Source organism: Actinomyces sp. HMSC075C01 (genome assembly GCF_001812965.1).
Taxonomy (GTDB): domain Bacteria; phylum Actinomycetota; class Actinomycetes; order Actinomycetales; family Actinomycetaceae; genus Actinomyces; species Actinomyces acetigenes.
On sequence record NZ_KV810987.1, the window covers coordinates 25,461 to 77,835 of the forward strand.

The following is a 52,375-nucleotide window of genomic DNA, read 5'->3' on the forward strand; positions in this document are numbered from 1 at the left end:
GCGTGGTGCGTACCGCACGGTCCCCCGGCAAGCCGCCGTCGCGTTCGTACCTTAGGTCACGCGTTCGGGGGTTAAGGGTACGAACCGGAGGCCTACCCTACGAACGCGAGGCGCTCGCTCAATGCGGGAAGGCACGGCCAGGGCACCCCGCCCTTGTGCGGTACAGGCCGCGGGGCGAACGCCGGCTCCGACTGCTTGGCCCACTCCTCCATGGTCGTCAGATGCAGCGCCAGATTGTGGGTATCGGGAGGTGTGAAGCCGTGGATGTCATAGGGCGCCTCCTGGAGGTCCACACGCGCCGTCTCGCGAAAGGCCACCCAGGGGATGTCGGTCTGCCACCACCAGCATCCGATGAACCGGAAGATGTGCACGCCCGAGGCGTTGAACACGGTGAAGCTCAGCAGTCGGTATGCCATGAGAGAGGCCACGACCAGGCCACCGAGGACATAGGCACCCGTCATGGTCTCACTGGAGGCCCCTGTCAGTACCAGAAGGACTCCAGCGGCGATTCCTGCGGTGGCAGCCAGGAGCGGGAACATGACGAGATGAAGGAGGATGTATCCCGGGTTGCGCAGCGCGGTGAAGACGAGGAAGCGCCGCTCGATCCAGGGCGCCGGAACGGGTACCCACTCGATGTACTTCGTTGACCGCTCGAGGTCTCGACTCGTGTGGTCCACGTCCGCCCCACCCCGGGCTCACAGGGTGATGATGATGGTGGCTGCAGCGAAGACGACACCGTAGGCCAGCTCCAGCAGGCCCGCATCACGCAGGGAGGCGATGAGATCACGCCCCCGGGCGCCGGAGCGCACTGGCGCGGTGGCCCGCCGCACCAGCGGCAGGAGCAGGAGCGGCGCCGCCAACGCGATGACCAGGGTCAGCAGCGGGCTGATGTGTCCCCCGCCGTCGACGGGGCTGGCTGATCCGGTCTCGCGCGCCCACACCAGGGCGAAGGCCCCCAGCAGCAGGGGCACGTGAAGCATGAGAGAGAAGGCGCGCCGGGCGCCCTCCTCCCCCAGGCGGACCGCCAGGGTCATCTTGCCGTGGGCGGGGTCGGTGTCGATGTCGCGCAAGTTGTTGACCATGAGCAGGGAGCAGGCGAGCAGGCCGATCCCGCAGGCCGAGGGCCACAGCCACCCCGGCAGCGAGCCGGTTTGGACGTAGGTGGTGCCCACCGTGGCCACCAGGCCGAAGAAGATGAAGACGAAGACCTCCCCCAGGCCGGCGTAGCCGTAGGGGTGGGAGCCTCCGGTGTAGAACCATGCGGCCGCGATCGCTGCGGCTCCGACGACCACCAGCCACCACTGGCCGCTGAGGACCACGAGGGCCAGCCCCAGGAGGGCTCCGAGCCCGAAGCAGCCGAAGGCGGCGAGCTTGACGGTACGGGGGGCGACCTGCCCGGAGGCGGTCAGGCGCGGAGGCCCGGTGCGATCGTCGTCGGTGCCGCGCACGCCGTCGGAGTAGTCATTGGCCAGGTTGCAGCCGATCTGCAGCGCCAGGGCCACGCCCGCGGCCAGCAGGCTCCGCACCACTGAGAGCTCCCCCATCGCGGCGGCCGCCCCGGCGCCCAGGATGACGGGGGCGACGGCGGCCGGCAGGGTGCGCAGACGCACCACCTCCCCCCAGCTGGTGGCGCGGGGACCGCTGTCCTGCGCGTGCTCGCCGTTCTCGCCGCTCACGGCTTCCTCCGATCCTCTCGCAGTCCTCTAGGGTAGGCGGCAGTGACCCTACCAGCGCCGTGGCCCTCACCGGTGCGAGCGCCTGAGCCACACCTCGGCCGGTGAGGCAGCCGGCATCGTGATCGCCAGAAGGACCTCCGTGAGACACCCCGATCCCCGCCCTCGCGCTCCTTCACCCATGCCTGCGCCCACGGCGGCTGAGCCCCCGGCACGCGAACGCGCCCTCGGAGCGCTGACCGGGCTGGCCCTCGGCGACGCGTTGGGGATGCCCACCCAGTCGATGAGCCCGGCACAGATCCGCCGGTACTACGGCAGGATCACCGGGCTGCGCGACGCCGTCGCCGAGCAGCCCATCGCCCCCTCAGTGCCTGCGGGCAGCGTCACGGATGACACCGAGCAGGCTCTCATCCTGGCCGGTCTCCTCATCGACGGTGGCGGCCGCATCGACCCCCACCAGCTCGCCGATGCCCTCCTGCGCTGGGAGGACGATATGCGCGCCCGTGGGTCCCTGGACCTGCTGGGGCCCTCCACCAAGCTCGCTCTGGAGCGGGTGCGCGCCGGGGCGGACCCGCACTGCACCGGCAGACAGGGCACCACCAACGGCGCCGCGATGCGGGTGGCCCCAGTGGGCATCGCCTTCTCCCTGAGTGCCGACGGCGACGCGCTGGCCCGGGCCGTTCAGGCCTCCTGCCTGGTCACCCACGACACCCGGCAGGGCTTCGAGGCCGCTGGGCTCCTCGCCGCAGCGGTCAGCGCTGCCATCGACGGCGTCGACGCGGCGGGTGCGTTGGAGGCGGCGCTGGACTTTGTGGCCGCCCACCCCGAGGCAGGCCACTGGACGGAGAAGGCCTCCGTTGCCGCCCGCACCCGCCTGGCCCTGGAGACGAGTCGCAACCTGCACGGGGAGGCCCTGGCCGAGCATCTGCGCACCTACGTCGGAACCTCGGTGGAGTCGGCCGAGTCGGTCCCCTGCGCGCTGGTGATCGTGCGGGAGTTCGCACAGCGGCCCCTGGACGGGCTGTGCTTCGCCGCTGAGCTCGGGGGAGATACTGACACCATTGCCGCGATGGCCGGTGCGGTCCTGGGGGCGAGCGCGCCCCATCTTCTCCCCGTCGAGCTGGTCGATCGGGTGCTGGAGCGCTCCGGCCTGCGACTCGAGCCGATCTGTGAGGCGCTGCTGGCGCTGCGCGGCGGCAGCGGGCGCTGTCAGCCAGACGCTCCGGAGCAGAGGCGGCCATGACAGGACGGGTCATTCACACCGGCCAGGTCGTCATTGACCTGACCTTGCGCATCGAGGCGATCCCCGAGCCCGGCGGGGACGTGTTCGCCGACGAGTCCTCCATGGCGGTCGGCGGTGGCTTCAACGTGCTGGCCGCCGCCCGCCGGATGGGGGTCGAGACCCTGTACGCGGGGCCGCTGGGCGAGGGGCCCTTCGCCGAGGCGGCCCGGCGGGCCCTGGAGGAGATCGGGGTGGATCATGTCGGCCCGGTCGCACCCGGCGACCAGGGCTACTGCGTGGCCATGACCGATGCGAGGGCCGAACGCACCTTCATCTCCACCTGCGGGGCCGAGACTCGCGGCCCGGCGGATGCCTTCGACCACCTGGAGGTAAGCGGCGACGACGTCGTCTACCTCTCCAGCTACTCCCTGGCCGATCCTGCCTCCAGGGTGGCGCTGGAGCGGTTGGCCGGGAGACTGACCGAGGCCCGGGCGGGGTGCACGGCACTGTTCGACGTCTCCCCCATGGTTGGTTCGGTCCCCATGAGCTCGCTGGAGCGCCTCGGTGCGCTGGGGCCTGTCTGGTCTCTCAATGAGCGTGAGGCCGGGCTTCTCGCCGACCGCCTGGAGCTACGGGCGGAGGCCGGTGACCACGCCGGCGTCTGCGAGGCACTATCGGGTCGGCTCGGCACCGTGCTGGTGCGGGCCGGGGAGCAGGGCTCCTGGTTCTCCGACGGCGGCGCGGCGCGCCATACCCCAAGCATCCCGGTGACGCCGGTGGACACCAACGGGGCCGGTGACGCGCACTCCGGTGTCCTGGCGGCGGCCCTGGCCCGGGGCGTCGACCTGACGACGGCGCTGCGCTGGGCGAATGTGGCCGGAGCCTTGACCACGACGCACTTCGGCCCGGCCACCTGCCCGAGTGAGGCGGAGATCAGGGCTCTGGTGTAAGGGGCTCCGAGGTCACATCTGTCGTGGTCGCGGCGAGGAGCCGGGCGACCTCGCGTCGGTCGACCTTCCCGCTGGGGCGCAGCGGCAGGGTCTCCAGGACGACGACCCGTTTGGGGGCGTGGGCGCCGTCCAGCCGGGCGCGGACCGCCTCACGCAGGGCGGCGCCGTCCCAGCGCTTCGAGCGGCCCGGCTGGCCAACCGGTTCGAGCACGACGGCGGCGACGACGCGGCTTCCCCACTGCTCATCGGGCAGGCCGACGACGCAGGCCTCGGCCACGCCGTCGATACCGGTGAGGGCCTCCTCCACGTGGCGGGGCTCAACCTTGATGCCCCCGGTGATGATGACGTCGTCCAGGCGGCCCAGGACCTCCAGGCGCCCGTCGGGGTGCAGCCGGCCGCGGTCGGAGGTGGCCAGGACCCGCCTGGCGCCGCTGCGGTGGAAACCCTCGCCGGCCTTGGGACTGCCTGCGGGGCTGTCGGCGGGACTGTGGCCGGGGGTGTGGAGGTAGTCCTCGGCCAGGACCGGACCGGAGATGAGGATGCGGCCGGCGCCCTCGGCGTCGGGGGCATGAATGGTGACCTCGACCCCCTCCAGGGGACGGCCGTTGTAGACACAGCCCCCGCCGGTCTCGCTCATGCCGTAGGTGGTGACCACAGTGACGCCCGCCCCGCGGGCCCGGGCCAGCAGCGCGGGGTCTGCGGCGGCGCCGCCCAGGAGGACGGCGTCGGCTTCTGCCAGGGCCCGGCGGGCCTGCGGATTCTGTAGGACGCGCACCAACTGGGTGGGGACCAGGGAGACGTAGAGCCGGGAGGCAGCCGCCCCGGTGGGCGGGCGCGCCGAGCTGAGGGCCTCCGCGAGCGCCGTCGGGCTGAAGCCCGTGCTCGTGTCGACCACGACGGGCTCGGTTCCGGCCTCCAGGGAGCGGGTGAGGATCTGCAGGCCGGCGACGTGGTGGGCCGGCAGGGGCAGGAGCCAGGTTCCTGGGCCGCCGAGGCGAGCATGGGTGGCGCGGGCGGAGGCCATGAGGGCAGTGGCGCTTATGGCGATGAGCCGTCCGGTGCCGGTGGTGGAGCCCGACGTGCGCAGGATGAGGTCGGTGCGTGCGGGGACGCGGGTGATGCGGCGGGCCAGGTCGGCGCGGACCTGGGCGGGGTCCTTTCCGGGGGCGATGGGGACGAGCAGCGGCTGTCGCGAGCCCGTCCGGTCTGCTTCTCCCACGGCGGCGGTGGCGGGCCGGCCGTCGGGGCTGGTGAGCAGGCCGCGCAGGGCCAGGCGCTCGGCGAGGGCTGCGCGCAGGGCGGCGACGTCGTCGGGGGCGGTTCCGCCGGTCAGGAGGCGGAGGGCGGGCGGGGCGAGCACCCCATGATCGTGCCACGGCCCGGGCCCACTGGGGATGGGCAGACGGCTGGGCGGCAGGTCCCGGGCAGGTGCGGGGCCTGCGGGGCCGCCCGGCTCGGTTAGGGTTGGCCCATGCGTATCGTCCTCATCGTCCTGGTGTTCGCTCTGACGCTGTACGCCCTGTTGGACTGCGCACGCACACCGGATGAGAGCATGCCGGCACGGATGCCGAAGTACCTGTGGATCACCCTGGTCGTCCTGTTCCCGACCATCGGCCCGATCGCCTGGATCATCGTCTCGCGGGTCAAGGCCGCTGAGGAGCGCGGCGGCTACGTCGAGCCCACCGTGTGGTCCTCCCGGGAGGGCACGACCTTCCGTCGCCCGCAGCGCGCCCGCCCCATGGCGCCCGACGACGACCCGGAGTTCCTCAGGGATCTGGAGCAGGACATCCGCCGTCGCAAGCACCACCCTCAAGAGCCCGCCAGCGGTCACGACGCCAGCGGCGATGAGGGCGGGGCCGGCGGGGCCGACCGGACCAACAAGAACACTGACGCCGGCGAGACGGGCGGGACCGACCGCTCCGGAACCGACTCGCACTGATCAGCACCAACCAGCACTCGCCAGCACCAACCAGCACTGACCCACGCTGACCGGAAGCGCGCCGGCCCGGCCTCGGCGCTCCGGCCTCAGGGCAGGGCGGGGCGGGCCTGCGGCCAGGGGGTGGTGTCGACGTCGTAGCCGTGGGCGGCGGCGTGGATGAGCCAGTCGCCGGGGATCCAGGTGCGCCCGACGAGCTGGGGGTGCTCGGGCATGTAGCGCACCGCCCACAGGATGAGGACGAGCTCGGCCCACTGGGCCCGGATCTTGAGGCGCACCGAGCCGGAGGCGTTGGCCGCGGCGATGACGATCTCGCCGGTGGCGGTGAGCTGGACCTCCTGGATGTCGGCGTAGGAGATGGGCATGACGCCCTCCCCCGTGCCCAGGTAGATGCCGTGGGTGGACACGCTCAGGCGGGCGCCGGCCAGGTGGCGCCACTTCTCGACGGCGTCGGCCTCGGCGGCGCGGCGGCGCCGGTGGTTGAGGTAGGCCTGGCCGCCGAAGAAGGCGGCCGTCAGGGCCAGGCCGACGGGGCCGCCGGCCAGGAAGAAGCCCCGGGAGGGGTTGTAGGTGGCGTCCCCGCGCCGCCACAGGAGCAGCTCGGCGTCGCAGGTGGCCAGCATGACCTCCCCGGATCCTAGGGCGGGGCGCACGGGGTCGATGGTCGGTGAGACCGGGTTGGGGCGGCGGCCTTGGCGGGTGGCGGTCAGGACGGCGGCCGTGTGCCACCACACGAAGTCCCGCCCGGTCCAGGGGCGGCGCGGGGCGGGGCGCGCACGGTCGGGACGGCTGACCTCACCGGGCGGGCCGGTGCGCACGACCTCGCCGCCGACCGGGCGCGAGGGCGGCTGCTGGGTCACCGGGCCGCCTCGACGTGCCCATCGGGACTGACAGGGCTGACGGGGCTGGCACTGCCCGCGGTCTGGGCGGAGGAGGTTCCGGGCACCATGTCGCGGGCCTGGCGCAGCAGGTCGCCGGCCGGTTCCCAGTAGGCCAACCCCACCAGGGTGCGGCCTTCGAAGGTCAGGGAGGTCAGGGAGGCCAGGGCGCACTGGCGGCGGCGCGGGTCGTGGGCCAGGGGGCGGCCCTCCAGGAAGAGGCGCAGCGACCAGACGGGCAGCTGGTGGGAGACGAGGAGCGCCTCGTGGCCCTCGGCGAGGTCGAGCGCGGAGACGACGGCGCCGCGCATGCGCTCGACAATCTCCCGGTAGGGCTCGCCCCAGGAGGGGCGCAGCGGGTTGATGTAGCTGGACCAGTAGGTGGGGTGGGCCAGGATCCAGCGGTTGCGGTTGACGGCCACGCCCTCGAAGGAGTTGCCGGCCTCGATGAGCCGGGGATCCGTCGTCGGCACCAGGCCGAAGGCGGCGGCAGTGGGGGCGCCGGTCTCCCGGGCCCGCTCCAGGGGTGAGGTGATGACCCGGGTGATGTCGTGCCCGGATGCGGACAGGACGTCGGCGACCTGCTGGGCCATCTGGTGGCCCAGGGCCGACAGATGGTACCCGGGCAGGCGGCCGTAGAGGATGCCGCCTGGGTTGTACACCTCGCCGTGCCGCATGAGGTGGATCGTCGTGCGCGCCATGCGGCGATTCTCGCACGCCCACCGGCAACGGTCAGCCACCAGGGACCGTAGGGTGTTCCCATGACGACTCGCAGCGCATGGGGTCTCGGTCTGGCGACCGTGACTGACGACGGCAACACCCTCGACGTGTGGTACCCCCGCCCGGTTCTCGGTGACGAGCCCGAGGACGGGCACGCCGACCTCCTGGCCTCCCTGAGCGCCATGGAGCGCCGTGATGAGGCCCGTGGCGTCCACACCACGGTGGTGCGCACCTGGGCCGACCTCGACGACGCCCCCCAGACCGTGGCCGGCGCCTACCTGCGCCTGCACACGCTGTCCCACCGCCTGGTCCGGCCCAACACCGTCAACCTGGACGGGATCTTCTCCCGCCTGCCCAACGTGGTGTGGACCTCCGCCGGCCCCTGCCGCGCCGAGGACTTCGAGACCACCCGCATGCGCCTGCGCGCCGCCGTGGGACGCCCCGTCCAGGTGCACTCGGTGGACAAGTTCCCCCGCATGACCGACTACGTGCTGCCCTCGGGGGTGCGCATCGGCAACGGCGCGAACGTGCGCCTGGGCGCCTACCTGTCCGAGGGCACCACGGTCATGCACGCCGGCTTCGTCAACTACAACGCCGGGACGCTGGGGCGCTCCATGGTCGAGGGCCGCATCTCCCAGGGGGTCGTCATCGGTGACGGCTCCGACGTCGGCGGCGGCGCCTCCACGATGGGCATGCTCTCGGGCGGCCGGCGCCAGCGCGTGGCCCTGGGCGAGCGCTGCCTGCTGGGGGCGAACTCGGGTCTCGGGATCCCGCTGGGTGACGACTGCGTCGTCGAGGCCGGCCTGTACCTGACGGCCGGCACGAAGGTCTCCCTCATGCCGCAGGGCGGCGTGGTGCCCGGCAACCACGGCCTGTTCAAGGAGCCGCGCGTGGTCCCGGCCCGCGAGCTGGCCGGCGCCTCCAACGTCCTGTTCCGCCGCAACTCCCAGTCCGGTGCTGTCGAGGCCCTGGCCCGCGGCGGCAAGAGCATCGAGCTGGGCCCGCCCCAGCACGCCGGCCAGTAGGGCTCTCCTCCCCCGAGTCCCCCGCCGCCGCGTTTCTCGTTCCGGCCGTCTTCCGCCTTCAACGGCGGGAGGCGGCCGGTCGCGTTGGACGACCCGCGAAACACAGGGTTCACACTCTATGCCAGTATCACTGTGTTCGTTATCATAGTGATGGGTTGTTCTGCGCAAAGGAGGGTGGGTCAGATGGCTGCAACGTCCACGGTCGTCCGCGTCCCTGAGGCTGCTCAGCCCGTTGGTGACGCGCTTCCTCCTCGGCGCAGGCGCCGCACCCCTGTGTGGGCCTCGCAGCGCGTCCTCAAGGTGACGATGGCGGTCACCGGCACAATCATGGCCTTGTTCGTCGTGGTCCACATGGTCGGCAACCTCAAGGTTCTCGCGGGTCCGGAGGCGTTCAACGGCTACGCCGCCTGGCTGCGGCGGGTCGCCTACCCGCTCCTGCCGCACGAGGGGCTCCTGTGGGCGATGCGCCTGGCCCTGGGGGCCTGCGTCGCGGTGCACGTCGCGGCGGGGATCACGCTGTGGCGCCGGGCGAGGAGCGCTCGCGGGGCCTTCCGGCGCCGGGCCCTGCCCGCCCGCACCATCGGCGCCCGCTCCATGCTGGTGACCGGCGCCCTCATCGGGGTCTTCGTCCTCGTCCACGTCCTCGACCTGACCGTCGGTCGTCTCATCGCCCCTGAGGGCTTTCAGGCGCCGACGACGTCGAACGGCGAGCTGCAGGTCAGCGCCTACCACAACCTCGTGGCGAGCCTGTCGCGTCCCGGCATGGCGGTCTTCTACAGCCTGGTCATGCTGGCGCTCTCCCTCCACCTGGCGCAGGGCCTGTGGAACGTGGTCATCGACCTGGGCGGCACCGGCCCCAGGCTGCGCAAGGCCTGCCGCGCCCTCGCCCTGGCCGTGGCCCTGGCCATCGCCGTCGTCAACGGCCTGCTGCCCGTCCTCATCTGCACGGGGGTGATCGGATGAGCGCGAGTACACCGGGGGCCGTCGGCGGCCTGTACGACGTCGGCGAGGACCTTGATGCGCATCTGCCGGACTGCCCGCCCGAGCAGGCCTGGGAACGCCGGCGCGACGAGTACCGCCTGGTCAATCCCGCCAACCGCCGCAAACTGACCGTCATCGTGGTGGGCGCCGGACTGGCCGGCGCCGGGGCGGCCGCGACCCTGGGGCGCCTGGGTTACCGGGTGGAGTGCTTCAGCCTGCACGACTCCCCGCGCCGCGCCCACTCGGTGGCCGCACAGGGTGGGATCAACGCCGCCAGGGCCCGCAAGGTCGACGGCGACTCCCTGGCGCGCTTCGTCAAGGACACCGTCAAGGGCGGGGACTATCGGGGGCGGGAGGCCGACGTCGTGCGCCTGGGGCTGGAGTCCGGCCGGGTCATTGACCACATGGAGGCGATCGGGGCGCCCTTCGCCCGCGAGTACGGCGGCCAGCTCGCCACCCGCTCCTTCGGCGGGGTGCAGGTCTCGCGTACCTACTACACGCGCGGGCAGACCGGCCAGCAGCTGGAGATCGCCTGCGCCCAGGCGCTCCAGGAGCAGGTCGCCGCCGGGAGCGTCCGCATGCACACCCGCACCGAGATGCTCGACCTCATCGTGGCCGACTCCCGCGCGCAGGGCATCGTCACCCGGGACCTGCTCTCCGGCGAGGTGCGCGCCCACACCGCTCACGCCGTCGTGCTGGCCACCGGCGGCTACGGCAGCGTCTACCACTACTCGACCCTGGCTATGGCCTCCAACGCCACCGCCACCTGGCGCGCCCACCGGCGCGGGGCTGCCTTCGCCTCGGCCTGTATGGTGCAGTTCCACCCCACGGCGCTGCCGGTGAGCTCTCGTTGGCAGTCCAAGACGACGCTCATGAGCGAGTCCCTGCGCAACGACGGGCGCATCTGGGTGCCCGCGAGCCCCGGGGACGAGCGGGCCCCGAACGAGATCCCCGAGGACGAGCGCGACTACTACCTGGAGCGCAAGTACCCGGCCTTCGGCAACCTCACCCCGCGTGACGTGGCCTCGCGCAACGCCCGCGAGCAGATCGAGTCCGGCCGCGGCGTCGGGCCGCTGCGCAACTCGGTCTACCTCGACTTCCGCGATGCTCTGGAGCGGCTGGGCAGGCAGACCATCGCCTCACGCTACGGCAACCTGTTCGAGATGTACCTCGACGCCACCGGGGAGGACCCCTACGAGGTGCCCATGCGCATCGCCCCGGGGGCCCACTTCACAATGGGCGGGCTGTGGGTGGACTTCGACCAGATGTCCACCATCCCAGGACTGTTCGTGGGCGGGGAGGCATCGAACAACTACCACGGCGCCAACCGCCTGGGGGCGAACTCGCTGCTGAGCGCCAGCGTGGACGGATGGTTCGTGCTGCCACTGGCCGTGCCGAACTACCTGGCCGGGCTGGTGGGCAGTAGGCCCCTGAGCCCCGACGCTCCGGAGGCGCTCCAGGCCGTGACCGATACCCACGAGCGCATCGAGGCGCTCATGGCGGTGGGCGGTACCCACCGTCCGGTGTGGTTCCACCGCCGGCTGGGTGAGATCCTCTACGCCGGCTGCGGGGTCAGCCGCTCCGAGGCGGGACTGCTGCGCGCCCTGGAGGAGGTGCGCGCCCTGCGTGAGGAGTTCTGGGCCGACGTCACCGTGGTCGGTGGCCAGGCGCGGCTCAACCAGGAGCTGGAGAAGGCGCTGAGGGTCGCCGACTTCCTGGAGCTGGCGGAGGTCATGGTCCTCGACGCCCTGGACCGGCGCGAGTCCGCCGGCGCCCACTTCCGTGAGGAGTACGCGACCCAGGGCGGCGAGGCTCAGCGCAATGACGAGTCCTGGTGCTCGGTGTCGGCCTGGCAGACCGGGGACGGCGGGCACACGCGCCGCACGGAGCCGCTGAGCTTCTCGCTGGTGCCCATGCAGGTGAGGGACTACCGATGAGGATCGAGCTGGAGATCTGGCGGCAGGACGGGCCGCGGGCGCGGGGCTTCTTCGAGAGCCACGTGGTGGAGGACGCCGAGCCGCAGATGAGTCTGCTCGAGCTGCTCGACCGCCTCAACGACCAGATCATCGAGGCCGGTGGCGAGCCGGTGGTCTTCGAGTCGGACTGCCGGGAGGGGGTGTGCGGGGCCTGCGGCTTCCTCGTCAACGGGGTGCCGCACGGGCCACTGGACACGACCCCGGCCTGCCGTCAGCACCTGCGGGCCTTCCCGGGGGTGACGCGCTTCCGGCTGGAGCCGTGGAGGTCTGCGGCGTTCCCGGTCATCCGGGACCTGGTGGTGGACCGCACGGCGCTCGACGAGCTCATCCGGGCGGGCGGGACCGTGGACGTGGCCGCGGGGACCGCGCCGGACGCCGACGACGTCGCCCAGGGGCACCTGCAGGCGGAGCGGGCGCTGGACTTCGCGGCCTGCATCGGCTGCGGGGCCTGTGTGGCGGCCTGCCCGAACGGGGCGGCGGCGCTCTTCGCGGGGGCGAAGCTGGCGCACCTGTCGCTCATGCCGCAGGGGCGCATCGAGCGGGGCCGCCGGGCTCGGGCGATGACGCGGGAGCTTGATGCGCTCTTCGGGCCGTGCTCGGTGTACGGCGAGTGTGTGCCGGCGTGCCCGGCGGGGATCCCGATCGAGGCGATCGCGCTGCTCAACCGGGAGGTGCTGCGCGCCGGCCTGCGCGGGGCGACCCGCGACGACTAGAGCCCGTTGCACAAGTAGGGACGCGTCCGCGAGTTCGTAGGGTAGGTCTCGCGTTCGTACCCTGAACCCCCGAACGCGAGGCATAAGGTACGACCGCGACGTCGACGACCGGCGAGAAGCGGGGCTCAGAACTCGGGCTTGTGGGCGACGAGGGCGATGCCGACCATGTCCTTCTCGTAGCGCTTGAAGGTGGCGGCCATCTCCTGGACGCGTTGGCGCAGCGCCTTGTCGGCGGCGACGTTGCGCGCGATCCGCAGGAAGCCGCCCAGGCCCTCGTCGTGGATGTTGCGCCCGACCTTGAGCAGGGCCATGGGGGCGGTGTCGACCCAGTCGACGACGAGCCCGGCGTCCTCCATGAGCTCCTTCCAGGCGGCGGCGGTCATGGGGCGGGCGTTGACGTGGATGGAGCGGGCCAGATCGCGGCGCAGCTGGGTGTAGTGGTCCTTGTCGATGTCGTCGGGGGTGACGCCGAGCTCGTGGATGGCGTAGCGCCCGCCGGGGCGCAGGACGCGGGCGGCCTCGGCGACGATGGCGGCCTTGCCCTTGTCCCCCTGCATGGTGAGCATGGCCTCGCCGACGACGACGTCGGCGCTGGCCTCGTCCAGGCCGGTGTCGGCGGCCTCGCCCTGGCGGACGGTGCCCAGGTCCCCGACGACGGCGGCCACGCGCCGGGCGGCGTCGGGGTCGCGGTCAATGGCCGTGTAGGAGGCGGGGTGGGCCTTGATGATCTCGGCGGCCGTGCGCCCCAAGCCCGGGGCGAGCTCGACGACGTCGGCACCCGCGAGGCCGGCATGGTTGAGCATGGCGGCGGACAGGGCGGCGCCGCCGGGTCGTAGGACGCGTTTGCCGGCGCGGGCCAGGACCCAGTGGCCGGGCGCGGAGGCGATGGGGCGGTCGGCGTGAGGCAGAGGCAGGTCGGTCGAGGCGGCAGAGGCACCAGAGTTCTTGCTCATAAGGCAAGCCTAACCACAGTGGTTCTGCCACGGACAGAGCCTGACACCGATGACTCTACGACGCGAGCACGGCTCCCGGGCGGCTCCGGCCTCAGAAGACAAACGCCAGCGCAGCAGCCAAGTTCGGCTCGCGCCCGCCGACGAGTAGGACACCAGCACCGCAGCAATAAGGCGGGCTAGGCAGATGCGACGTCTTGAAGGTTGTCGAGGAAGCTCCTGATGACCTCGGCACCGCTCGCGAGCGCGTCAATCTGTTCCTCGACGTCGCGGAGCCGACGGCGCAGCTCGGGTGCAACGGAGGGGCAGGCTCTCAGCGCACCGCTTTCCGTGGCGCAGGGCAGCACCGTCCTGACAAGTGAGAGCGGAAATCCGGCATGGGACAGCGCAACGATCTGGCGGGCGACTAGAACCTCTCCAGCGTCGTAGTCGCGATAGCCATTGTCGCGGCGCGTGGGCGCCAACAGTCCCTCAGCCTCGTAGTAGCGCAGCATCCGCGGGCTAGTGCCAGCGTGTCGGGCAGCTTCGGTGATGCGCATACGCCCCTCCTCGATCAATTTACTGGACCGCGTCAGCATCTCTTGACATTGACAGCAATGTCAAGGCTTAGCGTTGAGGCGCTCTCAACAGACTGGAGGACGCTATGGACCGAAAACTTTCACTACTCGGGTTCGCGGTCATGTTCCTGATCGGCTCCGACACCTTCGTCGTCGCACCACTGCTGCCATCGCTGGCCAAGGCGTACGACGTGTCGACGACGCAAAGTGGCTGGCTGGTCAGCATCTATGCAATCGGATACGCACTCACCGGCCTGGTGTCCGGGCCGATCTCAGACCGAGGTAATCGCCGGATCATCCTTACGCTTGGGATGATGGTTTTCGCATTGGCAACAGCAGGCTGCGCAGTTTCCCCGGGATTCTGGACAATGTTCTCCTTCCGTTTTATCACTGGCGGTGCCGCAGCCGTAGCTGCACCACAAGTATGGGCTATGATTCCCGCCCTCGTCGACCCGGATCAGAAGCACATTTTGCGCGTCATGGGATATACGACTGCCGGGCTATCAATCGCTCAGGTTGTCGGAGTCCCTCTCGGAAGTCTCCTCGCAATCATAGACTGGCGCATCATCTTCCCCATTATCGGGGTATGCTCGTTGGCGCTAACAGTCACGCTCTGGTACCAAATCCCTGATATCCATCCCGCCACGACAACTAAAAAAGTGCCATACCTGACCCTACTCCACGCACCACAAGCATTCACACGATTCCTGTCCTACCTCCTGTACACCCTGGCATTCTTCACCGTGTTCACCTACGCACCGACCTGGTTGGAAGACGGTCTGGGCACCTCGAAAGTCACAGTGGCGCTCATCGTCCTGGCTGGCGGGATTGGTAACACGATCGGCAGCCTTTTCGGTGTCCGACTTACCGGCCGCATGACCCCTGTGCGAGCCATATACTTGAGCGCCACAGTGATGGGCATTGCCTATCTGGCGCTCGCCGTATCTCCGCCTCCGATCGTTGTCGGACTGGTATTCCTGCCTCTCTTCGCCTGCGGAGGTGCGATGCTCAGCGTCCGCATGCTCCACCTGCAGCAACTTGACAGCACAGCGCGCGGTACCATCTCCACCCTCACTAGCGCGGTGATGTACCTCGGCACAACGGTGGCAGGGCTTATCGGCGGCCCACTGCTCACTCTCACCGACAACTTCGCCGCTATCGGCATCACCGCATTCTTACTGAGCACCGTCAGCACACTGATGATCCGTCCAAGCAGCCTCGAAGAAGAGATCAATCAGTAAAATGGAAAACACACTGAAGCAGTCACCATCCGTCATCGAAAATGGACAACAATCGCCAACATATGTCAGCGAAACCCGTACCGGCTTTGCCCCGTTCATGGAAGATAAAGTTCTAGCCGACCAGGATACAAAAATAGGCGACAGTACGTGGATCCGGTACGGTTCGGAGCTCCGTAACGCAGTGGTCTCCCGGCACGTCTTCATCGGACTCCTGCGCCCAGTGGAGGCTCGACCCCCACTCCTGCCGTCACCGCTGAGCCCACCAAGGTACCCACGGCCGCCCCGACCAGTACCGCTTCAAAGCGGCCCCTCCCCAACACAGGGATCAACGCGAGCAGGTTGACGGCCCTGGCGATCCTCGGACTGCTCACCGGCGCAGCAGTTCTCCACTACCGGCGCAAGATCACCTCGTAGCCGGTGATACCCGGGCATGACCCGGCTCGACGATCACAGTGTTGGGGCCGTTCCTCTCCCGGAGCGGCCCCAACGCTTGTCACGCTACGGTGTTCACATGGACCAGCTCATCACTCCCGCCATCCGTTGCAACGGCGACGCCGATGAGGCGGCCCGGTTCTACGCCGGCGTCTTCCGTGAGGCCCGCGTCGTCGAGCAGGTGCCCGGGTACGCGGCCACGGTCAGCATCCACGGATTCCGTCTCTCGCTCCTCAGTGGTGGCGACCAGGACGCCCCGAACCCGTCGATCAGCTGCATCCTGAACTTCGACCCGCTCCTGTTCGGCGGCGAGGCCCAGGCCCGGGCCTACCTCGATGAGCTCTATGAGCGGCTGTCCGCCGGCGGTGTGCTCATGGAGCTGGGCGAGTACCCCTTCTCGCCGCGCTACGCCTGGGTCCGTGACCGCTTCGGCATGACCTGGCAGCTCATGCTCACCGACCCGGCCGGCGAGCCGCGCCCCTTCATCCTGCCCTCCTTCATGTTCGGCGGCCCCAACCACGCCAACGCCGAGGAGGCCACCGAGGCCTGGATCAACCTGTTCGACGACGCCCATCGCGGGGCCCTGTACCGCTACGAGGAGGGCGGGCCGATGGAGGCGGGCACGGTGATGTTCACCGACTTCACGCTGCGCGGCATCTGGATGACGGCCAGGGACTCGGGGGCCTCCCAGGACCTCACCTTCACTCCCGAAGTCTCCATGATCGTCTCCTGCCGGGACCAGGAGGAGATCGACCGCTACTGGGCGGGACTGTCGGCCGTGCCCGAGGCCGAGCGCTGCGGCTGGTGCGTCGACCGCTGGGGCGTCTCCTGGCAGGTCGTCCCCCACAACATCGCCGAGCTCATGGCCGACGCCGCCACGCGCGAGAAGCTCCTGCACATGGGCAAGATCAACCTAGCTGGCCTGTAGGCCACCGAACTCACCACAACGGACTCGGCGACGTTCAGGCAGGTATTTCGTATTACACTTGTCGTATGGAAACCATTGATGGCGTGCCAGTCACCGACGAGACCATCCAGGAGTGGGCTGACGAAGCGGAACGTGGATACGACGTCGACGTGCTGAAGAAGCGAGGACGCCGCCCCATCGGGGATGGTGCGGCGCGGGTCGTCCCAGTCCGCATGGATGACAGTCTGGTAGCCGCGGTCGACCAGCGCGCTGAGAAGGACGGCACCAGCCGCTCCGAGATCATTCGCTCAGCCGTACGAGCCTTCGTCGCGTGATCGACTGATGCCCAGCAGACCAGAGGCCCACCTCGACTCTGCAACGAGGCATCCTGATCCGATGGAGGGCCAGGCAGCCCCTCGTGATGCGGTCGAGTACTGCCCGGTGGTGGCCTTCGTGTCGACCGGAGATCCCCTGTTCACTCGGTTAAAGCCGCCCGATCTACGAGCAACTGGCGGCATCCCACAAGCGGATGATCGACGACGTACTTCTGCGTCGGGGACGTACTTCTCCCCCAAACCACTGCGGGCGGATCTCAGTGGTTTGGGGGACAGAGCAGTCCTCGTCGGGAAAGTACGTCCCCGACCCGCACCGCCCGGCCACAGACAACCGGCCACAGACAATCAGCCCTGGGCGACCGGCGTGAGCCCGTGAGCCTCAGACCCTCGCGATTCAAACCCTGGCGATGCGGTCGAGGCTGGGCACGCCGGCGCGGGTGTCCGGGTACTGGCCGTCGTCGTGCTTGCGCCGGTGCATGGCCACATAGTGGCGCTCGGTGGAGCCGTTGTAGACCTGGCGGGGCCGCCCGATGCGCTTGGCCGGGTCGGCGATCATCTCGCGGTACTGGGCGATCCAGCCCGGCAGGCGCCCCAGGGCGAACAGGGGCGTGAACATCTTCGTGGGGAAGCCCATCGCCTGGTAGATGAGGCCGGTGTAGAAGTCGACGTTCGGGTAGAGGCTGCGCGAGACGAAGTACTCGTCGCGAAGCGCCGTCTCCTCCAGCTCCATGGCGATCTCGAGCTTGCGGTCGCCGTCGTCGGAGCCCAGGCGGGTCAGGACGTCGTGGGCGGTCTCCTTGACGATGGCGGCGCGCGGGTCGTAGTTCTTGTAGACCCGGTGGCCGAAGCCCATGAGCCGCACGCCGTCCTCCTTGTTCTTGACCTTGCGGACGAACTCGGCCGTGCTCATTCCCGAGCTCTGGATCGTGTCCAGCATCCGCAGGACCGCCTCGTTCGCGCCGCCGTGCAGCGGCCCGGACAGGGCGCCCACCCCCGCAGCCACGGAGGCGTACATGTTGGCGTCGGCCGAGCCCACGAGGCGCACCGTGGAGGTCGAGCAGTTCTGCTCGTGGTCGGCGTGCAGGATGAGGAGCATGTCCAGGGCCCGTACCACGGCAGGGTCGATCTCGTAGGACTGGTAGGGCATGCCGAAGGTCAGGCGGATGAAGTCCTCAACGTAGGAGCGCTGCGGGTCGGGGTAGAGCAGCGGCAGGCCAATGGCGCGCCGGGCGATGTAGCTGATCATCGTGGGCATCTTGGCCAGCAGCAGCACGGTGGCGAGCTCGCGCTCGTAGGGGTCGTGCGGGTCGAGGGTGTCCTCGTAGTAGGTGGCCAGGCCCGCAATCCCCGCCTGGAGGATCGCCATCGGGTGACCCGAGGAGGGGAAGGAGGTGAAGAAGCTGCGGAAATCCTCGTGCAGCAGCCGGTGACGCGAGATGCGCCGCTCCATGCGCGCGAAGGACTCTCGGTCGGGCAGCTCGCCGTTGATGAGGAGGTAGGCGACCTCCAGGAAGGTCGAGGACTTGGCCAGCTCCTCGATCGGGTAGCCGCGGTAGCGCAGGATCCCGGCCGCACCGTCGATGTAGGTGATCTGCGAGGTGCACGACGCCGTGTTGGTGAAGCCCGGGTCGAGTGTCACCACGCCGGTGGAGCCCAGCAGCTTGGACACGCCTAGGCCGTCGGCGCCGTCGGTCGCCCGGGTGCGCGGCAGCTCAAGGTTGGTGCCGTCAACAGCCAGCAGAGCGGGACCGCCGACGGCGCTGAGCCGGCTCTGCTCGGGCTGCTCAGCCGCGGTGGGGGTGGGGGTGCTCGTCATCATGCCTCCTGGGGCTCGGGGCCGCACGCATCGCGACGGCGAGACCTGGGCCCACGGGGGTTCCGGCGGGCCCAGCGTCCACTGTACGGGGTGCGCCGTCACGACGTCGTCTCATGGGCTCACCGTGGGCCACCGGATCAGCCTGACGAGCCCGGATCAGCCCGCCGTGGGCACCAGCCGGACACCCACCCATGGCTTGATAAACTTATCAAGCCCAGCGGCGGCTGATAAATTTATCAAACCAAGTGATCGTTGATAAACTTATCATCATGAGGACTCCCCTTGACTCACCGTTCAGCCCAGGCTCGGACACGGTGCCCCTGGTGTGGGCGGGGCGCATCGAGCACCTCAGCGACTGGCGGGATGCTCTTCGCCCGCGCCGAGCCGCCGGCATCCACGAGCGCGGCCGCACAATCCTGGGGGAAGCCGGCTCCGGAAAATCCGCGTTGGTGCGCCGGATCGCGAGCGAGGCCTTGGAGGATGGCGACTGGGTCACGCCGCAACTGCGCATCCCGTCGGGAAGCGACCCCATCAAGCGAGTCGCCTCGGCTCTGCTGACCCTCGCCGACACGGCGGGTCTGCCAGCAGCCAGGGAGCAGCGCATCGGCGACCTGCTGCGCCGCGTTGAGTCCGTGACTGTCTCCGGCACTTCCCTGTCCGTGCGCGCCCAGGACGGCCCCGAGCCTTACACCGCCCTGACCGATCTGCTCATTGAGATCGGCCGTGCGGCCACCAAGCACCATGCCGTGGTGATGATCCACATTGACGAGGTCCAGAACATCACTGATGAGCATGCGCGCTCCCAGCTGCTCATCGCCCTGGGTGACGCGCTCACTCACGAGGAGCCCACGACCCTTCCCGGCGGTCTGAGTGTCGGCTCGGCGCTGCCTATCGCCGTCTACCTGACCGGCCTGCCCGAGTTCGCGGACATGGCCGGAGCCCGATCCGGTGCCACCTTCGCGCGTCGCTTCCAGACCACCACGCTGGAGACCATCGACGACGACGACCTCCTGACCGCACTCCACCCCTTCATCAGCCAGGGGTGGCCCATCACCACGGCCGACGGCGGCACAGATCGGATCTTCATGGAGCCCGACGCCCAACGCGCCATCGTCGAGCTCTCCTGCGGAGAGCCATTCCTTTTCCAGCTCGCCGGGCAGTGCGCCTGGCACGCCAGCACTGACAGCATCATCACCGCCGAGCACGTCCGTACCGGATGGAGCAGGCAGGCGGTTCATGAGGCAGAGGCGCATGTGCAACGCATCCTCGATCGGCTCCCACCGCGCGAGAGGGAGTTCGTCGAGGCAATGGCTGAGCTCGCACCCGAGGAACGTTCTCTGACGAATATCGCCGAGAAGCTCGGCCACAAGAGGGCCACCGACGCGGGCCCCACCGCACAGCGGCTCGACCTGACCCGCAGGATCATCCAGCGCGGCAGGCCCTACCGATTCCAGCACCGCGCCGTCGGGGCCTATCTCACCTCCGGGTGGCCCGAGGTGAGCTGATCGGGACCAAGGTGGCCTCAGCCGGCGAAGAGGGCGGCGGCCTCAGGCGAGCGCAGGCGCGCGGCGGCGGCGGCGACTCGCTCGTCGGTGTCGGTCAGGCTCATGCGCACCCGCCCGGCCCCGGCCTCGCCGTAGAAGTCGCCGGGGGCCACGACGATCCCCAGCTCAGAGAAGGCCCCCACGAGCTCGTAGGCGCTCATAGACTCGGGTCCCCGGAGCCACAGGTACAGGCCGGCCACGGAAGCCGGGTCGTTGACGAGACCGGCGGCGGCAGTCGCCTCGACGAGCACCTCGCGGCGCTCCCGGTAGACCTCCTTCTGCACCTCCATGTGCGCCTCGTCGCCGAGGGCGGCCACGAGAGCCGCCTGCACCGGAGTCGGCATGAGCATGCCGGTGTGCTTGCGCACCTCGGTGACGGCGCCCACGAGCCGCGCGTCACCGGCGAGGAAGGCCGCCCGGTAGCCGGCCAGGTTGGACTGCTTGGACAGGGAGTACAGGGCGAGCAGGCCGCTTCGGCCCGCCTCTCCTCCGACCCGGGGGTCCAGGAGGCTCGGGATCGGCTGGGTGTCCCACGGCGACTCCCAGCCGAGCTCGGCGTAGCACTCGTCGGAGATGACGACGGCACCCCGCGCTCTGGCCCAGGCGACGATCCGGGCCATCTGCTCAACGCTCAGGACGTGCCCGTCGGGGTTGCCGGGGCTGTTGAGCCAGACGACGGCCACGGGCGCGTCCTCAGCAATACCCCAGGTGACGGGGTCGGCGTCGGTGTCCACGGGGACCGGGGTGGCCCCCACGAGGCGGGCGCCGACGTCGTAGGTGGGGTAGGCGGCTCTCGGGTGCAGGACGAGGTCGCCGGGGCGCACCCCCAGGTGCAGCGGCAGGAGGGCCACGGACTCCTTGGAGCCGATGGTGGGAATGACCTCGCCGTCACCCAGGCCGGCCACGCCCCGACGTCGTTCCATCCACTCGGCGATGGCGGCTCGCACCACGGGGGCGCCGACCGCCGTCGGGTAGCCGGGGGCGTTGGCGGCCGCGAACAGGGCGTTGCGGGCGATCTCGGGGGTGGGGTCGACGGGTGTCCCCACCGCCAGGTCGACGACGCCGTCCGGGTGCTGGGCGGCCCGCTCCCGGTAGGGGCTCAGCGAGTCCCAGGGGAAGTCGGGCAGGGCGAGGCGGCGGGGCAGGTGGGGGCTGGGGGAGGTCTCAGGAGTCGCGCTGGTGGTCACGGGTCCTGATTCTTCCTCACGAGCCGGGGTGTCTCCACCCCCAGCCCCCGCCCGCCGGCTCAGTAGCCGTTGGCCTCTTTCCACTCCTCGTTCTGCGGGGGCAGGGCGGCGATCATGGGGTCGTCGTAGTCCAGCGCGCCGGTCCTCTGGGCACCTCCGGGCGAGCCGAGTCCCTTGAGCTCGAAGAAGTCGATGTTGGCGCGGGTGTAGTCCTCCCACTCCTCGGGAACATCGTCCTCGTAGAAGATCGCCTCGGTGGGGCAGACGGGCTCGCAGGCGCCGCAGTCGACGCACTCGTCGGCGTTGATGTAGAGGCTGCGTTCACCCTCGTAGATGCAGTCGACGGGACACTCGTCGACGCAGGCACGGTCCTTGACGTCGACGCAGGGCTGGGCAATGACGTACGTCATGGCAGCAGTGTCCTTTCTTCTCTGGGGATCTGTCCACGCAGGTGAGCGGGGTCGGGCCAAGTATGGTCCCCCGGTGCCCGTCGGCCCAAGAGGTGAGAGAGTGGCCGTCAGCACGCCGAAAACTCAGGGTTGCCACACCGCGATTACGTCACTGCCGCAGCGCGAATGTCACAGGTAACACCAATCTCGGGCACCGCACGCCTCAGAGCGCGATCTGCGACGATCCGACTGAAAAGTGTCCAGCAGGGACGACTTTGACGCGCGACGCCACGCGATCCACTCGCGTTTGCGCAGGTCAGAGAACCGCGGTCACGCAGAAGCGTTCTACGGTGTCATCAAAGTCGTCCCGTTTGGACAAAAGTCTCCTCCGACACTGCTGCGTCGGCACTCCTCTGAACCGGGGGCGCAGACGGCGGCGCCGTCAGGAGCAGACGATGTCGTTGTCGGCGGCGTACTGGGTGGTGAGCACGTCGTCAGGCAGGGCCTTTCCGTCGTGCTTGCGGGTGCGGGTGACGGTGATGTCGAAGCCGGGGTTGCCGCCCGAGTAGGGCTCGCAGCCGGGGCCGGACTTGCGCTCAGTGGACACCGGGCGGAAGTTGAACCGGTCCGAGGAGGTGATCGACACGTCGTAGTACTTCGTGGACCACATGCGCACGTGAATCTGCTCGCCGTCCAGCCAGGCCTGGACCAGCACCGCGTGGGACGTGGAGTTCGTGAACTTCACGTCGAGCTTGCCGGTCCACAGGGTGGCCTCGCGCCCGGCCGGGTAGCGGTCGAAGTAGTACTGGTGGGCGTGGTGCTCGGTATCGTCCATACCGGCCTCGAAACCGGCGTTGAAGACGGTGGTGGCCACCTGGCTCAGCCCGCCGCCCATGGAGTCGACGTGCTGCCCGTTGGAGATGACTCCGGCGTCGGCGAACCCGTGCTCGTAGTCGACCTCGCCGAGGGTCTTCTCCAGGGAGAAGACCTCACCGGGCTTGACGACGGTGCCGTTGACGAGCTCGGCCCCGCGGGTGAGGTTCTGGGTGCGCGGCGCGTCCCCACTGTTGTACGGGGTGGCGAACTCGCCGATCGCCTCGCTGATGCCCCACTCGTTCTGCGGCGTCTTCACCGTCGGCTCGGCCACGACCATCGGCAGGGTCACGGTCCGGCCGGCGACGTCGGTGGCGGTGGTGCCGGCCTTGAGCAGGCTTGCGGACAGGGCGGCGGTGTCGATGACTTTGCCCTGGGCGGCGGGGACGTACTGGGGGCGTGCCCCAGGTGCGCCGGTGGCGGAGCCGTCGATCTTCCAGGTCGCGTTCTGGGCGGGGGTCTCGACCTGACCGATCCTGGCGACGACGCCGTCACGCAGTGCGGTCGGGTCGAAGGTGGCGCTCAAGGTGCCGCCCTCGGAGGAGATCTTCAGCATCTCGGCTGTGTCCTGCGGTGAGAAGGCCGCGGCCGCGCCGGGGCTCTTGCTCTGCGCGCCGGTGCCCGCCGTGTTCACGGTCAGTCCGCTGGACAGCAGCGGCGTGAGGGTGCCGTCGACGAACTTGGCGGCCTCCTCGTCGGTGATGGCGGGGATCGCGGTGCCCTCGGCCATGGCGAGCGTCTTCTTGCCCAGGGGCCAGCTACCGGAGAGCTGTTTGAGAGAGGCCTCGACGTCGAGCCCGATGCCGTTGCTCGCGGGCGTGGTGACCGGCTTGGTGCCCTCCAGGGTCACGGTCGCCGAGACCGCGCCGTTGGCCATCGTGTCGACCCGGTCCTCCAGGGCGCCGCGCAGCGCGGTGGAATCGACCCGGATGACGGCCTCGGTGCGCTGGCCGCCGAGGCGCTGAGCCAGGGTGAGGGGGTTGAGGGTGAAGCCGGTGAGCTTCTTGACCGAGGCGTCGGTGTCGACCGAGATGCCCGACTTGGCGGGCACGAGCTCGGAGCTGCCCTGCCCGACGGTGAGGGTGACGGGCTGGGCGAGCTGGTCGCCGATGCCCTTGCCGACGCGGTCGCGGGCCTCCTTGGGGCTCAGACCGGAGACATCGACACCGGAGACGGTGGTGCCCGAGGCGATGTGCTGGGTGGTCCACCAGGCGATGCCGCCCCAGGCCAGCAGCAGGGCCGCGGCCCCGGCGGCGCAGGCGGCGGGGATGAGGCGCCGACGGCGTGAGGCGCCCGACCCGGCTGCCGTACCGTTGGTCTTCTTCGCGACGTCCTGGGCATTGGAGGGCTTGTGCGCCTTCTCGGCCGCGGCCAGGGTCCCGGCGACGGCGGCGGCAGCGTTGTCCCCCACCGGATCGGCATCGCCCTCGGTGGGCTCAGCGGCTCGGGCGGCGTTGACGGCGGGCGTGGCCTGCGCGGGCGCTGAGGGCGACGCCCCGGACAGGCTCTTCGGTGCGATCGATGGCGGCATGTCGCCGGAGTCGGGGCTCCATGCGCTGCCTTGCCGGGTCTCTTCAGCCGCGTCGGCGCCGGCCGACTCATAGGGTGAGAGGGCCTCGGCAGGGGTGGCGGCCTCGTCGACGACGCGCGTCGATGCCGGCGTCGCCACCGGTTCAGCGGCTTCTACAGCGGCCGACTCGGAAGTGGCCGGCTCGGAAACGGCCGACTCAACGGGCTCGTCACCAGGGGCGGAGGTCTTGTCGGCGCTCTGGTCGGCGACCTCGCCGGCGGGGGCCTTCTCCTCCGGCTGCTCGACGACTGGGGCCTGCTCGGGCTCCTCAGGTCCCTCGGACTTCTCAGGCTGCTCGGTGACCGGAGCCGCCTCGGACTCCTCGGCCTGACCGACCGGCTCAGCCGGCTCAGCGGCCTGGGCCGACTCGGCAGGCTCTGCAGGCTTCACGGCCTCGACCGTCCCGGCGGGCTCCCCCTCCTGGGCCTCGCCACCGACCTCCTCAGCCGGCTCAGCCGACTCGGCAGTCTCCGCAGGCTCGTCCTGAGACTCATCCTCGAGGTTGAGGGTCGGGGTGTCGTCAGCGTCCCCGCCCTGAGCACAGGAGACGGGCTCACCCGCACCCTGGTCGGCGACCTCGCCGATGTCCTCGACGGCGGGAGCCTTCTCCTCCGGCTGCTCGACGACGGGAGCCTGCTCGGGCTCCTCAGGTCCCTCGGACTTCTCAGGCTGCTCGGTGATCGGAGCCGCCTCGGACTCCTCGGCCTGCGAGGCGGACTCGGCCGGCACAGCAGCCTCAACGGGCTCGACGGCGTCGGCTGCGGCCTCGGAGGCGGCAGGCTTCTCCCCGCGGTTGACGGACTGGCTCATGGGCGCGGTTCCTCTCAGGCCTCGGCACGACGACGGCGGGCGTTCTCGCGGAAGCGCTCCTGGGAGTTGAGGATGACCTTGCGGATGCGCACGGCCTCCGGGGTGACCTCGACACACTCGTCGTCGGCGGCGAACTCGAGGGCCTCCTCCAGGGTGAGGCGGCGCGGCGGCACGAGGGCCTCGAAGGTGTCCGCGGTCGAGGAGCGCATGTTGGTCTGCTGCTTTTCGCGGACCACGTTGACGTCCATGTCCTCGCCGCGGGGGTTCTCCCCCACGACCTGCCCCTCGTAGGTCTCCTGGGTGGGCTCGACGAAGAAGCTGCCGCGGTCCTGCAGGCGGATGAGCGCGTAAGCGGTCACGGCCCCGGCGCGGTCGGAGACGAGGGAGCCGGTGGTGCGCGAGACGATCTTGCCGGCCCAGGGGGCGTAGCCCTCGGCGATGGAGGAGGCGATGCCGGTGCCACGGGTCTCGGTAAGGAACTGCGTGCGGAAGCCGATGAGGCCGCGGGCCGGCACGAGGAACTCCATGCGGATCCAGCCGGTGCCGTGGTTGGTCATGGTCTCCATCTGGCCCTTGCGGGCGGCCATGAGCTGGGTGACGGCGCCCAGGTACTCCTCGGGGACGTCAATGGTCATGCGCTCGATGGGCTCGTGGCGCTTGCCGTCGATGGTGCGGGTGACCACCTGGGGCTTGCCGACGGTCAGCTCGAATCCCTCGCGGCGCATCTGCTCCACGAGGATCGCCAGCGCCAGCTCGCCGCGCCCCTGCACCTCCCAGGCGTCGGGCCGCGTGGTGGGCAGGACCCGCAGGGACACGTTGCCGATGAGCTCGCGGTCCAGGCGGTCCTTGACCTGACGGGCGGTGACCTTGGCGCCCTTGGTGCGCCCGGCCATCGGGGAGGTGTTGATGCCGATGGTCATGGCGATGGCCGGGTCGTCCACGGTGATGAGCGGCAGGGGGCGCGGGTCCTCGGGGTCCACGAGGGACTCGCCGATGGTGATGTCCTCGATCCCGGCGACGGCGACGATGTCACCGGCGTGCGCCTCCTCGGCGGGTTTGCGGTCCAGCCCCTCGGTGACGAGGAGCTCGGAGACGCGGGCGGAGGCCAGGGAGCCGTCGTGGCGGGCCCAGGCCACCGTCTGCCCCTTGCGCAGGGTGCCGTTGTGGATGCGCAGCAGCGCCAGGCGCCCCAGGAAGGGGGAGGCGTCCAGGTTGGTGACGTGGGCCTGCAGGGGGGCGCCCTCCTCGTAGGAGGGGCCGGGGATCCGCTCGATGATGGTGCGGAAGAGCGGCTCGAGGTTCTCGTTGGCCGGCAGCTCGCCGTCGGCCGGGGCCTCGGTGTCGGCGCGGCGAGCCTTGGCGGAGGCGTAGATGACGGGCACGTCCAGGACGGCGTCGAGGTCGATGTCGGGGTGCTCGTCGGCCAGGTCGCTGGCCAGGGACAGCAGCAGGTCGGTGGACTCGGAGACGACCTCGTCGAGCCGGGAGTCGGGGCGGTCCACCTTGTTGACCACGAGGATGACCGGCAGGTTCGCGGCCAGGGCCTTGCGCAGCACGAAGCGGGTCTGGGGCAGGGGCCCCTCGGAGGCGTCGACGAGGAGGACGACGCCGTCGACCATGGACAGCCCCCGCTCGACCTCACCGCCGAAGTCGGCATGGCCGGGGGTGTCGATGACGTTGATGATGATGCCCTCGGGGCAGCCGGCGTCCGCGGCGGAGGGGCCCGAGTAGTGGACCGCCGTGTTCTTGGCGAGGATCGTGATGCCCTTCTCACGCTCCAGCTCGCCGGAGTCCATGACGCGCTCACCGGTGGTCTCCTCGGTGGCCCGGGCCCCGAAGGCGCCCGCCTCCCAGAGCATGGCGTCGACAAGAGTGGTCTTGCCGTGGTCGACGTGGGCGACAATGGCGACGTTGCGCAGATCCTGGCGCACGCTCATAGGGGGCACTTCTTCCGGTGGGAGGACGCCGCGGGCCAGACACCGCTCAGGCACCGACCACAGGGCACGAAACAGAGAAAGACTAGAGGACGCCGGTCGCGACCTGCCATGGCCGGGCCAACACCCGGCCTGTGCGCCCACTCACGCTCCGGTCACCGGGAGGTCACCTCACAGGAGCACGGTCACTGCCGCGAGCGCGACGGCGAGCAGCCCGGCGGCGACGACGACCGGACGGTTGAGGCCGCTGGTGGCGCCGGTGGTAGCGCCGGGCGCCGCATCGTCCGCGGCCCGAGCGGGACGGCTGCGCACCTGCTCGGCGTAGGCCTCGATGAGGGATCCGGCATCACCGGTGTCGAGGTTGGTGCGGTAGGTCCCCTCCCCCACCAGGTACTCCGGGCGCACCGCCGGGGCCGGCTCGGCGGCCCGCAGGCCGTCGCGCCGCTCCTGCTGCTCGCGCAGTTCCTGGCGGCGTCGGAAGGACTCGGCCATGCCGCCGCGGCGGGGAGCGGCCGAGGCCCGCACCTCGACGTCGTCACGGGTGATGACCGACAGCCCCCAGCGGGTGCGGCACAGCTCGACCTCGTCCCAGTCCAGCACGTGGGTGCGCCAGGCGTTGCGGATGGTGAGTGCCTGCGGGGTCAGGGTGATGTGTGGGGCCCACCACAGCAGCCAGGTGAGGAAGGTGAGCGTCCCCGCCCAGGCCAGGGTGCGCAGCCCGTGGGCGGCGCCGTCGGCCAGGCCGATCGTCAGGGACATCCCCGCCGAGGCCAGGCCGATGAGGGCGGTGCCGAGGCGGGCCGGCAGGGACCGGATGACGACGGTCGGCATGGCAGGGGGCACGGTGATGGACACAGCGGTGGGCACGTCTTCTTGCACGGGCGCATCATGCCGCACCGGCTCTCGTCCGTCGTCATCCGGTCCGGTTGAGGGCACCGGCTCAGCTCTTGACGTAGCCGATGCGCTCGGGCCGGAAGGAGGCCAGCCCCTGGGCGCCGAAGTTGCGCAGCGTCTTGGGCACGGCGGTCAGTTGCATACGCTGGTAGATCGGGATGTTGAAGACGTTCTCCCACAGAATCTTGTCGAGCTCGTTGGCGAGCTTGTTGCGCTCGGAACCGTCGGGGGTCGAGCCGATCTTGGCGACGTACTGGTCGACCTCGGGGACGGACAGCCCGGTGTAGTTGGACTGGCTGGTCGAGGCGTAGTACTGGCCCACGTTGGCCAGGGGGTACTGGGTCTTCTCGGTGGTGAAGGCCGTCAGCGCGTAGTTCTTCTTGTTGATGTACTCCGGGAAGTACTTGTCGATCTCGACCGTGGAGACACTGAGCTTGATGCCGACCTCGCCCAGCTGCTTCTGAAGGAGGTTGGCCTCGTTGGTGGCCACGGGGGCGTTAGAGGGGATGGTCATCACCAGCTCGAGCTTCGTGCCGTCCTTGGCACGCACGCCGTCGGATCCGGCCCCCCAGCCGGCGTCGTCGAGCAGCTTCTTGGCGGCCTCGACGTCGTGGCCCCAGCTGGTGGAGTTGTCCTGGTAGCCCTCCTGGACGGGCAGGAAGAAGCGGTTGCCCAGGAGGGTCTTCTTGGCGTCCACCGGCAGGCCCGCCAGGTCGGAGGCAGCGATGGCCTCGCGGTCGCAGGCCCGGGGGATGGCCTGGCGCACGGCCTTGTCCGCCAAGGGGCCAGAGGAGGCGTTGAACATGATGTGACGCCACTGCAGGCCGGTGTTCTGGCGGACCTCGGCGTCATCGCGGCCGCTGGCCTGCTGGTAGACGTCGGCGGAGAAGATGTAGTCCAGGACGTCGATCTCCTTGTTGGCGAAGGCCTGCCCCAAGGCCGAGTCGTCCAGGACGTGCAGGGTGACGGTCTCGAGCTTGGGGGCGGCACCCCACCACTTGTCGTTGCGCTCCAGGGTGATGACCTGCTTGGACTCGTCGTAGCTCTTGATCTTGAAGGGGCCGGCGAAGTAGTCGTTGTTGAACTTGGTGGCGCCGGCCATCGACTCGTTGAAGGTCTTGGCATCGGCCATGAGCTCCTTGGGGGAGATGCCGGCCAGGGCGTAGGACCAGTCGGGGTAGACCGAGTTGAAGGTGAGCTTGGCGGTCTGCTTGTCCACGATCTCGACCTTCTCGACCTTGTCGAGGCCCTCGACGGTGGCCCAGGAGTAGCTGGGGTCCTTGACATGGTCGAAGAACGCCTTGATGTCCTCGGAGTCCCACTTGCGTCCGTTGCCCCAGGTGGCCTTCTCGTTGACGGCCACGGTGACCACGGTCTTGCCTCCGACCTCCGCGGCCTCGAGCTTGGTGAGGAAGTCGGGGTTCGGCGTCGCCTTGCCGTCCTCGGCCCAGTCGACGACGTAGGGGGCGACGAACTTCATGACCAGGCGCACGTCAACGACGTTGCCGTCCACGGTCGCGGCGTTCCAGTTCGTCGGCGCCGAGCCGATGCCGAAGCGCAGCGTACCCCCGTCCTGGAGCTCGTCGGGGGCGGCCGTGGGTACGCCGGCGGTGGAGCCCGAGGAGCCGGAGCCGTTCTTGGCGCAGGCGGCCAGGGAGGTCAGGACGGCCGCGGAGGCCGTCGTGGCGAGGAACATGCGACGGTTGAGCTTCATGGGAATCTCCGTTCACTGAGGGCGCCGTCGTCGGCGCGCGGTGGTGGGCAGGATCGGTGGACAGTGCGATGGGAGGACTCGGGGCGCGAGGGACGTCAGAAGACCGCGGTGCGCTCGGGGTAGTAGCAGGCGACGTCGTGGTCCTCGCCCTGGGAGCGGAACTCCGGCATGGCTCCCAGGCAGGCCGAGCGCTCGTCGTCGGTGAGTCCTGAGGGGAACTTCGGGCAGCGGGTGCGGAAGCGGCAACCCGAGGGCGGGTTGGCGGGGCTGGGCATGTCGCCCTCCAGGACGATGCGGCTGCGGCCGCGCTCCTTGGCCGGGTCCGGGATGGGGATCGCCGAGAGCAGGGCCTGGGTGTAGGGGTGGGCCGGGGCCTCGAAGATGGTGTCGACGTCGCCGATCTCCACGATCCGCCCCAGGTACATGACGGCGACGCGGTCGGCGATGTGGCGCACCACCGACAGGTCGTGGGCCACGAAGAGGTAGCTGAGCCCCATGGTGGCGCGCAGCTCGTCAAGCAGGTTGATGACGCCGGCCTGGATGGACACGTCCAGGGCCGAGACCGGCTCATCGAGGACCAGGAGGCTGGGTTCGAGGGCCAGGGCCCGGGCGATGCCGATGCGCTGGCGCTGCCCGCCGGAGAAGTTGCGCGGGTAGCGGTTGGCGTGGCTGGGCTCGAGACCGACGAGCTCCATGAGCTCCTCGATGCGCGGCCCGATGTCCGCCTTCTTCCACCCGTTGGCCCGCAGCGGCTCGGCGATGATGTCGAAGATCGGCAGGCGCGGGTCCAGGGAGGCCATGGGGTCCTGGAAGACGATCTGCAGGTCGCGGCGCACCTGGCGGCGCTGGGCCCGCTCCAGGTCGGCCGTGTCCTTGCCCAGGACCACGATCCGGCCCTCCTGGGGCGCCTGGAGGGAGAGGACCTCCATGAGGGTGGTGGTCTTGCCGCATCCGGACTCGCCGACCAGGGCCAGGGTCTCGCCCCGGCGGACGTCGAAGGAGACGCCGTCGACGGCGTGGACGGTGCCCACGCGTCTTTTGAAGACGGCGCCCTTCATGAGGGGGAACTCCTTGACGAGGTCGGTGACGCGCAGGACCTCGGGGCGCTCGACGTGCGGCAGGCTCATGGTCTCGGGAGTCTTGAGAGCCGGGACGGGGTAGATGTGGGAGTAGTCGAGCTGGTCCCGCTCGATCTCGTCGCGGCGGCGGCAGGCCGAGTACTGGGCGCCGGAGCCGGTCTCCTCGCCGTCGGTCCCGCCGCGCTCCACGAGGGCGAGCTGCGGCTCTCCCTGGGCGCACTCGGCCTGGGCCATGGGGCAGCGGGGGATGAAGGGGCACCCTCGGGGCAGCTCGAGCAGGGAGGGCGGGTTGCCCTCCAGGGTGGCCAGAGCCGAGTCCTTGCGCGCGTCCAGACGGGGCAGGGAGCCGAGCAGGCCGATCGTGTAGGGCATGCGCGAGCGGTAGAAGATGTCGTCGACGTCGCCGGTCTCCACGATGCGCCCGGCGTACATGACGGCCACCCGGTCGGCCATGCCGGCCACGACCCCCAGGTCGTGGGTGATCATGATGACGCCGGCACCGGTCTCCTTCTGGGCGGTGCGCAGCACGTCGAGGATCTGGGCCTGGATGGTGACGTCGAGGGCCGTGGTGGGCTCGTCGGCGATGATGAGGTCGGGGTCGTTGGCGATCGCGATGGCGATGACGGCCCGCTGGCGCATGCCGCCGGAGAACTCGTGGGGGGAGGCCTTGGCACGCACCTGCGGGTTGGGGATGCCCACCAGGTCGAGCAGCTCGACGGCGCGCTTACGGGCGGCCGCCTCGCTCATGCCGGGATGGTGGATGCGCAGGGCCTCGACGATCTGGGCGCCCACCGTGTACACGGGGGTCAGGGCGCTGAGCGGGTCCTGGAAGACCATGGCGACCTGGGAGCCGCGGATGCGGGACATGTAGCCGTCGGGCCGCCCCAGCAGCTCGGTGCCGTGGAGGCGCACCGAGCCGGTGACCTCGGCGGACTCGTCGAGCAGCCCCATGACCGCCGTGGAGGTGACGGACTTGCCCGAGCCGGACTCGCCGACCAGGGCCAGCACCTCACCGCGGGCGACCGACAGGTTGACTCCGCGCACGGCGTTGACGCGCCCGTCCTCGGAGGGGAAGGAGACGTGCAGGTCGGTGACCTCCAGCAGCGGGGCGGCGCTGGAGGGGTCCGGCAGCGCGTCGTCGCCTCTGCGGGCGTCGACGGCGGGCACGGCCGCGGCGCTCTTCGTGGCCTCTGCGGACGAGCGGGAGCTGCTCGTGGGGCTCATGCCTTGCCTCCTGACTTGGACGAGGGGTCGATGGCGTCGCGCAGGCCGTCACCCATGACGTTGACGCACAGGAGCATGAGGACGAGCACGGCTGCCGGGGCCAGGAAGATCCAGGGGTAGGTGGTCGCGGAGCGCTGCCCCTCGGCGATGAGGGTGCCCAGGGAGGTGTTGGGCGGCTGGACCCCGAAACCGAAGTAGGACAGCGTCGTCTCGCTGATGACGGCGTAGGCCACGTTGATGGTGGCGTCCACGATGAGCAGGGAGGCGATGTTGGGCAGGATGTGCCGGGCGATGATGACGGGGCTGGGCACGTTCATGAAGCGGGCGGCGCTGACGTACTCCAGGTTCTTCACGCTCAGGGTCAGTGAGCGCACCACACGGGCCGTGAGCATCCACCCGAAACCGGCCAGGAGGATGATGAACAGCGCGATGGAGCCCTTGGCGGCTCCGGCCCGCTGGGAGAGGATCGCGATGATGAGGAAGGAGGGCACCACCAGGAGCAGGTCGGTGGCCCACAGGGCGATCTTCTCCCACCAGCCGCCGAAGTAGGCGGCCGAGGAGCCGATGACGGCGGCGATGCCCGTCTGGAGCAGGGCGACGAAGACGCCGATCATCATGGACTTGCGGGTGCCCTCCACGACCATCGCGTAGACGTCGCGGCCGCCCTGGGTGGTGCCGAACCAGTGGTCGGCACTGGGGGCCTGCAGGAAGGCGGAGGAGTCGACGTCGGTGAAGGTCCAGTGGGTCGCGGCGTCGCCGAGAAGCGCGAAGAGCACCATGAGCAGGAAGCCGATCGCGCCGACGACGGCCCCCTTGTTGCGCCAGAAGCGCCGGGTGATGATCTGCCTGCGGGTCAGACGCCGGGAGTCCCTGGGGGTCTCCTTGGTGATGTCGCCCAGGTCCTCGGGGCTCAGCGGGGCCTCCCCGCCCTGCTCGACGGCGGCGTAGCCGCCCACCGTCATCTGCTTGCCGATGGAGGCCATCCCGTTGGGTTCAGCATTGCGCGCCATGGGTCAGCTCACCCTCACTCTCGGGTCGACGATCGCCACGAAGACGTCGGACAGGAGCGCGCCGGTGAGGGTGCACAGCCCGGAGAAGGCGACCACGGCCGTCACCCCGTTGATGTCCATGCCGGAGATCGCGCTGATGGAGTACTCGCCCATGCCGTGCCAGCCGTAGACCCGCTCGGTGATGGCGGCACCGGTGAACAGGGTGGCCAGGGCGAAGGCGAAGTAGGTGGCCATGGGGATGAGCGCGGTGCGCAGCGCGTGGCGGGTCAGCGCCTTGCGCTTGATGAGGCCCTTGGCGCGGGCGGTGCGCACGTAGTCGGCGCCCAGGGTGTCGAGCATGAGGTTGCGCTGGAAGCGGGAGTAGGAGGCGATACCGCCCAGCGACATCGACAGGGTGGGAAGCAGCAGGTGCTGGAGGCGACCGAGGGCCCCCTCCCCCTCACCGGTGAACTCGAAGATCTGGAAGCCGGAGCTGCGGTTGATCTGGACGGCCAGGACCTGCAGAAGGATCGCGATGACCATGGCGGGAGTGGAGATGATGATCATGGAGATCAGGGAGATCGCACGGTCGGAGAAGCGGTACTGGCGCGTGGCGGTCCAGGCCCCCAGGGCCACTCCCCCCACCATGCCGATGGCGGCACCCAGGAAGACCAGCCGCACCGAGACGAGGATCTTGGTGCCGATGAGGGTGTTGATGAACTCGCCCTTGGGGGTGCGCCCCCAGTCCCAGTGGAGAACCACGTTACGCAGCCAGGTGACGTAGCGGTCCCACACGGGCAGGTCGTGGCTGATGTTGTACTTCACGAGGTTGGCGTGAATGGCGTCCCAGTTGAGGGAGGGATCCTGATGGTTCCACAGGGCCGAGGGATCCAGGGAGGCCGAGGCCAGCAGATAGGCCAATGACGTGGCGATGAACAGCAGGACCGCGTAGTTCGCGATCCGGCGCGCCAGGTACGGGAGCATGCGTTCTCCTCCTCCGGACAACCCACCGGTGCTTGAGTCACCGGTCCGTGGCACGAGCACCTGACAGCCTTGGAGGTGACACCGCGTACGAACAAATGAATGGGGTCACAATACCCGGCGCGTGAAACTCGGCCGATACATTTCCAGCATTCAGGAAATGCCCACATGGTTATTAATAGTGGAGGGGAAATGAGACGCGGCGGTGGCCCGAAGTCCACCGCCGCGTCGCCAAGGGACCGCCCTCAGTCGTCGGACGTCAGTTGAGCCTCATGCTTCTCATCTCCGTAGAGGTCGATGCCCGCCCCGGGGACGGCCCGGATGAGCTCGCGGGTGTAGTCCTGGCGCGGGTTGGCGAAGAGCTCGTCGGCCGCCCCGGACTCCACGATCCGCCCGTGCTCCATGACGACGACGTCGTCGGCGATCTGGCGCACGACGGCCAGGTCGTGGGTGATGAACAGGTAGGTCAGCTCCAGCTCGGCCTGCAGGTCGGACAGCAGGCGCAGGATCTGGGCCTGGACCAGCACGTCCAGGGCGGAGACCGCCTCGTCGAGGATGACGATCTGCGGCTTGAGGGCCAGGGCCCGGGCGATGGCGACGCGCTGACGCTGGCCGCCGGAGAGCTCGTGGGGGTAGCGGCGCATGACCGAGCGCGGCAGGGAGACCATGTCGAGCAGCTCGGCGACGCGCGCCTCGCGCTCCTTGGCGGTGCCGATCCCGTGGACCCGCAGCGGTTCCTCGACGACGCGGAAGATCGAGTACATCGGGTCCAGGGAGCCGTAGGGGTTCTGGAAGACCGGCTGCATGATGCGCCGCAGGGCGAAGAGCTCCTTGGGGCCCAGGGTGGACAGGTCCACCCCGTCGTGGAACACCTTGCCGGAGGTGGGGTCGATGAGGTTCAAGATGATGTTGGCGACCGTGGACTTGCCTGAGCCCGACTCGCCCACGAGCGCGGTCGTCGTGCCCTTGCGGATGCCGAAGCTGACGTCGTCGACGGCGGTGAGGGTGTTGTCCTCACCGATGGGGCCGCGCACCTTGAAGACCTTGGTGAGGTGCTCCACGCGCAGGATCTCCTCGGTGGAGCTCGATCCCAGGCTGGCGCCCAGGAGCTCGTCCTCGGCGACTTGGATGCCGCGGGCGTGGGCGGACTCGATGCGCCGGGAGGCCAGGGAGGGGGCCGCCTTGACCAGGCGCTGGGTGTAGGGGTGGCGGGGGTCCTGGAGCACCTCGAGGCTGGGGCCGGACTCGACGACCCGGCCGCGGTGCATGACCACGATGTGCTCGGCCCTCTCGGCGGCCAGCCCCAGGTCGTGGGTGATGAAGAGCATCGCGGTGCCCAGCTCACGCACGAGGGTCTGAAGGTGGTCGAGGATGCGTCGCTGGACGGTGACGTCCAGGGCGCTGGTGGGCTCATCGGCGATGAGCAGGTCGGGGCGGGCGGCCAGTCCGATGGCGATGAGGGCGCGCTGGCGCATGCCGCCGGAGAACTCGTGGGGGTACTGCTTGGCCCTCCGGGAGGCCTCGGGCAGGCCGGCCTGCTCCAGTAGGAGGGCCACCTGCTCATTGACGTCGATGTGCCCACCGGGGGCGGACTGGTCGGCACCACCGGCATGCCCGGTGCGCTTGGCCATGAGGTGGGCGAGGCGGTCGTCGGCGACGCCGGCCAGCCCGTTGGCCCGCAGCGCCTCCTTGACCTGGAAGCCGATGGACCACACGGGGTTGAGGTTGGACATGGGGTCCTGGGGCACCAGGCCGATGGAGGAGCCGCGCAGGGCGGTGAGCTCCTGGGTGCCCAGGTGGGTGATGTCGCGGCCCTGGAAGCGGATCGTGCCGCCGGTGACCCGACCGGTTCCGGGCAGCAGCCCGATGACGGCGTGGGCCAGGGTGGACTTGCCCGAGCCCGACTCCCCCACGATGGCCACGGACTGGCCGGGGTAGAGGGTCAGGTTCGCCTTGCGCACGGCCGGGACGAGCCCGGTCGAGGAGCGGAAGGCGACCTCTAGGTCGGTGATCTCCAGGAGGGGGTCGCTCTCGGCCTTCCAGGAGGTCGCGGGGGCGAAGGTCTTGTCGGAGGCGCCTGAGGCGGTGGCGGTGGATGCGTTGGAGGGTGTCACTTGCGGGCCTTCGGGTCCAGGGCGTCGCGGACGACGTCGCCGAGCATGATGAAGCCGAGCACGGTCAGGGCCAGTGCGCCGGCGGGGAAGAGCAGGACGCTGGGGTGGCTGTTGAGGGCGTCCTTGGCGGCCGCGATGTCAGCGCCCCAGGAGACGACCGAGGAGGGCAGGCCGATGCCCAGGAAGCTCAAGGTGGCCTCCGAGACGATGAAGACGCCGAGCTCGACGGTGGCGGTCACGATGATGGGGGCGGCGGCGTTGGGCATGACGTGGCGCAGCAGCATGGCCATGCGTCCCGAGCCCAGTGCCCGCGAGGCGGTCACGTAGTCCTCGTTCTTAACGCTCATCACCGAGCCTCGCGTGATGCGGGCGATCTGGGGCCAGCCGAACAGGGCCAGGACCAGGATGACGGTGAGGATCGAGCGGTCGTTGCGGAACATCTGCATGACAACGATGGCGGCCAGGACGAAGGGCACGGCGAAGAAGATGTCGGTGACGCGTGAGAGCAGCGCGTCGAAGAACCCGCCGAAGAATCCGGCCAGGGCCCCGACGGCCGAGCCGACGAGAACCACGACGAGGGTGGTGAAGATGCCCACGCTCACCGAGGCCCGGGCGCCGTGGACAGTGCGGGCGAAGATGTCGCAGCCCTGGATGTCGAATCCGAAGGGGTGGCCCCAGGAGGGCCCCTGGTAGGAGTTGACCAGCGTGCAGTAGCCGGGGTCGCGCGGGGCGAAGAGCCCGGGGACCAGGGAGAAGGCCACGGCCACGGCGATGAGCACCGAGGCCACCCAGAAGATGGGCCGACGGCGCAGCTGCCTCCAGGCGTCGACCCAGACGGAGGCCGGAGCGGACTCGTCGGCGACGGCGTCGACGGCCCCCAGGCCGATCTCGTCGTCGGCGATGACGAAGCGCTCCTGGCCCGGGCGGGTGGTGGGGGACGTGGTGTTCTCAGGCATAGCGGATCCTCGGGTCCAGGGCGGCGTAGAGCAGGTCCACCAGGAGGTTGGAGACGATGAAGACGAGCACGAGCACAGTCGTGAAGGACACGACCATGGGGCCGTCGCCGCGGATGATGGCGGAGTAGAGGGTGCCTCCCACGCCCTTGATGTTGAAGATGCCCTCGGTGACGATGGCGCCGCCCATGAGGGCCCCCAGGTCCGCGCCCAGGAAGGTGACGACCGGGACCAGGGAGTTGCGCAGGACGTGGACGATCATGACACGGGCCCCGCTCAGGCCCTTGGCTCGGGCGGTGCGCACGTGGTCGGCGGTGAGGTTCTCGGCCACCTCGGTGCGGGTCAGACGCAGCACGTAGGCGAAGGAGACGGCGCCCAGCACGACCGCGGGCATGAGGAGCTCGGTGAAACCGGGGCTCTCACCGGCGGTCACGGGCAGCCAGCCCAGCCGCACCCCGACGATGAACTGCAGGACGAAGCCGATGACGAAGGTGGGCACGGCGATGACCACCAGGGAGAGCACCAGGACGGTGGCGTCGAACCAGCCGCCCTTCCTCACTCCGGCGATGAGGCCGAAGCCGATGCCCGCGATGGCCTCGAAGGCCAGGGCCATGAGGGAGAGCTTGATGGTGATCGGGTAGGCCCGCACCAGCACGTCGAGGACGGACTCGGTCCCCCGCAGCGACTGGCCCAGGTCCAGGGTGAACAGCCCCTTGAGGTAGAGCAGGTACTGGACGATGAAGGGCTTGTCGAGGTGGTAGCTGGCCTTGATCTGGGCGATCACCTCGGGGCTGAGTGAGCGCTGGCCCCCGAGCGCGGCGATCGGGTCGCCCGGCAGGGCGAAGACCATCGCGTAGATGAGCAGCGTGGCCCCGAAGAACACCGGGACCATCTGCAACAGTCTGCGTGCGACGTAGCGAAGCATGTCGTCTTCTTCCTCCCTCAGAACTTGGAGATGGCCTCGGCCCGCGCCCACAGGCGTCTGGCCTCGTCCGGGTCGTAGGTGAGGACCTCGTTGCCCGGGACATCGGCGGTCCAGCCCACGACAGTGGGGGCGGTGAAGTCCTTGGCGGGCGTGCGGGTGCCGTAGTAGAGCTTGTCGCAGATGAGCTTGCGGTCGATGGCCCGGCAGATGGCGGCGCGGCGGGCGCGCCCCTCCTCGTCCATCTTCCAGTGCTCGTGGGTGACGTCGATGGCGAGTCCTTGGAAGAAGGCGGCGGGCTTGTTGATGGCGCGCTCGCCCAGCTGCTTCTGGAAGATGGGCAGGAAGGAGTCGGGGACGGAGTCGGCGATGTCGATGGCATCGGCGAGCAGGTCGTTGTAGACCGAGTCGTAGCTCGTGTACAGCTTGAAGGTGATGCCCTTGTTCGCCACGGTGCGCCCGCCGGCGTAGGCGGGGTTGGGCTCCAGGACCATCCGGCTGTCGTGGTCCCAGGAGACGAGCCGGTAGGGGCCGTTGCCCACGGGTTTGATGCCGTAGGCCTTGATGTCCTTGAAGGCGGAGTCCGGCATCGGGTAGTAGGCGTAGTGCCCCAGGCTGATCTTGAAGTCCGACGCCGGGGCGTTCAGCTCGACCGTGAAGGTGAGGTCGTCGACCTTGGTCAGCCCGGTCAGCTCGGAGTCCTCGTCGTAGGAGAAGCCCTTGATCCTCTCGAAGAAGGAGGAGCCGAGCTGGGCGTTGGACAGCAGGGCGCCGAACTTCCAAGACTTGATGAAGGAGTCGGCGGTCACCGGGCTGCCGTCGGAGAAGGTCCAGCCCGGTTTGAGGGTGATCGTGTAGTGCTGGTTGTCCGTGGTCTCGATGGAGGAGGCCACCTCGTTGCTGACGTTTCCGTCCTTGTCGTAGCGGATCAGGCCGGCGTAGATCAGGTCGAGGACCCGCCCGCCGCCGATCTCGTTGGTGTTGGTGGGCAGCAGGGAGTTCTGGGGCTCGGTGCTGTTGGCCAGGATGACACCGTCGTTGGCACTGGAGCGGGCCTCCTCGTATACCGGGACGGCCCTCCAGTCGAAGTCGACGTTGGAGGCGTTGCGGGAGTAGCCGCCGAAGCCGTTCTGGTACCACAGCGGGATGCCGGGCAGGTCGGCGAAGAGCTGGGACTGGGCCTGGCGGAAGTAGCCGTAGGCGGTCTGGGGGTCGGTGGCCGCCGCCGCCTGGGTCAGGAGGTCGTCGAAGGTCTTCGAGGAGTACTGGGAGTCGTTGGCACTGGCACCGGTCTGGAAGGTGGCGTTGAGGAAGTTCTCCTGCGAGGGGTAGTCCGCCGACCATCCGGAGCGAAAGGCGCCCAGGAGGGTGTGCTTGGTGATGGCGGCGCGCATCTCGGAGAACTGGGCCACTGGCAGGGGCTCCATGGTGATGCCCAGGACGTTGGACACCGAGTGGCACACGGCCTCGACCCAGGTCTTGTGAGGGCCATCGGAGTTGTAGGCCAGGGTCAGCTTGCCGCTGCCGCTGCCCAGTCCGCCTCCTTCCGAACCCGATCCGCGCGAGCATCCTGAGACCAGGAGCAGGCCGAAGGCGGCCGCGCCGAGCCCGAAGCCACGGCGCGACACTGTCAGGGCGTTGTTCATGCAACCTCCATGGGGCATGGAACCGACTGGGATTCGTCACTGGGACAGGGGGTTTCCGGCGCGCTGAGAGGCTCAGGCGCCACCCATAGGCGGGGATAGTACGTCCGCCGAGGAAACAGGATCGACACGTGGGACAGGTGGCAAACCGTGAGAAACTGGCGTGTTCAGGCGCTCCAGGCCTGGGCGAGCAGCTCGTAGGAGCGGCGTCGCAGGGCCGTGTCGTGGGCGTAGGTGACCACGAGGATCTCGTCGAGGTCCCAGCGGGCGGCCAGCTCACGCAGGCGGGCGGCGACGTCGTCGGCCGTCCCGACGAAGGACAGGGACATGGCCGCCTCGACGGCTCCCTCCCGGCCGGGCGCGTAGGCGCGCCAGGCCCGGGGGTTCTGGCTGGGCGGGTCCAGCGGCCCGGGCCGGTTGCCGACGATGCGGGCGGCGGCGGCCATGGCGGTGCTGAACAGCAGGCGGGCCTCCTCCTGGCTGGGGGCCACCATGACGTTGACGGCGGCCGCGACCCGCGGAACGTCCGGCGCACTCTGGGGGCCGGGGGCGCCTTCCGCGCGGGACTCCAGGACGGAACGGTAGGTGGCGATGGCCGCCTCGGCCTGGACCGGGGCGAAGTGCGAGGCGACGGCGAAGGGCAGTCCGAGCCTGCCGGCCACGCGGGCCCCGTTGACGGAGGAGCCGAGCACCCACACGGTCGGGTGGGTGCCCTCCCCCGGGATGGCCCGCACGCGGGGGTCACCGGGCTCAGGGGCGTGGAGGGCGTCGTCGGAAGCACTGGATGCGCCCAGGAGGAGAGACCCGGGGAGCCGTTCCGGCACGGGCTCGTCACCGAGGTAGGTGAGGATCTCCAGGATCTCCTCGGCGAAGCGGCCCGGGTCGGAGGCTCCTCGGCGCAGTGCGGCGGCCGTGCGCTGGTCGGTGCCCGGGGCCCGCCCCAGCCCCAGGTCAACCCGTCCGGGGTAGAGGATGGCCAGGGTGCCGATCTGCTCGGCGACGACGAGCGGGGCGTGGTTGGGCAGCATGATCCCGCCGGAGGCGACGCCCAGGCGCTCGGTGGCCGCCAGGACCTGCCCCATGAGGACGGTGGTCGCCGAGGACAAGTAGGTGGTGGAGCCGTGGTGCTCAGCCAGCCAGTAGCGCTCGTAGCCGGCGGCGTCGGCGGCTCGAGCGAGGGCGATCATGTCGGTGAGGGCGTCGATACGGCTGCGCCCGGCGCTGACGGGGACCATGTCCATGACGGACAGGACGGGTACAGTCCGCCTTTCGGGCTGACTCATACGGGCACTCTAACCCGCTCCGACCACCCCGAAGCGGGCCTTGAGACCCGTGTGCCCCACCGAGCGCGGAGGTCGGTGGGGCAACGGGGAGGGTCGGCCCCCTGCAGTCAGGGCGGTCAGCGAATACGGTTGCGCACGGGCAGCAGGCCGGTGGCGACCACGGACTTGAGGACGTCTCCCACGATGAAGGGCACCAGCCCCAGGTCCAGGGCAGTGCTCCAGCTGGCGCCTGTGGCGACCTTCAGCCAGATGAGACCCGGAACGTAGACCGAGGCCGAGGCGAGCAGCATGAGGGCAACACCGGTGGCGACCCGGGTGGTCGCGGAGCCGGAGTGGCGCGACCACACGGCGGCGGCGCGTCCGGCGATGACGGCGATGAGGACGTAGCCGACGACGTAGCCGAAGGTCACGATGGTGCCGCCGCTCCAGCCGGCCAGGACCGGGGCCCCGACAGCGGCCAGGGCGCCCAGGAGCAGCGCGGACAGGGCGCCGCGGCGTGAGCCGAGCACGGCACCGACCCCCAGAGCGGCGAAGGTGCCCAGGGTGATCGGCACGGGAGTGAAGGGCAGGGGGATCGAGATCTGGCCGATGAGGGTCAGGGCGAGCGTTCCGGCCAGGATCAGCCCGACCTCACGGACGTGGGCCAGTGCGGGACTGTGGGCGAGGCTGCCGGCGGCTGACGTGGAGGAGGGTTTGGTGACCATGGCTCCACCCTACGGGGATCGCTGGCATGACGAACGACCGGTTCCCACCGAAGAGCCACCGCGCGACTTGTAGGTCTCCTACAAGAATGACGCGGATAATCGCCTGAGAATCCGCAATGACCCGTTGATTCTCACAGTTCGGGCAGGTGTCCGTCGATCCAGGTGAGGATGTCGCCGGTGACCTGGTCCCGGTTGGTCTCGTTGAGCAGCTCGTGGCGCCCGCCCGGGTAGAGGATGACGCAGACCTCCCGCACGCCGGCGCGGCGGTAGAGGGTGGCGGCTCGTTGGACGCCCCGCCCCATGGCCCCGACCGGGTCCCGGTCACCGGAGGCCAGGAGCATGGGCAGCCCCGCGGGGACCGCCGCGGCGTGGGAGGCCGTGTTGACGGCCTCCTGCCCTGAAATGATGTCGCGGTAGAAGCTCGGGGGGTAGGCGAATCCGCACCAGGGGTCGGCGACGTAGCGGTCAACCTCGTGAACGTCCCGGCTGATCCAGTCGGCCTTAGTGCGGTTGGGGGCGAAGTGGCGCTGGTAGGGGCCGAAGGCGAGCGCGTTGAGCAGCCGGGAGGGGCGGCGCGGGCCGCGCAGCCGGGACTCACCGGCGCAGATCGCTACAGCAGGGCCGGCTAGCGCGCCGATTCCCGCACCGGTCCCCAGCAGGATGAGGCCGGCCAGCTCGCCGCCGCGGCGCGCGGCCAGGTCGCGGGCCAGGAAGGAGCCCCAGGAGTGGCCCATGAGGAAGACCGGAACATCGGGCCAGGCCCGCCGGGCCGCATCCAGGACGGTGCCCATGTCAGCCACGACCCTGTCCCAGCCGTCTCGCTCGGCGATAAAACCGAAGCCGCCGGGGGCGGCGGTGGCCCCGTGGCCGCGGTGGTCCTCGGCCAGGACCGCATAGCCCTCCTCCACAGCGGAGGCGGCGAAGCGGGCGTAGCGCGAGGCGTGCTCGGCCATGCCGTGGGCGATGACGATGATGCCCCGCGGGCGGGCGGCTCCGGGTACCTGCGGGCGCAGCGCGACCGGGGTGCGCGCTGGGGTACCGGCCTCGGGAGCGTCGGCCACCAGGAGGGAGCCGTCAATGAGCCACTCGGGGAGCCAGATGTGCACGACCAAGCGCGTTCCGTCGTCGGCCGTGAGCCGAGTAAGGCTGGTCTGCATCAAGTCCTCCTCAGGCAGCGTCGTCAATCGGCGTCAACGGGCGTCGGCCGTGCTCGGGTCGGCATCGGTCATCATTGATCGTGTCGACGGCTGACGGCGGTGACGTCGGGTTGGCGGGCTGGGTCCGAGATCTCCCGTCACCCCAGGGTGAAGCCTAGTTGTCCGACGTCGAGCCGGCAGCGTTACCGCCGAGGTGATTCTCAGATGCCCCCGGCGGGCACGTGGCGAGCTGCCACAGACGGCCACTGATGACTGACAGCACCGGAGCATCGCCTACATTCCTGATGGTTTCATGAGTTCCTGTCGCCCGTATCCCGACAGTTCTCCCCACGCAGCCCGCCCTCCTCCTGCGGTGCGGCACCTGGGCTACGGTGGTCGCCATGGCCGCCCACTCCTTCACTCTTGTCCCCGCCGCCTACGTCTACCTCCTGCGCCCCGATCCGAGCGCCGCGGACCGGGGCGCCGGGGCGGCGAGCAGCGAGACCCAGGTGCTCCTCCAGCTGCGGCGGGGCACCGGCTACATGGACGGGCACTGGGCCTGCGGCGCCTCGGGGCACGTCGAGGCCGCCGAGAGCGTCCTGGAGACGGCTCTGCGTGAGGCCGACGAGGAGCTGGGGATCGGCGTCGATGCGGAGGATGTGACGGCGCTGACGGCGATGCACCGCACCAACGACCTGGGCGGGGCGGCTCTGGAGCAGCGCATCGACCTGTTCTTCACGCTGCGGACCTGGGCGGGCACGCCGAGCGTGCGCGAACCGGCCAAGAACGCGGGGCTGCGCTGGTTCTCACTGGCTGGCCTGCCCGAGGCGGTTCCGCCTCACGAGCGCCACGTCCTGGAGCTGCTGGCCGCCTCCCTCGATGGGGGGAGGCCGGTGCCCCCGATCATCACCTTCGGCTTCGATGAGGGCCAGGACATCGCCCGCTACGGCGTCGCCCTGCCGCACTGAGCTCAGCCCGCCAGGAAGGCCTCGATGGCGGGCAGCTCGCGGCGGGCCTGGGCCAGTCCGGCCTCGAAGGCGGTGACGACGCGGTCGTAGCGCAGCTCGCCGTTGGCAATCGGCATGCGCTCGGGCCGGAAGAGGTAGACGCGCCCCCGGCTGCGCAGGTGCTCCAGCTCCTCGACGGTGCGGTTGTAGTTCTCGGGGCGGTCGACGACGGCCTGGACCAGGGCCGGGTAGCGGGCGTAGAGCCGCTGGAGGACCTCGATCTCGTGGCGTCGCATGGGCGGTTTGCGGTAGCCCTCGGGGCGGGTCATGACCACGAGCAGCTTGTCGTAGCCGTCAGCGCGGGCGGCGTCGATGGCGAAGCCGCCGGTGGGCCCGACGGCGCCGTCCACGTAGGGGGCGCCGTCGACCTCGACCATCGGCATGAGCACCGGCATCGACGACGACGCCCGGGCCCTTACCAGCAGGTCCTCCATGGTGGGCATGTCCTCCAGGCCCCAGTAGACCTCCTCGCCGGTGTCGCAGCGGAAGGCGCCCAGGCGCACCGTGGCCGGTGAGGCGGCGAAGGTCTCCCAGTCGAAGGGGATGGACTCGTCGGGTGCGGAGGTGTGCAGGTAGATGTGCTCGGAGTTGAAGTAGCCCTTGCCGGCCACGAAGCTGCCCCAGCCGCCGGCCTTGGGGTCGGTGGTCAGCCCCAGGTAGGCCTCGCGGGTGCGCCAGATGTCCCGGGAGACGAAGTTGCAGGTGTTGGTGCAGCCCGCGGAGATGCCCCCGACCCAGGGGAAGGAGAGCCCGGCCTCCAGCATGACGCGCACGAGGCCGGCCGTGTAGGCCCCGCGCATGCCGCCGCTCTCGAAGATGAGGGCGACGTCGTCGGGGCCGTGGGTGACGGGAGCGGGCCGGTGGCGAGGGTCGGAGACGGGGACGGGACGTTGGACAGGGTCGGAGACGGGGACGGGCCGTTGGAGAGGGCCGGTGACGGGGACGGGACGCGAGCTCACGCCTGGGAGCCTATGGGTTACATTGAGTTCCATGGCGCGATCGCACGGGTGATTCCCGCCCCATGTCGGCCGAGCGGCCGGGAGGGTAGCGTGAGGCCATGACTTCCTCCAGCGCACTGCACATTCTTGAGCCGATGACCATGCGTGGGCTGACCGCCCGCAACCGCCTGTGGCTGCCGCCGATGTGCATGTACTCGGTCGAGGCGCAGGACGGTGTCGTCACCGACTGGCACCTGGTTCACTACGCCAGTCGCGCGGTGGGCGGCTTCGGCACGGTCATCGTGGAGGCCACGGCGGTCTCCCCGGAGGGGCGCCTGTCCCCCTACGACCTGGGGCTGTGGTCGGATGAGCAGGTCGCCGGCCAGCGCCGCCTGGTGGAGGCGATCCACGCCGGCGGGGCGGTGGCCGGTATCCAGATCGGGCACGGCGGCCGCAAGTCGGGGACTCCTCCGTGGCGCCCCAAGGTGGAGGGCGCGCGTACCGGCACCCTGGAGGGCTGGGAGCTGCTGGCCCCCAGTGCGATCCCCTTCCCCAAGCACGCGGTTCCCACCGAGCTGGACGAGGCCGGGATCGGTCGGATCGTGGAGGCCTTCGCGGCGGCCGCGCGGCGCGCCGTCGAGGCCGGCTACGACGTCGTCGAGATCCATGGCGCCCACGGCTACCTCATCCACGAGTTCCGCTCTGCCCTGTCCAACCAGCGCACCGACTCCTACGGCGGCAGCGTCGAGAACCGGCAGCGCTTCCCGCTTGAGGTGGTGCGGGCCGTGCGCGAGGCCATCGGGTCGCAGACGGTGCTCGATATCCGCCTGTCGGCCTCGGACTGGGCCGAGGGCGGCGTCACCGGTGAGGAGACCGCCGCTTTCAGCTGTGAGCTGGTGGAGGCCGGTGTTGATGTCCTGCACGTCTCCAGCGGCGGGAACGTCCCGGCCGCGGTGCCGGTGGGGCCCGGCTACCAGCTGCCGCTGGCCGAGCAGGTCAAGCAGGCCGTGGCCGGTAGCGGGGTCCCGGTGGTGGGTGTGGGTCTCATCGAGGCGGCGGCCCAGGCCGAGCAGGCGCTCATCGCCGGGCAGGCCGACGCGATCGCCGTGGGCCGGGCGGCCATGCGCGATCCGTACCTGCCGCTGCGCTGGGCGGCGGACCTGGGGGCGCGCTCCTGGGACGAGGCCCCCTGGCCCATCCAGTACTGGCGCGGCACCTGGAGCTGAGCGGGGCTCGATCTGTCCCGTCCGCTCCGGTCACTCCTGGGCCGCCGGCCCTATCCGACGGCGTCGAGGTAGAGCCAGCGGCCGGCGCGGCGGGTGAAGCGGGAGCGCTCGCGCAGGGCGTCGTCCACCACTCCCCCGCGCCCGTCGCCGCTGCGGTAGGTGGCGGTGAACTCCACGATGCCGGTCTCGTCGTCCGCCCCGCCGTCGACGGTCTCGTGAATGGTCAACCCCGTCCACCGGGTCCCGGGGTGACAGTAGGGCCCCTCGGGGCGGGTGCGCGGGTGCCAGGTGCGGAAGAGGTAGTCCTCGTCGCCGACGACGAAGGCCGTGTAGCGCGAGCGCATGAGGGCCTCGGCGGTGGGCGCCGGGGCGCCGTCGTGGAGCGGCTCGCAGCACTGGGCGTAGGTTGCCCCGCTGCCGCAGGGGCAGGGGTCGGCGCCGTGCACGCCGGCGGCCCGGATCGGCGAGTCCGGCCGGCCCCTACGGCCGGCCCGCTCCCCCGCCACGCTCAGGCCCCCTGCCAGTAGGCGTGCAGGGCCTGGGCGAGCCAGGGGCCGTCCTGGACGCCGCACATCTCGCGGGCCGAGTGCATGCTCAGCAGGGGCACGCCCACGTCGACCGTGGTGATGCCGAGGCGGGTGGCGGTGATGGGGCCGATGGTGGAGCCGCAGGGCACAGTGTTGTTGGAGACGAAGTCCTGGCTGGGCACGCCCGCCGCCGTGCAGGCACGCGCCCAGATCGCGGCGCCCGCGGCGTCGGTGGCGTAACGCTGCTGGGCGTTGATCTTGAGCAGGGGGCCGTGGTTGATGAGCGGCTGGACGGCCGGGTCGTGCAGGTGGGCGTAGGAGGGGTGGACGGAGTGCCCGGCGTCAGCGCTCACGCAGGTCGAGCGGGCCAGGAGGGCATCGAGGCCGTCACCACTGACCCCCAGGGCCCGGGCCAGGCGCCGCAGGAGAGTCTCGAGGAAGGGGCCGCCCGCCCCGGAGCGGGTGTCCGAACCGACCTCCTCGTGGTCGAAGACCACCAGGATGACGGGGTCGGCGGGCTCGGCGAGCTCGGTCCCAGCGGCCGCGAGCGCCTCGAGGGCGACCAGTCCGGCGTGGACAGAGGAGAGGTTGTCCAGGCGGGAGGAGGCCAGGAACTCTCCGTTGCGGCCGAAGCAGGCGGGAGCCTGGGTGGGGTAGGTCAGGACGTCGTGGCCGGCGAGCTCGGCCGGGTCGATGCCGGCGATCTCGCACAGGTGGGTCTCGACGGCGTCGGGTGCGGCGTCGGGTTCGGCCAGCGACCACAGGGGCAGCAGGTGGGTCTGTCGATCCAGGTGGAGGGTGTCGTTGACGCTGCGGTCCAGGTGCGGGGCGATCTGGGCCACGCGGGCGATGGGGCCGGTGCGCACGAGGTGGACGGCGCCGTCGCGGGTGGTCAGGCGCCCGGCCAGGCCCAGCTCGCGGTCGAGGAAGGAGGCGAGCAGGGGGCCGCCGTAGACCTCGGCGTTGATGAGCTGCCAGCCGGAGTGGACGAGGGCGGCGGCGGGCTTGAGCTTGAGGGCCGGGGAGTCGGTGTGGGCGCCGACGATGCGCAGCCCCGCCCCGGGGGTGAGTGCCTCGGGCAGCGCCCAGGCGGCGATGGCGCCGTCGCGGATGACGTAGCCGCGGCGCGCCAGGCCCTCCTCCCAGGTGACGGTCTCGTCGGCGCGGGTGAAGCCGGCCCCCTCCAGGCGGCGGGCGACCTCGGCGGCGGCGTGGTAGGAGCTGGGCGAGGCGGTGACGAAGTCGATGAGCGAGTCGGTGTAGGCGTTCTCGTCGCGCAGGATCGCGGCGGCGTCGGTGGCGGCGAGGGCACCGGGACGGGGGCTGAGTGAGGCACTGGCGGGCGTGCTGGCGGCATCAGTCATGGCCCCAGTCTTCCACCGGTGCGCCCCGCGCCCGGCCTATCTCCCGACCGAGACCCTCCGCGAGGTAGGGCAGAATCGGGGTGTGAGCATCTCTCAGCCGGTCATCCCGCCCGCCTCGTCCACGCCCGTGCGCGCCGTCCTGCTCGATGCCGACGGCGTTCTTCAGCTCATCGGCACCCCGTGGGGCGAGGCGCTGACCCGCGGCGGCGGACCCGCCTTCGCCCAGGCCATGATCGATGGTGAGACCGACGCCCTGGCGGGCCGGGAGACCCTGACCGAGCTGCTGGAGCGGGTGGTGGGCAACCTGGGGCTGGAGCTGCGCGCATCGGACCTGTTGGAGATGTGGCACCGGGCCACGCCCGACCCTGTGGCCTGGCAGCTGGTGAGGGACCTGCGCGAGGCGGGCTACACCACGGTCCTGGCCACCAACCAGCAGTGGGAACGCCGGGCATGGATGCGCGAGCAGCTGGGCTACGACGGCCTGTGCGACATCGACGGATACTCCTGCACGCTGGGGGTTGCCAAACCGGATGCCGCCTACTTCCACCGGCTGCTGGAGCTCGCGGAGGTGGAGGCGGACCAGGCCCTGTTCATCGATGACAGCGCCCGAAACATCGCCGCGGCCCGTGAAGTGGGCTTGCACACGATCCACCACCCGGCCGATGCCGGGGGCGAACTGCTGCGCCGCGAGGTCGCCCAGGCCCTGACGCAGGCTGCCCCTCCGCCGCAAGGATGAGCCGGCGGGCCACTGTTCCTCCTCTCGGAACTTGCCCAGGCGGCGCGGTCGGGGAAGACTCCCTCTGACAGGAGCCATCACAGGGAAGGACACCTCATGGCAGGAACCGCGACGGACGACCACGCCCCTGGGACCACCACCGCTGATGCCGCTGTGTCCACCGTCGAGTCCTCCACCGCCGCGGCCCGCCGGGCTCCGGAGATCTTCCTGCGCCTCATCACGGCGATCCACTCCATCCTGCCGGGCTTCGTGCGCAGCCGGCTGCCGGTGACCTTCATCGGCTACGCGATCATCAACGGCTCCGCCTTCTTCCTGGACATCACCTGCCTGTGGGTGTTCTACAACCACCTCCACTGGTTCTACCCGCTGGCGGTCACGGTCGGCTACGTCATCGCGGCCGTCTACTCCTTCCTGCTCAACCGGTGGCTGAACTTCCAGGCCCACGGGCACGTCGTCGAGCAGGGGGCGGGCTACACGGCCGGGGTCATCAGCCAGTACGTCATCTTCATCCTGGGCCTGTCCTCGCTGCTGCACTGGTTCGGGGTCAATGCCGAGCTGGCGCGCGTCATCTCGGCCTGCTGCGAGGGCATCTACCTCTACGTGTTCATCCGGCTGTGGGTGTTCCGCGGGGTGCCGGAACCCGCTCGGGCGCGCCGCTGAGGGCCCGCGCCCTCACCAGTGGGCGCGGGTCGTCTCGGTGGGGCCGTCGAGCTCGGTGAACCCGGCGTCGGTGACGCTCACGGGCCGGGTGGTGGTCTCCCACTGCTCCCGGCTGGGCACGACGACGCGCACCCGGTAGCCGTCGTCGGCCCAGGCCCGCCTCAGGGCGGGCGGCATGGCGCTGCTCTCCCAGGCCAGCTGGGCGGCGTGGCCGCACTGGGCGGCCAACTTGCCCGAGGTCATCTCGTGCAGGGGCGTGACCTCGATCGTCACCAGGGCCCCGGTGGAGGCCGACGCCGCCGTGAGCGCGATCTCCTCTGCGGCGGCCGGGTCCTTGGCGGCGCGGGCAGTGATCTCGGCGGGCGGCGGGGGCAGCTCGTCGCCGGGCGGGAAGTGGGTGCCCTCCACCTGGGTCTTGGCCAGAGCCCCGGGCAGGGGACGCACCGGACCGGGGACGAAGGCGCGGGCGGCCGCCTGCCCCCAGCCGGCGGGGCCGTCCTGGGTGACGGTGACGCCGTCGATGTCCTGGACCTCCTCCCAGCGCTTGCCGCGGGCTCGGCGCACGAGCTTGCGGATGCGCCCGTCGCGCCAGTAGTCGACGGCCGGGTTCCACGGCCCACCGGGGGCGGCGGCGGGTGAGGCCAGGAGGGAGACGACGGCGCGGGCGGCGGCCTCGGCGACGTCGATCCGCCGGGGAGGGTGGACCTTGTCGTAGCGCACGGCGATCTGCATGCCCCAGGGCACGGCGTGGTCCGGGTTCCCGGACAGGGAGGGCAGGGACTGCGAGGACAAGAACGGCGAGGACGGCGATGCGGAGTGCGGCACGGGCAAGAGCCTACGGGGTCGCGATCGACGGCGTCAGGTCTCGCCTGCCTGCGGCTCCTGTGGGACGGCTGGAGCCGCAGGGACGTTCGAGGAGAACGATTGACCACTACCTTTTCCCACCAAACGGCGGATAATCGAGACGCGAAGATCCTCCTGAGGCAGGAGACGAATCCAGCGGCGAGTCGTTTAGGTTGCCGCCATGCGACCACCTGTTCCAACCACCGTCCTCGACCCTTCTGGCCTGACGCCGCCGGCCATGCCGCCCTCCCACCCGCGGATGTTCAACGGCGCGACCGTTCACGGCTTCAGGGGAATCCGTCAGCTGCGTCACCCTGCCGAGATCCCGCTCCTGATCGCGACCAGCCTGGCGACTGCACTGGCCTACCTGGCGTGGATCGCCCTGGTGATCTGGCTGGTCACCGTGCCTGAACCGACCGGCCCGGAGGCTCAGGTTCGCGACTTCTTCCTCAACGAGAAGGGCAGCGGCGCGCAGTTCCTCCTGCTGGTGCCCATCATCCCGATCATCCTGTGGGTGGCGCGCGCGATGACGTACGCCAAGCTCCGTGCGACCGCGGTCCAGATGAGTCCCACCCAGTTCCCGGAGGGCTACCGGATGGTTGTCGAGGCGGCCCGGCAGTTCGGCCTGCGCCGGGTGCCCGACGCCTACGTGACCATGGGCAACGGTCAGATCAACGCCTTCGCAGCCGGTCACGGCTACCGGCGTTTCGTGGTCGTCCACTCCGACCTGTTCGAGATCGGCGGCCGGGCCCGCGACCCCGAGGCGCTGCGCTTCGTGATCGGGCACGAGGTCGGGCACCTCGCCGCGGGTCACATCTCCATGCTGCGCCTGCTGTTCGTCACCCTCGGCCTCAACGTCCCGCTTCTGGGCAAAGCGCTGGTTCGGGCCCAGGAGTACACGGCGGACAACCACGGCTACGCCTACGCGCCTCAGGGGGTCCCCGGTGTCATGGGGGTGCTCTCCGGAGGCAAGTACCTGGGGGCCGAGGTCAACACCCACGCCCTGGCGGATCGCGCCACGCGGGAGAAGGGGCTGTGGCTCCACATGACCGTCTGGCGGTCCACACACCCGGTCATCACCTGGCGCGCCCACGCCCTGCGCGACCGCAGCTGTCCGGGGCGGATCATGATCCGCCCGCCGGAGTCCACCGCCTGGTTCCCGCCGTCGGCTCCCAGCGGCAGCGGGTGGTCCGGTTCCTGGCCGACGCCGGAGCAGATGCTCGCGGCGCTGGACTCCACCTCCTCGAGTGTGCCCAGTGAGGAGCAGTTCGGCCGCTACCCCGGCGTGGTCTACGACCTCCCCCGCGACGAGCTGCGCTGGGCCTCCCCCGTTCCCGTCCCCGTTCCGGTGGGAGCCGCGACTCTCGGGCAGGACGCCTTCGCAGCCCCCTCGGGCGTGACCGGTTCCGTCGGGCCGCAGCAGCCCAGCCCCTACGGGTACGCCCCGCCAACGCCCCCTGTGCAGGACCAACGCGTGGACACCTCGGGGACAGCACCCACCGAGGCAACGACTCAGGAGACTCCCCGTTCCGAGACCGACCAGCACTGATCCTGGTCGGTCAAGGCGAGCCCGCCTCAGCACCCGGGCATCTCCGGGTGGTGGATGACGGCTGGGCGGCTGACCAGTACACCCCATGACCGGGACAACACCTGAGGAAAATCAATGCAAAAGGAATGCCTATGCGTTTAAAATGTACTCGAAAATAACATCATTAGCCCCTTGAGAAAAGGAGACACCCAGCCTCAGGAATACAGAACAAAGTCCGCGAACGGGTTCTCAGAATACTCTCAGGTACATTGAAGTGCTCCCTCAGGAGCAGTGGGTTACATGGTGACTGCCGCCGGACGGAACCGGTCGCGAGGGTTGGGGAGCCCAATGACCGATCGGATTTCGAGGCCGCTCGAGTTGATAGGGAGCTCGGCGTTAGCCGCTCTGGCGAAGGAGGGTTGAGTCCCCTCTGGAATATGGGATCCAGAGGCGATGCCACCCTCAACGACAGGGGCCTGTGGGGCTCGGAGAAGTCCGAGACCCACAGGCCACGTCATTATTGCCCGCCCACGAGGCTCCATCACCAGGCAGAACCTTTTCCCGCCCTCGTCCATCACGTCGGCATCTCAATAAAGCGCCGCTCCCGGATTGTTGCTGAATCCTCAGAAGAAGGCCGACGCCGATCACGACGACGGCGAGGTCAACTCACCGGCCTTTCTCCACGATGTGTTGTCTCATGACTTCTGAGACACCGGTTGGGTGGGTCTGCCGGAGGGGAGAGCTGCTGCTTGGGCCTGTCGGAGGGGGCCGGCCCGGTGACTGTGGTGGCTACCGGTGTCGTCTGGATGCACTGCACGAGGGTGGGGTGCTACTGGAGGAGGGTTGGGGGTACTGCGGGTAGGTGGGGCCTTCGTGCAGTACGCACAACCCTCGGTCAGTGGATCCCGACCCTCGTGGAGTAGACCGACTCGGGGCAGGAGCGGAGCAGAGCCGGCGTCAAACCATGGCCTCCGGGCCCCTGCGCAGACGGCGGTCAGGGAGCGGTGCAGGAGGGCCTGTGATGGAGGCGCCGGGCTGTGTCACCGAGGACCTCGGACTCGCTCCTGCGCGGCCCGGTGCCCACAGCGCTGACATCAACGAGCCAGCCGCCAAAGCACCCAGCGGAGATCGTTGGAATCCTACGGTTCTTCTTCGGCGCGCGACGCCGATGCGCCTGTGATGTCAGCACCATGGACACCAGCGACCTGCCAGACCTCTTCCCTTCGACCTCACTCTCGCCTCCAGGACCACCGGCCTGCCCCGGGTTCCCGCCCGAGCGAGTGCCTCAGAA

The 52,375-nt window shown here is 70.0% G+C and carries 44 protein-coding genes and 1 pseudogene; 17 read left to right on the forward strand and 28 right to left on the reverse strand.

What is annotated here, in order from left to right; all coding sequences use genetic code 11:
• Positions 1–92: 92 nt before the first annotated feature.
• Both HMPREF2883_RS05790 and HMPREF2883_RS05795 read right to left on the reverse strand, forming a co-directional pair.
• Positions 93–677, reverse strand: a complete 585-nt coding sequence (locus HMPREF2883_RS05790; RefSeq protein ID WP_256277357.1) for a hypothetical protein — start codon at positions 675–677, stop codon at positions 93–95.
• Between the two features lie 18 nt (positions 678–695).
• Complete coding sequence (locus tag HMPREF2883_RS05795) at positions 696–1,676, reverse strand: 1,4-dihydroxy-2-naphthoate polyprenyltransferase (RefSeq protein ID WP_070659620.1); 981 nt, start codon at positions 1,674–1,676, stop codon at positions 696–698.
• A 178-nt stretch (positions 1,677–1,854) separates the two neighbouring features.
• On the opposite strand from HMPREF2883_RS05795, the gene HMPREF2883_RS05800 reads away from it, so the two are divergent.
• Together HMPREF2883_RS05800 and HMPREF2883_RS05805 are read left to right on the forward strand one after the other, a co-directional pair.
• Entirely contained in the window at positions 1,855–2,916 is a 1,062-nt protein-coding gene (locus HMPREF2883_RS05800; RefSeq protein ID WP_070659623.1) for an ADP-ribosylglycohydrolase family protein, read from the forward strand.
• Positions 2,913–3,845, forward strand: a complete 933-nt coding sequence (locus tag HMPREF2883_RS05805; protein WP_070659624.1) for a PfkB family carbohydrate kinase — start codon at positions 2,913–2,915, stop codon at positions 3,843–3,845. The genes HMPREF2883_RS05800 and HMPREF2883_RS05805 overlap by 4 nt, the downstream gene beginning before the upstream one ends.
• Here the strand turns inward: HMPREF2883_RS05805 and HMPREF2883_RS05810 are convergent.
• Positions 3,829–5,205 carry an AMP-binding enzyme gene (locus HMPREF2883_RS05810; RefSeq protein ID WP_070659626.1) on the reverse strand — a complete coding sequence of 459 codons (1,377 nt, stop codon included), beginning with the start codon at positions 5,203–5,205 and terminating at the stop codon, positions 3,829–3,831. The two genes, HMPREF2883_RS05805 and HMPREF2883_RS05810, sit on opposite strands and share 17 nt — an antisense overlap.
• Before the next feature lie 111 nt (positions 5,206–5,316).
• Between HMPREF2883_RS05810 and HMPREF2883_RS05815 the strand changes: the two genes are divergently transcribed.
• The gene (locus HMPREF2883_RS05815; protein ID WP_070659628.1) at positions 5,317–5,784 is read left to right on the forward strand and encodes a PLD nuclease N-terminal domain-containing protein; all 468 of its coding nucleotides are present in this window, start codon (positions 5,317–5,319) and stop codon (positions 5,782–5,784) included.
• Positions 5,785–5,870: 86 nt separating this feature from the next.
• Here the strand turns inward: HMPREF2883_RS05815 and HMPREF2883_RS05820 are convergent, their stop codons facing one another.
• Both HMPREF2883_RS05820 and HMPREF2883_RS05825 read right to left on the reverse strand, forming a co-directional pair.
• On the reverse strand, positions 5,871–6,641 hold the full coding sequence (locus tag HMPREF2883_RS05820) for a hypothetical protein (protein ID WP_070659630.1): 771 nt from the start codon (positions 6,639–6,641) through the stop codon (positions 5,871–5,873).
• Positions 6,638–7,360 carry a histidine phosphatase family protein gene (locus HMPREF2883_RS05825; RefSeq protein WP_070659632.1) on the reverse strand — a complete coding sequence of 241 codons (723 nt, stop codon included), beginning with the start codon at positions 7,358–7,360 and terminating at the stop codon, positions 6,638–6,640. Before HMPREF2883_RS05825 ends, HMPREF2883_RS05820 begins: the two co-directional genes overlap by 4 nt.
• 60 nt (positions 7,361–7,420) lie before the next feature.
• Between HMPREF2883_RS05825 and dapD the strand changes: the two genes are divergently transcribed.
• The 4 genes from dapD to HMPREF2883_RS05845 all read left to right on the forward strand — a co-directional run bounded on the left by dapD (position 7,421) and on the right by HMPREF2883_RS05845 (position 12,074).
• Positions 7,421–8,404 (forward strand): 2,3,4,5-tetrahydropyridine-2,6-dicarboxylate N-succinyltransferase, encoded by a 984-nt coding sequence (gene dapD, locus HMPREF2883_RS05830; RefSeq protein WP_070659634.1) that lies wholly within the window; start codon positions 7,421–7,423, stop codon positions 8,402–8,404.
• A 183-nt stretch (positions 8,405–8,587) separates the two neighbouring features.
• Positions 8,588–9,367 carry a succinate dehydrogenase cytochrome b subunit gene (locus HMPREF2883_RS05835; protein ID WP_081384614.1) on the forward strand — a complete coding sequence of 260 codons (780 nt, stop codon included), beginning with the start codon at positions 8,588–8,590 and terminating at the stop codon, positions 9,365–9,367.
• Positions 9,364–11,322: a fumarate reductase/succinate dehydrogenase flavoprotein subunit gene (locus HMPREF2883_RS05840; protein ID WP_070659636.1), complete on the forward strand. Its 1,959-nt coding sequence runs from the start codon at positions 9,364–9,366 to the stop codon at positions 11,320–11,322. The genes HMPREF2883_RS05835 and HMPREF2883_RS05840 overlap by 4 nt, the downstream gene beginning before the upstream one ends.
• On the forward strand, positions 11,319–12,074 hold the full coding sequence (locus HMPREF2883_RS05845) for a succinate dehydrogenase/fumarate reductase iron-sulfur subunit (RefSeq protein ID WP_070659638.1): 756 nt from the start codon (positions 11,319–11,321) through the stop codon (positions 12,072–12,074). The genes HMPREF2883_RS05840 and HMPREF2883_RS05845 overlap by 4 nt, the downstream gene beginning before the upstream one ends.
• A gap of 125 nt (positions 12,075–12,199) precedes the next feature.
• Here HMPREF2883_RS05845 and HMPREF2883_RS05850 read toward each other — a convergent pair whose 3' ends face one another.
• Both HMPREF2883_RS05850 and HMPREF2883_RS05855 read right to left on the reverse strand, forming a co-directional pair.
• Positions 12,200–13,027 (reverse strand): class I SAM-dependent methyltransferase, encoded by an 828-nt coding sequence (locus HMPREF2883_RS05850; protein ID WP_070659640.1) that lies wholly within the window; start codon positions 13,025–13,027, stop codon positions 12,200–12,202.
• 176 nt (positions 13,028–13,203) lie between these two features.
• A complete protein-coding gene (locus HMPREF2883_RS05855) occupies positions 13,204–13,563 on the reverse strand; it encodes a MerR family transcriptional regulator (protein ID WP_070659902.1) in 360 nt (119 codons plus the stop codon).
• A 104-nt stretch (positions 13,564–13,667) separates the two neighbouring features.
• Between HMPREF2883_RS05855 and HMPREF2883_RS05860 the strand changes: the two genes are divergently transcribed.
• The 4 genes and pseudogenes from HMPREF2883_RS05860 (at position 13,668) to HMPREF2883_RS05870 (ending at position 16,496) form a co-directional block, all read left to right on the forward strand.
• Entirely contained in the window at positions 13,668–14,822 is a 1,155-nt protein-coding gene (locus tag HMPREF2883_RS05860) for an MFS transporter (protein ID WP_070659642.1), read from the forward strand.
• A gap of 321 nt (positions 14,823–15,143) precedes the next feature.
• A pseudogene (locus HMPREF2883_RS15490) lies at positions 15,144–15,236 on the forward strand (hypothetical protein); the annotation flags it as partial.
• Positions 15,237–15,333: 97 nt separating this feature from the next.
• The gene (locus tag HMPREF2883_RS05865; RefSeq protein WP_070659644.1) at positions 15,334–16,182 is read left to right on the forward strand and encodes a VOC family protein; all 849 of its coding nucleotides are present in this window, start codon (positions 15,334–15,336) and stop codon (positions 16,180–16,182) included.
• A 65-nt stretch (positions 16,183–16,247) separates the two neighbouring features.
• Positions 16,248–16,496 carry a ribbon-helix-helix domain-containing protein gene (locus HMPREF2883_RS05870; RefSeq protein WP_070659645.1) on the forward strand — a complete coding sequence of 83 codons (249 nt, stop codon included), beginning with the start codon at positions 16,248–16,250 and terminating at the stop codon, positions 16,494–16,496.
• Between the two features lie 394 nt (positions 16,497–16,890).
• Here HMPREF2883_RS05870 and HMPREF2883_RS05875 read toward each other — a convergent pair whose 3' ends face one another.
• Positions 16,891–18,312 (reverse strand): citrate synthase, encoded by a 1,422-nt coding sequence (locus HMPREF2883_RS05875; RefSeq protein WP_070659647.1) that lies wholly within the window; start codon positions 18,310–18,312, stop codon positions 16,891–16,893.
• Between the two features lie 269 nt (positions 18,313–18,581).
• Between HMPREF2883_RS05875 and HMPREF2883_RS05880 the strand changes: the two genes are divergently transcribed.
• Entirely contained in the window at positions 18,582–19,817 is a 1,236-nt protein-coding gene (locus HMPREF2883_RS05880; protein WP_070659650.1) for an ATP-binding protein, read from the forward strand.
• A gap of 17 nt (positions 19,818–19,834) precedes the next feature.
• Here the strand turns inward: HMPREF2883_RS05880 and dapC are convergent, their stop codons facing one another.
• The 16 genes from dapC to HMPREF2883_RS05960 form a co-directional block, all read right to left on the reverse strand.
• Positions 19,835–21,043 carry a succinyldiaminopimelate transaminase gene (gene dapC, locus HMPREF2883_RS05885; protein ID WP_070659652.1) on the reverse strand — a complete coding sequence of 403 codons (1,209 nt, stop codon included), beginning with the start codon at positions 21,041–21,043 and terminating at the stop codon, positions 19,835–19,837.
• A gap of 59 nt (positions 21,044–21,102) precedes the next feature.
• Positions 21,103–21,453, reverse strand: a complete 351-nt coding sequence (fdxA, locus tag HMPREF2883_RS05890; RefSeq protein WP_009394099.1) for a ferredoxin — start codon at positions 21,451–21,453, stop codon at positions 21,103–21,105.
• A 421-nt stretch (positions 21,454–21,874) separates the two neighbouring features.
• Positions 21,875–24,685 carry a VanW family protein gene (locus HMPREF2883_RS15495; protein ID WP_070659654.1) on the reverse strand — a complete coding sequence of 937 codons (2,811 nt, stop codon included), beginning with the start codon at positions 24,683–24,685 and terminating at the stop codon, positions 21,875–21,877.
• Between the two features lie 14 nt (positions 24,686–24,699).
• On the reverse strand, positions 24,700–26,622 hold the full coding sequence (typA, locus tag HMPREF2883_RS05900; protein ID WP_070659656.1) for a translational GTPase TypA: 1,923 nt from the start codon (positions 26,620–26,622) through the stop codon (positions 24,700–24,702).
• A gap of 168 nt (positions 26,623–26,790) precedes the next feature.
• Positions 26,791–27,486, reverse strand: a complete 696-nt coding sequence (locus tag HMPREF2883_RS05905) for a hypothetical protein (RefSeq protein WP_256277358.1) — start codon at positions 27,484–27,486, stop codon at positions 26,791–26,793.
• 73 nt (positions 27,487–27,559) lie between these two features.
• Positions 27,560–29,227, reverse strand: coding sequence for an ABC transporter family substrate-binding protein (locus HMPREF2883_RS05910; protein WP_070659658.1), 1,668 nt, complete (start codon positions 29,225–29,227; stop codon positions 27,560–27,562).
• 95 nt (positions 29,228–29,322) lie between these two features.
• The gene (locus tag HMPREF2883_RS05915; protein ID WP_083313558.1) at positions 29,323–31,530 is read right to left on the reverse strand and encodes a dipeptide ABC transporter ATP-binding protein; all 2,208 of its coding nucleotides are present in this window, start codon (positions 31,528–31,530) and stop codon (positions 29,323–29,325) included.
• Positions 31,527–32,513 carry an ABC transporter permease gene (locus HMPREF2883_RS05920; protein ID WP_070659913.1) on the reverse strand — a complete coding sequence of 329 codons (987 nt, stop codon included), beginning with the start codon at positions 32,511–32,513 and terminating at the stop codon, positions 31,527–31,529. The genes HMPREF2883_RS05915 and HMPREF2883_RS05920 overlap by 4 nt, the downstream gene beginning before the upstream one ends.
• Before the next feature lie 30 nt (positions 32,514–32,543).
• Entirely contained in the window at positions 32,544–33,503 is a 960-nt protein-coding gene (locus tag HMPREF2883_RS05925) for an ABC transporter permease (RefSeq protein ID WP_070659661.1), read from the reverse strand.
• 242 nt (positions 33,504–33,745) lie between these two features.
• Positions 33,746–35,614 (reverse strand): dipeptide ABC transporter ATP-binding protein, encoded by a 1,869-nt coding sequence (locus HMPREF2883_RS05930; RefSeq protein WP_070659663.1) that lies wholly within the window; start codon positions 35,612–35,614, stop codon positions 33,746–33,748.
• Positions 35,611–36,570, reverse strand: a complete 960-nt coding sequence (locus tag HMPREF2883_RS05935; RefSeq protein WP_070659664.1) for an ABC transporter permease — start codon at positions 36,568–36,570, stop codon at positions 35,611–35,613. Before HMPREF2883_RS05935 ends, HMPREF2883_RS05930 begins: the two co-directional genes overlap by 4 nt.
• The gene (locus tag HMPREF2883_RS05940) at positions 36,563–37,492 is read right to left on the reverse strand and encodes an ABC transporter permease (protein WP_070659667.1); all 930 of its coding nucleotides are present in this window, start codon (positions 37,490–37,492) and stop codon (positions 36,563–36,565) included. Before HMPREF2883_RS05940 ends, HMPREF2883_RS05935 begins: the two co-directional genes overlap by 8 nt.
• Before the next feature lie 17 nt (positions 37,493–37,509).
• Positions 37,510–39,135 (reverse strand): ABC transporter substrate-binding protein, encoded by a 1,626-nt coding sequence (locus HMPREF2883_RS05945; protein WP_070659668.1) that lies wholly within the window; start codon positions 39,133–39,135, stop codon positions 37,510–37,512.
• Between the two features lie 164 nt (positions 39,136–39,299).
• A complete protein-coding gene (locus HMPREF2883_RS05950; protein ID WP_070659670.1) occupies positions 39,300–40,415 on the reverse strand; it encodes an LLM class flavin-dependent oxidoreductase in 1,116 nt (371 codons plus the stop codon).
• Positions 40,416–40,531: 116 nt separating this feature from the next.
• Positions 40,532–41,119 (reverse strand): biotin transporter BioY, encoded by a 588-nt coding sequence (locus HMPREF2883_RS05955; protein ID WP_070659671.1) that lies wholly within the window; start codon positions 41,117–41,119, stop codon positions 40,532–40,534.
• A 131-nt stretch (positions 41,120–41,250) separates the two neighbouring features.
• Positions 41,251–42,276 carry an alpha/beta hydrolase gene (locus HMPREF2883_RS05960; RefSeq protein WP_070659676.1) on the reverse strand — a complete coding sequence of 342 codons (1,026 nt, stop codon included), beginning with the start codon at positions 42,274–42,276 and terminating at the stop codon, positions 41,251–41,253.
• A gap of 380 nt (positions 42,277–42,656) precedes the next feature.
• On the opposite strand from HMPREF2883_RS05960, the gene HMPREF2883_RS05965 reads away from it, so the two are divergent.
• A complete protein-coding gene (locus HMPREF2883_RS05965) occupies positions 42,657–43,223 on the forward strand; it encodes an NUDIX domain-containing protein (protein WP_070659679.1) in 567 nt (188 codons plus the stop codon).
• A 2-nt stretch (positions 43,224–43,225) separates the two neighbouring features.
• On the opposite strand, the gene HMPREF2883_RS05970 is transcribed toward HMPREF2883_RS05965, so the two are convergent.
• Complete coding sequence (locus tag HMPREF2883_RS05970; RefSeq protein WP_070659682.1) at positions 43,226–44,221, reverse strand: patatin-like phospholipase family protein; 996 nt, start codon at positions 44,219–44,221, stop codon at positions 43,226–43,228.
• Between the two features lie 98 nt (positions 44,222–44,319).
• Between HMPREF2883_RS05970 and HMPREF2883_RS05975 the strand changes: the two genes are divergently transcribed.
• Complete coding sequence (locus tag HMPREF2883_RS05975; protein WP_070659684.1) at positions 44,320–45,426, forward strand: oxidoreductase; 1,107 nt, start codon at positions 44,320–44,322, stop codon at positions 45,424–45,426.
• 50 nt (positions 45,427–45,476) lie between these two features.
• Here the strand turns inward: HMPREF2883_RS05975 and HMPREF2883_RS05980 are convergent, their stop codons facing one another.
• Positions 45,477–45,932: a YchJ family protein gene (locus HMPREF2883_RS05980; RefSeq protein ID WP_070659685.1), complete on the reverse strand. Its 456-nt coding sequence runs from the start codon at positions 45,930–45,932 to the stop codon at positions 45,477–45,479.
• A 2-nt stretch (positions 45,933–45,934) separates the two neighbouring features.
• Positions 45,935–47,317, reverse strand: coding sequence for a M18 family aminopeptidase (locus HMPREF2883_RS05985; protein ID WP_176747155.1), 1,383 nt, complete (start codon positions 47,315–47,317; stop codon positions 45,935–45,937).
• 82 nt (positions 47,318–47,399) lie between these two features.
• Here HMPREF2883_RS05985 and HMPREF2883_RS05990 point away from each other — a divergent pair, with 82 nt between their 5' ends.
• Positions 47,400–48,053 (forward strand): HAD-IA family hydrolase, encoded by a 654-nt coding sequence (locus HMPREF2883_RS05990; RefSeq protein WP_070659687.1) that lies wholly within the window; start codon positions 47,400–47,402, stop codon positions 48,051–48,053.
• A gap of 96 nt (positions 48,054–48,149) precedes the next feature.
• The gene (locus HMPREF2883_RS05995) at positions 48,150–48,713 is read left to right on the forward strand and encodes a GtrA family protein (RefSeq protein WP_070659689.1); all 564 of its coding nucleotides are present in this window, start codon (positions 48,150–48,152) and stop codon (positions 48,711–48,713) included.
• Between the two features lie 12 nt (positions 48,714–48,725).
• Here the strand turns inward: HMPREF2883_RS05995 and HMPREF2883_RS06000 are convergent, their stop codons facing one another.
• A complete protein-coding gene (locus HMPREF2883_RS06000) occupies positions 48,726–49,538 on the reverse strand; it encodes a peptidyl-tRNA hydrolase (RefSeq protein WP_371080450.1) in 813 nt (270 codons plus the stop codon).
• A 277-nt stretch (positions 49,539–49,815) separates the two neighbouring features.
• Here HMPREF2883_RS06000 and HMPREF2883_RS06005 point away from each other — a divergent pair, with 277 nt between their 5' ends.
• Positions 49,816–51,105: a M48 family metallopeptidase gene (locus HMPREF2883_RS06005; RefSeq protein WP_070659691.1), complete on the forward strand. Its 1,290-nt coding sequence runs from the start codon at positions 49,816–49,818 to the stop codon at positions 51,103–51,105.
• The last annotated feature ends 1,270 nt before the right edge of the window (positions 51,106–52,375 follow it).

Coding starts and splice junctions, on each gene's coding strand:
- HMPREF2883_RS05800 (WP_070659623.1), top strand. CDS start 1,855: ATGCCTGCGCCCACGGCGGCTGAGCCCCCGGCACGCGAACGCGCCCTC.
- HMPREF2883_RS05805 (WP_070659624.1), top strand. CDS start 2,913: ATGACAGGACGGGTCATTCACACCGGCCAGGTCGTCATTGACCTGACC.
- HMPREF2883_RS05815 (WP_070659628.1), top strand. CDS start 5,317: ATGCGTATCGTCCTCATCGTCCTGGTGTTCGCTCTGACGCTGTACGCC.
- HMPREF2883_RS05825 (WP_070659632.1), bottom strand. CDS start 7,360: ATGGCGCGCACGACGATCCACCTCATGCGGCACGGCGAGGTGTACAAC.
- dapD (WP_070659634.1), top strand. CDS start 7,421: ATGACGACTCGCAGCGCATGGGGTCTCGGTCTGGCGACCGTGACTGAC.
- HMPREF2883_RS05835 (WP_081384614.1), top strand. CDS start 8,588: ATGGCTGCAACGTCCACGGTCGTCCGCGTCCCTGAGGCTGCTCAGCCC.
- HMPREF2883_RS05840 (WP_070659636.1), top strand. CDS start 9,364: ATGAGCGCGAGTACACCGGGGGCCGTCGGCGGCCTGTACGACGTCGGC.
- HMPREF2883_RS05845 (WP_070659638.1), top strand. CDS start 11,319: ATGAGGATCGAGCTGGAGATCTGGCGGCAGGACGGGCCGCGGGCGCGG.
- HMPREF2883_RS05850 (WP_070659640.1), bottom strand. CDS start 13,027: ATGAGCAAGAACTCTGGTGCCTCTGCCGCCTCGACCGACCTGCCTCTG.
- HMPREF2883_RS05855 (WP_070659902.1), bottom strand. CDS start 13,563: ATGCGCATCACCGAAGCTGCCCGACACGCTGGCACTAGCCCGCGGATG.
- HMPREF2883_RS05860 (WP_070659642.1), top strand. CDS start 13,668: ATGGACCGAAAACTTTCACTACTCGGGTTCGCGGTCATGTTCCTGATC.
- HMPREF2883_RS05865 (WP_070659644.1), top strand. CDS start 15,334: ATGGACCAGCTCATCACTCCCGCCATCCGTTGCAACGGCGACGCCGAT.
- HMPREF2883_RS05870 (WP_070659645.1), top strand. CDS start 16,248: ATGGAAACCATTGATGGCGTGCCAGTCACCGACGAGACCATCCAGGAG.
- HMPREF2883_RS05875 (WP_070659647.1), bottom strand. CDS start 18,312: ATGACGAGCACCCCCACCCCCACCGCGGCTGAGCAGCCCGAGCAGAGC.
- HMPREF2883_RS05880 (WP_070659650.1), top strand. CDS start 18,582: ATGAGGACTCCCCTTGACTCACCGTTCAGCCCAGGCTCGGACACGGTG.
- fdxA (WP_009394099.1), bottom strand. CDS start 21,453: ATGACGTACGTCATTGCCCAGCCCTGCGTCGACGTCAAGGACCGTGCC.
- HMPREF2883_RS15495 (WP_070659654.1), bottom strand. CDS start 24,685: ATGAGCCAGTCCGTCAACCGCGGGGAGAAGCCTGCCGCCTCCGAGGCC.
- typA (WP_070659656.1), bottom strand. CDS start 26,622: ATGAGCGTGCGCCAGGATCTGCGCAACGTCGCCATTGTCGCCCACGTC.
- HMPREF2883_RS05910 (WP_070659658.1), bottom strand. CDS start 29,227: ATGAAGCTCAACCGTCGCATGTTCCTCGCCACGACGGCCTCCGCGGCC.
- HMPREF2883_RS05915 (WP_083313558.1), bottom strand. CDS start 31,530: ATGAGCCCCACGAGCAGCTCCCGCTCGTCCGCAGAGGCCACGAAGAGC.
- HMPREF2883_RS05920 (WP_070659913.1), bottom strand. CDS start 32,513: ATGGCCTCCATCGGCAAGCAGATGACGGTGGGCGGCTACGCCGCCGTC.
- HMPREF2883_RS05925 (WP_070659661.1), bottom strand. CDS start 33,503: ATGCTCCCGTACCTGGCGCGCCGGATCGCGAACTACGCGGTCCTGCTG.
- HMPREF2883_RS05935 (WP_070659664.1), bottom strand. CDS start 36,570: ATGCCTGAGAACACCACGTCCCCCACCACCCGCCCGGGCCAGGAGCGC.
- HMPREF2883_RS05940 (WP_070659667.1), bottom strand. CDS start 37,492: ATGCTTCGCTACGTCGCACGCAGACTGTTGCAGATGGTCCCGGTGTTC.
- HMPREF2883_RS05945 (WP_070659668.1), bottom strand. CDS start 39,135: ATGAACAACGCCCTGACAGTGTCGCGCCGTGGCTTCGGGCTCGGCGCG.
- HMPREF2883_RS05950 (WP_070659670.1), bottom strand. CDS start 40,415: ATGAGTCAGCCCGAAAGGCGGACTGTACCCGTCCTGTCCGTCATGGAC.
- HMPREF2883_RS05955 (WP_070659671.1), bottom strand. CDS start 41,119: ATGGTCACCAAACCCTCCTCCACGTCAGCCGCCGGCAGCCTCGCCCAC.
- HMPREF2883_RS05960 (WP_070659676.1), bottom strand. CDS start 42,276: ATGCAGACCAGCCTTACTCGGCTCACGGCCGACGACGGAACGCGCTTG.
- HMPREF2883_RS05965 (WP_070659679.1), top strand. CDS start 42,657: ATGGCCGCCCACTCCTTCACTCTTGTCCCCGCCGCCTACGTCTACCTC.
- HMPREF2883_RS05975 (WP_070659684.1), top strand. CDS start 44,320: ATGACTTCCTCCAGCGCACTGCACATTCTTGAGCCGATGACCATGCGT.
- HMPREF2883_RS05985 (WP_176747155.1), bottom strand. CDS start 47,317: ATGACTGATGCCGCCAGCACGCCCGCCAGTGCCTCACTCAGCCCCCGT.
- HMPREF2883_RS05995 (WP_070659689.1), top strand. CDS start 48,150: ATGGCAGGAACCGCGACGGACGACCACGCCCCTGGGACCACCACCGCT.
- HMPREF2883_RS06005 (WP_070659691.1), top strand. CDS start 49,816: ATGTTCAACGGCGCGACCGTTCACGGCTTCAGGGGAATCCGTCAGCTG.